This window comes from Nitrospirota bacterium, from assembly GCA_040757335.1.
GTDB lineage: Bacteria > Nitrospirota > Nitrospiria > 2-01-FULL-66-17 > 2-01-FULL-66-17 > JBFLXB01.
The window spans coordinates 1-57,671 of sequence record JBFLXB010000023.1; the positions used below are offsets into that span (position 1 = coordinate 1).

Here is a 57,671-nt window from a genome sequence, read left to right on the forward strand (position 1 = left end):
CCGCGCTCGCGAGCGTCGGGCTGGGGTAGGTAGCCCCCCGCCCGACGCCGGGAGCCTCCTCAAGATCCCCCGAGAGGACCGAGGAACCGCCCCACGCGAGCGGCGCGTCATCGTCACGTCAATGCAGGAGCAGTGCCATCACCACGGGCACGAAAATCACGCGGCCACGGCGAAAACACCCCGAAGAAGCGACAGAAATGTGGCGGAGGCCGCAGAAATGTCCGGGCGGTCAGCGCGAGAGCAGCGCGGCAAGCAGGGCCAGCGCGAGCAGAGACGCGGTGATCTGCCAAAAGAGCAGCGGGTTTCGCTCATACAATGAGCGCGGGCGGCGCTTGGAGACCGGGCCTTGGGCCAACCCCTGTTCGAGCTCAAAGGCGAGTTCCATGGCGTCCTGATGGCGGTCATCGGCGGTCGCGGCGGTGGCCCGCAGCAGGAGCGCATCAAGCCACGCCGGCAAATCCGGACGAAGCTGCGCGGGGCTGGCGCGACGATGGAACCGCGGCCGCGAAAACGCTTCGATCTCTCCGTAGGGGTACCGTCCGGTGAACAGCCGGTGCAGCGTGACCCCGAGTGCGTACACGTCGGAACGTTCATCCCCCGCAAAGCCGTCCAACAGCTCGGGCGCCATGTAACTGGGGGTACCGGGAATGACGTCGGATTCCGATGCAGGAACGCCGGGGAGGCGCGCCGCCCCGAGGTCAAACAGCTTGACTCCCCCGCCTTCGCACACCATGACGTTGTCGGGCTTGACGTCGCGGTGGATGATCTGCCGACGGTTGAGCGCATACACGGCTTTGGCCAATTCGACCCCGATGCGGACCCCTTCTTCAACGGTCATCGGCCCGGCAGCCAGTCGCTGCTCGAGCGTGATCCCGCGGTAATACGGAGTCACGGAGTACAACCGAGTTTGTCGGCCCGGTGGAAGATCGATGGCGTTAGCCAGCCAGGGACTGCGTACCCGCGACGCGATCCAGCCTTCGCGGATAAACGCTCGCCTCGCCGCGGCTTCACCCGCCACGCGAGGGTGAGGAAACTTCAAGACCACTTCGCGCGGCTCAACCGTATCCACCGCCGCGAACAGGCGATTGTATCGTCCATTGGAGAGCTGCGCGGTGAGCCGAAACCCGTCCACCACGTCGCCGACCGCGGGGAGATCTCCCAACGGCCACGTCGCCATCGTCGATTCCAACTCCTCGGCCTCGATCGGCGGAACCTGTTTCACATCGACAACCAGCGCGGTAGCGTTGTCCCGTCCGCCCGCTTCGAGCGCGCGTTTGACGAGTCGCTCCGCCGCGTGCTGGGGCGAATCCGGATCAAGCAACAAGTCGGCGAGTACGCGGTCGGCCAACACGCCGTGAACCCCGTCGCTGCACAAGACAAAACGGTCGTCGGGTCTGAGGGGTTCGACGCTGTGGTCGATACGGAGGGTGTCCTCGATCCCAACGGCCCGGTACAAGACGTGGTGAAGATCGGGATGGCGCAGGGTGTGATCGATGGTCAACCTCGCCAAGCGGCCGTCGCGCCAACGATACACCCGACTGTCGCCCACGTGGACCACGTGCGCTTCGCGGCCGCGGACGATCAACGCACTGAAGGTCGTGGCCATGTTGGCCAGGCAGGGGTCGAGGCGGCCCTGCGCAAAGACCCACCGGTTCATCGCATCCAGCGCTCGGCCCGCGGCTCGCTCCACCCCGATGGTCTCGGGCGAGCCGTAGTAGCCGTCGACAAATCCCCGCACCGTCAGTTCGGCGGCGGTCCGGCCTCCCAGCGAGCCACCCACGCCGTCCGCCACCGCGGCCACCACCCCGCGCAGCGCGCGTTGGGTCTCGTCGCCGAGAAACACCCCGACGTAGTCTTCATTGCGCTCCCGAGCCCCGCGCTCGCTCGCGAACCCGATCTCCGTGGTCAACACGCCACCCGCCATGAGAACGACTCTTCTCTATCTCTCGCAGGCTGCTCAAAAAGGTTCAGATGCAAGGCGGAGCGAGCACCGCACCGCAGCGTACTGTGTGCGTACGTGAGGAGCGGATGCGCAGCGACAACGCCGCAGATGGACCTTTTTCAGCAGCCTCTCAGACCCGCGCGCCGGATACCGCACCCCACGTCGTCCTCCAGCGAGCCTTCACCGCCACGAGCCCCACCAACCCCACCAGCGCAAAACCCGAAAAGAGCAGAAACCCCAGGGTGAAGCCTCCGGTGAGCCCGGCCGACCACCCGAGCGTCTTGGCGAGCACGAATCCGCCCACGCCCCCGGCCGCGCCGACCAACCCGGTGGTCACGCCGATTTCATGGCGAAACCGCAGGGGAACCAACTGAAAGACCGACCCATTGCCCATCCCCAACGCCATGGCCCCTACGAAAAAGACCGCCACCGATGTCCACGCGATCCCCGGCAGTGAATCAAGCGTCCACCCCCCGCTTGCGGGGCGAGGCCCCTCGGGCATCCAGGCCACCGTCAGATACGCGCACCCCACCACTGCAAACAGCAATTGCAACGTCCGAATGCCGCCGAATCGATCCGCCAGCCAGCCGCCGGCCGGTCTGAAAATCGACCCGGCGAACACCACCAAGGCCGCCATCAGTCCGGCGGTGACGCCGGACACATGATACCAGTGCGTGAAATACAACGGGAGGGCGCTGCTCAGGCCCACAAACCCGCCGAATGTGATGGAGTAAAATCCCATGAACCACCAGGTGTCGTTGTCCGCCAACACCGCGGCGTACCGGCGCCACGCGACCGGCGCCCGTTGATCCGGAGCGTCTTTGGCCATCCACGTATACAGAAAAAACACGATCGTCACCGGAACCAGCAGCACCCCGAACACGGATTGCCACCCAAACCGCTCGGCCAACGACGGCACCACCAAGGCGTCAAGCACCACGCCCATGTTGCCCGCACCGGCAATCCCCATGACCAAGCCTTGGTACCGGGGCGGATACCACCGGCTGGCCTGGGGTAACGCCACGGCAAAACTCGCCCCGGCTACGCCCAAGACTACCCCCATTAATTCAACGGCAAGTTTGCTGTGCAGGCCGATCAACCACGCGTACGCCAGCCCGACCATGACGATCAGTTGGCCCAATTGACCGGTGCGCTTGGGACCAAGGTAATCGGCCAGCAGCCCGAGCGGGACTCTGAGCGCGGCGCCGCACAGAATAGGGATGGCGACGATCGAGAACTGCTCGCCAACCCCCAATTGGAGGTCGCGGGTCAGATAGAGCGACAACGGGCCCAGGACCACCCAGACCATGAAACTCAGATCAAAATATAAAAATGCCGCCACCAGCGTGGGCCAGTGACCGGCGCGACGAAACTCCTGCAGGTTGAACACGAGAGATCTCCTTGTCGATTTCGGCGACAAGGAGCAAGCGGGATGCCACGAGCAGTGGGCGAACCAATACGCAGATTCGACGCAGATCAACAAAAACGTCGAACATAAATGTCGCTTTACGACAGTCTAGTCGTAAGCGACGGGACTTGGATATCCCGACGCGACCGTGTACCCCCGATCAGCGCTGTTCAGCAACAAGCGCGGGCCGCTGCTCGCGAGAGTCGATCTTGATTACACCGGTACCTCGGCGGCCTTGGCCGCGTCGATCATCACGCCCGACAGCAGCGTGTAGGCCGCGACCCACGCGTCCTTCACCTGGGGGGTGAACGATTTCCCCAGCCCCAGCTCCAGTGTCCAGATCAGGGCGGCTCCCACCGTGTCGTAATGTCCCGGCGTGACGCCGTACCCCACGTGACGTTTCCCCAACTGTTGGACAGCCGGCACGATCTCGTCCAGCCTGGTGAGACCGTTAACCGCCACGCTGATCATTTGCATCAGCTTTTTCCCCTGCTCGACCATGTCGCCCTTGAAGAGCGCTTTGAGCTCGGGATCGAGCTCGAACAGGCGGCCGTAGAAGAGCGCCGCAGCCTGATCGGCGATCGGGGCGACCTGCTTGAAACTGCTCTGGACCAATGTGATCTGTTCCGGAGTCATGTCGGTTCCTTTCCTCAGGGTGAACGTCGGTGGATGGGCTTGACTCAGCCGTTCAACGGAATTCGAATCACCACGCCGCCCATGACGTCACCCATCTTGAAGTCTTTTTTGGGCGAATCCGGATGGGCGTTGTGGCAGGCCACGCACACGGGCGCGACCGCGATGTCGGGGTAGACCGCCGTGAAGTACGTTCTGCCGCCCAAGTCTTCTTTGGTGTAGTAGGTCTTCCCGGTATTGTCCGCCACGTACTGCAGCCCCGTCTTTTCCGCCTGGGTCTTGGGCGCGTTTTGTTTGTTCACCGGCCACAGCGACTGAAGCGAGTAACTGAAATCCACGCCCTCGAGTTTCTGCGCGCGCTCCTTGGCCAGCTCGGACCCGAAACGAAACATCTGCGCCGGCAGGGGAACCGCCTTGTCGTCTTCGAAGTGCTCCGACGCCTTGATCACCTTTTCCTTCATGACCAGCCGGTTGACGATCTTTTGGGTGTAGACGCTGCGGTCCGAGTCCAAGACGAGGTGCAGCGCGTCCGCCATCACCTTGACCGGCACCATTTCCGCGCTGTCGGAAGCCGCGAGCGTCGCCCCTCCCGCGGTCATGAGAACCACCGCACATGCCAACCCAACCCCAGCACTCCACTTTCGTTGCATGGTTTTCTCCTCCTGTCGGTGACGTTGTTGTACAGCGACGGTGCGCCCCTCTTCGCTCCCGAGGTACGTCCGTCGGTTCAGAAGCCGAACATCCCCGCGAGATCGTCGGCCTCGCCGTCCTGTGTCGCGCGTTTCTCTCGTTGCGCCTTGTCGTACTCCGCGGCCATGGACATGGTTGGCACCTTGGTGCGGGGTCGTTCCGCAAAGTTGTTCGTGATCAACGCGGGGTCTGCCAGCGCGTCGATGGAAAAACCCAGGCCGTGGCAATGCAGACACGCGGGACGGATCATCTTGGAGTTCGGGGACAAGGTGGCGCTCTGGTTATGGTCCACCACGATCCGGCTCACGAACTCGTCCACGTCCATGCGGACGCGCGGCATGTGACAGGTGGCGCAGGATACCCCTGATCCCGAAGGCGCGGTCCCGGCCAGTTCTTGTTGCCACACCCGATAGTGGGAAGACGCTTTGTACGCCAGGCTGTGCTCGTCGCGGTGGCAGCCGAGGCAAGCCTCCGCTGCGGCGCGGCGCGAATCGAACGCGTGGGCGCCGTGGCAGGCCGTACACGTGAGCGGTTTCTCGTGGGCATCGGCCACCATGGGCAGGCGCGCGGCTGCGGGCGTCATGGGAGACAGGCCGCGCTCGATCCGCATCCCGTGTTTGCCCTTCATGAATCGTGCGACCTCAAGACCGTGGCACGCCCCGCACCCGCGCTGATCCGGGTGATCGTCCCATGCAGGGTTGGCGGCTTTCTCGCGCGTGATCACGTGGCAGGCGCTGCAGTTGACCCCGGAACGGCTGTGGGCCGTGTCGAGCCATTCACGTCTGAGGTTGAGGGCGTTATCCGGAGAGTCCGGTCCATCGGCATCCGTTAGGGACAACGCCCGCCGGGGGTAACGAGCGCGGGGATAGTCCACGATCGCATCCACCACGCTGCCGAATTCCCGAGCCGGCACCGCGGCTGCGGGGCGCGTAGCCGGCTCGTCCAGGTGCTTGACCAAGAAATCGGTGTACAGGGCTTGGTTGTCGTGAAAGTTGTGGCAGCCAGAATCTCGACACGTGCTGAACGCGAGGCCTTCGTGGCTTGGACGATCTTTGGCGACATCGCGGTGACAATGGACGCAGAAATCAGCCGGCTGGGTGAGGCCGTTCTTCGCAGTGATCTCCGGCCGATGTTCGGTGTGGCAGGTGGTGCAGTGCAGGGCATCGATTTTCCCCAGACGGTCGGCGTTGCGAGGGTCGGTGAACTTAGCCTTGGGATGGCTGTCGAACGGCTTCTTGCGCACGTCGCCGTGGCACTCCACGCAGGCCTCCTGGAGGGACTCCACCCCACCGAACGGATTGCGATGGCACGCGCGGCAGGCCTGCGACAATTGATGGTGGCCCGCGGTCAGTTCACCAGGCATGAACACGGTCTTGTTTTCCCCCCGCGTCAACGCGAACGCCAAACAGCCCGCAAACGCGGCCGACGATAGCAGCCACCATCCCCAGAGCCACAGCGCCTTTCCACGGACCATCCCCGGCCGGACGATCAGAAGTAGTAGGACTTGAGCACATGGAACGCCAGCAACACCGGCACGGGCCACAACCACACCAGGTGAAGCCACACCGCGTTGGCCCGCACCCGCCGCGCCGAGTCCGGCGGCAGGCGGTGTTCCAGCCCCATGACCAGACTTGCCGCCGCGCCCGACGCCACCATGCCGACGAACGAGGCCATCAGCCACCAATTCAGGTTCGATCCCATGCGCAGGCCGGTGTGCGCGACTAAGATCAGGGCTGCCACGCCTCCAAGGACCACGTGCCCCGTCCTCCATCGCCCGTAGCGCGTGGGGGAACCGCGGACCACGCGTTTGCGAAAACTGAAGAGCGCGAGCAGTGCCGACAGTCCCACCAGCGTGAACCCCGACGCTTGCTTGAGGACCGCGTCGCGCCAGAGTTGATCCCACGCCCAAGCCAGGTGCGTGGTCGTACTGAAGGAAATGACCCACGGACCCACAACTCCGGCCGAGGCAACCAGGACCAACACCGCGATCACGATCAGCGTACGGAACGCGGCCGCAGGTTGAATCGCCGCCGTTCCTCCGAGCAACTCGACGAGCAAGGGCCGGCAGCTTCCGCACACGGTCGATGCACGCGTGGCGGTCGCCAACGCCTCCACGGTGGCACACCCCGCCGCCGCCGCGGCGCTCAGGGCCCCGCGCGTGACACCCGTGCACGTGCACACCACCATCCGCGACGGCCATTGGCCCACGCACCGGCCCGTTCCGGAACACCAAACCTCGCCGCGCCGCCGGAAGCGCGCCAGCTGCCAGGGCCACACCCGTCGCTTCAACATCACGAGTTCCTGGATCCGGGCCAATCCGGCGGCCTGTCCCAAAACGATGGCGCCGACCGCGCGTCCCCGATCCAGCACGAGCTTGCAGTACACCCCTGATTCCGGACGTGCGTAGGTGATGCACCGCAGCGACGGCGAGAGATCCATCTCGTTGACCGCGCCGATACTGAACAACGGTCGATCGATCACTTTGAGCCTGGTCGCCGCAATCGAACCGTTGTAGCGCGATGCGCCCCCGAGGATGCAGTGGGCCGCCACCGCGCTCTGTTCCAGGCCGGGTGCCACGAGACCGTAGGTCCGTCCGCGGTGTTCGGCGCACTCGCCCACCGCGTAGATCCTGGGGTCGGTGGTTTGCATGCGATCGTTGACCCGGATGCCTCGCCCGATGCTCAAGCCGTGCGCGGCCGCAAGATCCACGTTGGGGATGATGCCGACCGCCACGACCAGCGTGTCGCATTCGACGGTCCGCCCGCTCGCAAGCCGGACCGCGGTCACGCGATCGTTCCCAAGGATCTCCTTCACCCCGTCCGCAAGCACGACCGAAATCCCTAACGAGACCACGTGCCGTCGCAATATTTCACCGGCTTCATCGTCGAGCTGCTGCCACATCAAACGCGCGTTGTGCTCGATGACCGTGACCTGGGTGTGATCGCGCTGCATGGCGCGGGCCACTTCCAGCCCGAGCAGTCCTCCGCCCAACACCACGGTGTGTCGGCTCCGGACGCGCCGGGCGAGCAAGGCCTGCGCGTTGCTCAGGTTGCGAAAGGTATAGACTCCGAGGCGATCAATGCCGGGAATGGCCGGAATCCTGGGTCGGGATCCGACCGCCAGTACCAGGTTGGAGTACGGCTGCACCTCCCCGGTCGAGTCCGTCACCGTGCACGCGTCTCTGTCTATGGCCACGACTTCGCAGGAATGGCGCTGGACCACGTGATGGTCGTCGGGGACCACGAGCTGGTTGATCAGCGCGGTGTAACCGACCTCGCCAGCCAACAATGCCGAGAGCTTGACCCGATCGTAGGGTTGCCACGGCTCGTTGCCGTACAGCACCACCGGATGCCGGGGATCGCGCGTGAGGAGCTCCCGCGCCGTGCTAATCCCCACCGGTCCCATCCCCACGATCACCGTCGGGAGGGGACCGATTGCCGGAACCTCGGCCGTCTCTGTTGCGCTGGGCGCGCGTTTAGCTGTGGCGAATACCATGAACGACGTCGACTCAACCCAGTGCAATGACGAGTGGTCGGGCGGCCTCAAGCGTGGGAAGGCCCGTTGGAGAAACCAGGCCCCATCACTCCCGCCCCTGCACCCACAGCTACGCAAGCGCAATGCCAGACAGCGCGACCTCGAAAATCGCGGCGCGCGGCCTGAGATCACGACGGCTCGGACAGAAGTGTTGGAACCAGCGACACGAGTGTTGTTGCACGGTCGATGTGTGAACAAGGAGTAGGCAATGACGCGGACGCGTCCACCAGCCCGCGGAAGACACGCGTGGTCTCAGGTACGGGCCGCACGGGAGCGCGCGGTCCACAGACAATGCCTTTAGACGGTTACAACCTTGGTAGGCTCGTTGGCGTACGGGCGACCGTGAGGTTTGGTGGACTTTTCGTCCGCAGGCCTCTCGTGGATTTTGGCATAGAGAAAGTGCAGAACAGCGTGCCGAAAGCGGTTGTACTGCGGGCTATTGGCCAGTGCGACCCGGTCCCGCGGTCTCGGAAGATCAACGGTCAATACCTCCCCGATCGTGGCGGAGGGCCCATTGGTCATCATCACGATTCGATCGGACAACAACACCGCTTCGTCCACATCGTGGGTGATCATGATCACGGTATTGCCCAATTTCGAGTGGATCTCCATCAACGAGTCCTGTAACTGGGCCCTGGTCAGAGCGTCCAGAGCGCCAAAGGGCTCGTCCATCAGCAAGATGGCCGGCTCCATCGCCAGCGCGCGCGCGATCCCGACTCGCTGCTTCATTCCCCCGGAGATCTGATCCGGGCGCTTGTCCAGCGCGTGTTCCATGTGGACCAGTTGAAGATTATGGACGATCCAATCCCGCATCTCCGCTTTGGTCTTTTTGCCCTTGAACACGCGCTTGACCGCCAGTTCGACATTTTGGTACGCGGTGAGCCAGGGGAGGAGCGAATGGTTTTGAAACACGACCGCGCGCTCCGGTCCGGGCTCCGTGATTTCCTTTCCGTCGAGTATGGCTCCGCCTTCGGTGGCGCGATAGAGGCCCGCGACAATGTTCAAGACCGTCGACTTACCGCAGCCGGAATGGCCGATCAGCGAGATGAACTCACCCCGGTTGATCTTCAGATTGATGTTGTCCAGAGCTCTGAAAGAACCCGCCGGAGCGGGGAAATCCATGGACAGTCCCGTCAATTCGAGCTGGGGCATCGACAACACGTTCACCTCCGGATTCAACGACTTTGACTAGCGCAGCACGGCCGACTTGTCCCACGAGACCAGTTTCTGCAGCGTGAGCATGGAGCGATCCAAGACAAAGCCGATCGACCCGATAACGAGCACCGCCACCATGATGCGGCCCAGCGAATTGGAGCTGCCGTTCTGGAATTCGTCCCAGACGAATTTCCCGAGGCCTGGATTCTGGGCCAACATTTCTGCGGCAATGAGCACCATCCACGCGGTCCCCAGGCTGAGGCGCAGCCCCGTGAACACCATGGGAATCGCGGACGGCAGCACGATCCTTCGCACGTGCGTCAACCAACTGAGGCGGAGCACTTTGCTGACATTGTTGAGATCGTTGCTCACGCTCACCACGCCCACGGCGGTGTTGATCAGGGTCGGCCACAGACTGCACAGCAACACGGTGAACATGGAGTTCAGGAACGATTTGGCAAACATCGGCTCCTGACTCACGTACACCGCGCTCACCACCATCGTCACCAGCGGGAGCCACGCGAGCGGTGATACGGGCTTGAAGACTTGGATCAGCGGATTCACCGCCGCGTACACCCCGGAACTGAGCCCGATCAAAATCCCGAACGGTATGGCGATCACCGACGCCAGCAAGAACCCCGTCATCGCGGTGTAGAGGCTGGTCCAGATCTGATCGAAAAAGGTGTCTTTCCCCGTGTACTCTCGCCGCTTGATCTCGGCGTTCGCGTCCTCGGCCAACAGGGCTTGGTTGCGTTCCTCTTGGCGCTCATAGAACGCCGCTGCTTTGGCACGCTCCTGATTGTGTTCATCCACGAGGTTTCGCGCCTGGGACCAGACCTCTACCGGACCGGGAAACTTCCCGAGAGACGTATCGATTCGTGGAGCAGCCATCTGCCACAAAATCAGGAACACCGACACTCCGACGAGTGGGACGATCAGGCCCTTTAGAACGGCAGCCGACCGTAGAAGCAACGCAGGACCCTTTATTCCCCTAGACCCGTCGTCTTGATTGCGCGTCAAGAGAAAACTCATCACTTTCATGGCCATGCTGGGATCTTTGTGAACGAGTGCTTGGTGACTGGACACGTCGCGGCTCCGCTTAAAGCTTGGTCTTCCCCTTCAACCCGATTTTGAATTGTTCCAGGTAGTGGTTGGGCTTCCTCCCGTCAAACGCGACCCCGTCGATGAATTCGGTTTGGGGCGGACGGAACCCGGTCTCTTTGTCGAACGCTGGAAACTCACTCGCCGACATCTTGCCTTCGGCGATCAGCGCCTCGGCCGCCTGACGATAAATGTCCGTCCGGTACACCTTTTTCGCCACATCGAGGTACCAACTATCCGGCTTGTACTCGGAAATCTGGCCCCACCGTCGCATCTGGGTCAGATACCAAACCGCGTCGGAGTAATAGGGGTATGTGGCGTGGTAGCGGAAGAACACGTTGAAGTCGGGTACGGGACGTTTGTCCCCTTTCTCGTACTCAAACGTCCCGGTCATGGAATTCGCGATGACCTCCGCATCCGCTCCCACGTATTGGGGTTTGGAGATGATTTTTACCGCCTCCATACGATTGGCGTTGTTCTTCTCGTCGAGCCATTTGCCGGCTCGAATGAGCGCCTTGACGATCCGGGTGGTGGTATTGGGATACTTTTTGGCGAAATCCTCGTGAAGACCGAACACTTTTTCCGGATTGTCTTTCCAGATCTCATAGTCGGTGATCACGGGCACGCCGATCCCCTTGAACACCGCTTGTTGGTTCCAGGGTTCGCCCACGCAGTACCCGTAGATCGTGCCCGCCTCCATGGTGGCGGGCATCTGGGGCGGCGGCGTCACCGAGATGAAGACGTCGGCGTCGATGGTGCCGTTGATGTCCCCCTTGTGCGGAGCGTAATAACCCGGATGGAGCCCCCCCGCAGCCAGCCAATACCGCATCTCGTAGTTGTGGGTGGACACCGGGAACACCACCCCCATCTTGAAGGGCTTTCCGGCCTCTTTGTACTTTTGCACCACGGGTTTGAGGTAGTCGGCCTTGATGGGATGCACCGGCTTGCCGTCCTTCATCGGCAACGACTTCTTCATCTCTTTCCACACGTCGTTCGACACCGTGATCCCGTTGCCGTTCAGGTCCATGCTGAACGGCGTCACGATGGGAGCCTTGGTGCCGAATCCGATATACGCGGCCAAGGGTTGGCCCGCCAGCATGTGCGCCCCGTCGAGTTGACCGTCGATGACCCCGTCGAGCAGCACCTTCCAGTTGGCCTGCGCCTCGAGCTTCACGTAGAGGCCTTCGTCCTCGAAATACCCCTTTTCGTACGCGATCGCCAGGGGCACCATATCGGTGAGCTTGATGAACCCAAACGTCAGGTCTTCCTTCTCCGGCTTGCCGAGTTCCGCAGACGCCGGCGCGCCTGCGCTCCCGCCCACGACAGCAGCGCAGACCATCGCAGCGACGAACATCACCTTCCACCACCTCAGATCCACACCCTTGTCTCCTTGATGCATGTTTCAATTCCCCCCAATGCAGTAGGTAGATAGATCTCCTGATCGCTAGAAACTCGCTCCAACCTGCAAATAGAACCAGTCCGATGCGTCGGTTGCGGTGGGAAAGTTCACGTCGACATAGTCTCCCGGCATAAACCGTCCGTATCCGCCTTCGATGCGAACCTTCTCCTTGACCATCATGTAAACCACGAGGTCGATTTCCTGTCCCAGATCCGATTCGGCGTTGTTGGCCGGGGTGGTGCGAAAGACCGCGCCCGACGCTGCGTACCAGTTGTCGCCTTCCTCGGCGAGTGAGAACTTGTGGTAGTCCAGACTCACCCCGGTGGTCGCGCTCGGCTTGGCGCTCAACGACAACCGCAGGTCCTGCATGTTGCGCCATCCCACGTAGTCCATGACGCCGTAGAACGGGTGGTTGGTGGGAAAGAGGTTCTCGAAGGTCTCGAATTTTTCGTCGCTGCTATCGCTGTCGCCAGAAGCCCGGTCGTATTCGACGCCGATGCGGGGCTTCATCGCGACCGGCGCGGTGTAGCCGGCTTTCAGCACGAAGGCGTGCGCCGAGATGTCGCTCTCCGGCGTCGTGCCTCTGGCGTCCATGCTCCCTGTCTGGTACGCGGCCTCGCCCGTGTAGTCGATCGCCTCGTTCGCCGCCTTGCCGTCCGCCCGCAACCCCACGGTCACGCGGTTCTGTCCGCGAGCGGCCGGAGAGGTGATCGGGGATAACAAGGCGGTACCCGCGGCATTCAATTCATTGGCGTTTCCCCCGTCCAACAGGTACATCACATAGGGTTCCACGGTCACGGGGGCGGTTTTGATGCTGCCGTAAACTCCGTAGAACGTCTGTTGCTCCCGATTCGACGGAGCAAAGGCGGGACTGCTGCCGGTGTTCGTACCATATACTTTCGGAGAGGCCGCCCAGAAATCTACCCGAACCGGGGCCGCCACATAGGTCACGCGAAGTCCATCAAAGCTTCGCCCGACATTGTTCCAGCCGAAATGCCCCACCAAGCGATGCTCGCCGAACGCCAGCTCCTGCCGGCCCAGGATCAGGCTGGTAGGGCCCACGTTCTTGATGCTCACGTAACCCTGGTGCAGATCCAGGAGGTTGTCGTTGGACACGGTCGAGACCTCGCCCCCAAAAATACGAGCGTCCTGGATCTGGATGAACGCAGCGACATCCGGCGTTATCTCGTAGTTCAGGTGAAGACGGATTCTCGAGGCGATGTAACTCAACGTATCGTTGGCGTCCTTGTTGAAATCCGCGTTGTCGCGAAACTCGTAGCGTTCCCGGACCTCGCCGCCAATCGTGACGGCCTGGACGTCAAGCGCGCCGTATGCGCGCGGCGCCTCGGTCCCGAGAACCGCAAGTGCGGTTAACGCGGCTGAGGCGAGATTTCGCACTGCTCTTCGCATCGTGTTTCCCTCCTTCGGGTTCAAGTGGACATCGCTCTCGTCCGTACACATATCGTTTCGTTCCGCCAAACACCGGTTTGAATAGCTTCCGGTCGCGTAACCCGCTACGACGCCTTGGCCAAGGAGACATCGGTTCCCGTGGCCCGGGGCAGCAGGTCAGCCAACGGGCGAGCATACTGGTCCAACAATTCGTACGTCCGGCGGTAGCGCTCGATCTCTCCGGGCGCGCGGGTTTTTTTCCCGTAATAGAGCCCGAGCAGCGGCGTGCGGGCGATCAGAACCTTGTCGTCGAACAGCACGAAGTTGGTAACCATCTCCACACCTTCTCGTCCCGAGAAAGCCACGTCTTCGTGCAAGACGACGCGCACCGCGATGCCGTCGTCCTGTTGGTGCCGAATGGTTCTGAGCACGTCGGAATCTTCCAGGTCTCCCCGGCGCAATACGAAAATCCTCGCGATGGCCACACCGCGATCGCGCGTCCGCACCTGGTCCTCGTAGTACTTGCGCTTTTGCACCTTGCCGAGCCAATCCGTGACGTCGACCGAATTCACGGCGCGGATCTCCCGGGTGCATCGTCCCAGGCACTGGCTGGCTTCAAAGTAGTACTCGCCCTCGGTCAGTGGAATCGCGCCGTCCCCCAGTAACACGAGCACTTGATGGGTCGTGTCGAGGACGGATCGGCTCTTGACGATGGCCTCGGGATCTTCGACGCGGTCCAACGCCGACTCGATTCGGTGCGCACGCATCACCGCTTCGAGAGTCCGAGTCTCCGCGGCGCGCAGCCGGTCGAGAATTAGATGCACGGCCAACGTCAGGAGCACGCCGACGCCGAAGAGGACGTAGGCTTCGCGCTCGAGACTGAGCACGAAGTGAAACAGCAGCGCCAATCCGGCCGCGACCAGGAACTCGATGAGTGTCCGCATCTCCTCTCCGTTGTTTTCGAATGGGAAGAGCAAACGATGTGCCTGAAGAATCCCGCGTCAGGCGGTCAGGCCAGGACCGCAACAACAGATTCGTCGAACAGAAGTGTCGGTGGCGAACAAATCGGTACGGAGCGGGTTGTGGTGCGGAGGAATACAGCGAAGAGCGATGGTTGGTTCGGGGACGAGCCTCTTGCTAAGCGGTCTGCCTGGTCCTGCCCAACGCCGCTCTGCGGAGCACCGCGGCGGCAATCGCTCCCAGCGGCAGTACCTCGTCCACCACGCCGCGAGCAATGGCTTCCGCCGGCATCCCGAACACCACCGACGTGGCCTCGTCCTGGGCGATGGTTGCGGCTCCCGCTCGTTTGAGTTCCACCATGCCTTGCGCGCCGTCGTCGCCCATTCCGGTCATGATGACGCCCACCGCGTTGGGCCCGGCCACCTGCGCCACCGACCGAAACAGCACGTCCACGCTGGGCCGATGCCGCGCCACGAGCGGCCCGCCCGTCACCTGGACCGCGTAGGAATCACCGCAGGCGACGAGCACGAGGTGTCGATTACCCGGCGCGATGAGGGCTCGCCCCGGAGTGACCCGATCCCCGTGTTGGGCTTCCCGCACTTCGATCCGGCACGACCGATCCAGGCGATCCGCCAACGCTCTGGTAAAGCGCTCGGGCATGTGCTGGACGATGACGAGGCCCGGCGAATCGGCCGGAAGCGCCTGGAGGAGCTCTCTGAGCGCGTCGGTCCCGCCGGTGGACGCGCCCACGGCCACGACCGGGTCCGTGATGGAGGCCGGGCGGGGGCCGCCGGCCGCGGGGATCACCGCATCCGCGCTCAACTTCGGTGGAACGCGCCGCCCCGCGCCGATCGGCGCGCCCACGCGAGCCAGCGCGGCCGCGCGCACCGCATCGACGAAGAGCACCGCCGATTCCTCGAAGAACTCGCGAAGCCCCAGTTTGGGTTTCGTGACGATCTCCACCGCGCCCTCTTCCATCGCGAGCACCGCAGCCTCGGTGCCGGCTCCGGTGAAGCTCGAACAGATCACGACCGGAATCGGGTCTTCGGTCATGATCTTATGGAGAAAGGTCAATCCGTCCATGCGCGGCATTTCCAGGTCCAGGACGATCACGTCCGGACGGACGCGAGCCATCTGGTCCATCGCGACGAAGGGATCCGCCGCCGCGGTCACGGCCACTCCGCGCTCGCGCGACAAGATCGCGGTGATGAGTTGACGGACCACGGCGGAGTCGTCCACGACCAGCACCCGCAGCGGCCGCCCTTCAGCCGCAGGGTTTCGAGACGCCGGCCGGCCGCGTGCGACCACTACGCCGCCTCCAGGGTCTCGGCATCCGCCCGCACGTAGACGGTCGGCCCCACGGCCCGCAGTCGGTCGGTGAGCCCGGTGGCGCTTTCGACCTGGCCCAGAATCAGGTACCCGCCGGGCGCCAGATACCCCATCAAGCGATCCACCACCCGCGCCTTGGCCCCGGCGTCGAAGTAGATCAGCACATTTCGGCAGAAGATCACGTCGAACGGCCCGCCCACGGGATACACCTCGTTGTTGAGATTCACGCGAGCGAACCGCAGCAGCGCGCGGATCGACGGTGCGGCCTTCATCCGACCTCGCTGACCGGCGACCCCTTTGAGCATGTACGCCTTCAGAAACTTCTCGGGGATCTCGTGTTTCTGGTCCAGCGACCACACGCCCACGCGCGCCGCTTCCAAGGCCCGCACGGACAAGTCGGTGGCCAAAATCTCCACGTCCCATCCCGCCGCGGCCGGGAACCGGTCCTCCGCCACCATCGCCAACGAGTAGACCTCTTGGCCCGTGGCGCACGCCGCACTCCACATTCGAATGGTCCGCGAGCGCAGGCCCGCCGCAGCCATGCGGTCCCAGCGTGGGAAGACCACGTCCCGCAGGAACTCGAAGTGTTGCGGTTCGCGAAAAAAATGCGTTTCGTTGGTGGAGACCGCGTCGAACAGACTGATCTCCTCGGCTTTATCCCCCTGGACGAGGCGCCGGAAGTACTCGCCGTAGCTTGACAGTTCGAGATCACGCAGGCGTCTGGCGAGGCGCGCGGCGAGCAACTCCTTCTTGGCGGGACCAAGTTGGATTCCCGAATGCTCGTAGATGTAGGTGCGAAATCGTTCGTACTCCAAGTCGGTCATCGGCGGAATGGCCGGATCCGGCCCGACCGATGCGGAGGAGGGATCGGACATCAGACGCCCGCGGGCGTCGACAACACGCGGTCGATATCCAAGATCAGCACGAACCGTGCGCCGATCTTGCCCAACCCCTTGAGCAAATCGCCTCGGATCGGCGTCCCGAATTCAGGCGGTGGTTCCACGTCGCCGGGAGCCAACACCTTCACCTCGCTGACGGAGTCCGCCATGATGCCGGCAACGGTGTGGTCGCCGTTCACCAAGGCCTCGACGACCACCACGCAGGTCCGATTCGTGATCGCGCCGCTCGGCACCCCCAACTTGACCGCGAGGTCGATCACCGGGACCACGCTGCCGCGCAGATTGATCACGCCTCGCACCCAGGCCGGCATGGTCGGCACCGTAGTCAGCGTGGGATCGTACCTGATGATCTCCCTGACCTTCAGGATGCTGACCGCGTACTCCTCCCCCGCCAGCGTGAAGGTCAGATACTGTGCCGTCTCGGCCGCTGCTTGTTCCGTGTCCACGCCCTGTCTGCCTATAGCCTCATGGACGGTCTGCTAGAAGCGCTCGAAATCGGGGTCCGTGTCAGCTGGTACAAGGGCCAAATTGCCGCGCGCGGCGGCTCTGGGCGTACGGTGATCGGCCTGCCCGACCCGATCCGGACCACGCGGGGTCTCACCGGTTCTGCGCTCCGGAGGAACGTCGCCCGCTCTCCCGTCGCGGAAGAACGCCACCAGGCGCTGAAGCGCCTCGGCTTGCGAGGTCATCTCGTCGGCGGTCGAGGCCAGTTCCTCGGCCGCGGAGGCATTGCGCTGAGTCACCTTTTCGACCTGCGTCATCGCGCGGCTGATCTGCGCCACCCCCGCGGACTGCTCCTGCGAGGCCGACGCGACCTCCTGGACCAGCGTGGCGGTTCGACGGATGGCGGGAACCAGTTCGGCGAGCAACTGGCCCGCTCGCTCAGCGACCTTGACGCTGGATCCCGCGAGCGCGCCGATCTCTTTGGCCGCCTCTTGGCTCCGCTCCGCGAGCTTACGCACCTCCGTCGCCACCACCGCGAACCCCTTGCCGTGCTCGCCCGCGCGCGCCGCCTCGATCGCGGCGTTCAGCGCAAGCAGGTTGGTCTGGTAGGCGATCTCCTCGACGATGGAGATCTTCTCCGCGATCGCCTTCATCGCCTCGACGGTCTCCCGCACCACGCGTCCGCTCTCGTCGGCGTCCCCCGCTCCCTTTACGGCCATCTGCTCCATCTGACGGCTGTTCTCCGCGTTCTGGGTCACCGACGCGCTCATCTGCTCCAAACTCGACGTCACTTCCTCCACCGACGCCGCCTGCTCGCTGGTGCCCTGCGACAGCGTCTGCGAAGAGGCCGCCACCTGCGAGGCGGCGGTAGACAACGCACTCGCGCCCGACCGGACCTGCCCGATGACGTGGGTCAATCGCGCGACCATCCGTCGAATCGCGTGAGCCATCTGACCGACCTCGTCGGCGGACGACACGGTGATCCGCTGACTGAGGTTTCCCTCGGCCAGGCCGTTGGCCGCCACCGTCGCCTCCGTGATCCCGCGCGCGATGCTGCGGGAGAACCACCACGCCAAACTGAACCCAACCGCGAGAGACAGCACAACGAGGCCCGACAGCACGATGGTGGCCTTTCCCACCACCCCGCTCAGGGCCCGTTGTTCCTCCCCCGCGCGTTGGATCTGGAGGATCATCAACCGATCGAGCGCCTGAACCGCGCGCCGATCCAGTGGGCCCAATCGCTCGGTCCGCCACTTCGCCGCGTCAACGGTCCGGCCGGCGCGGGCCAGCTCGAACCAGTGCGGCCGGGCCTGGAAATACGCGGACAACACGTTGTCCCACTCCTTGAGCGCCTCCTGCTCGTCGCGCGAACGGGCCCCGGCCGCGTACGCCGTCACGGCAATCTGGGTCTGGTCCTGCCATCGGGCTTCATCGGACGCGATTTTAGCGCGAGCATCTTCGCTCGAGACCACGAACTGCGGCAGCGCGTAGCGGAGTTCCCACAGGCCGCGTTCGACTTGCGCCAGGGTCACCGACGCCGCGACCCGATCGGTGTACAGCTCGTTGAACGCCGACCACAACCTCGCCGTGTCGCGCCATCCCGTGAGCCCCACCACGCCGAGCAGGAAGAGCACGGTCCCAAAACCCAGGAAGAGTTTCCCGCCGATCCCGATTCTCATCACCCCGTTCCTCCCCATGCCCGGCGACCGCCTGGGCGTCGCGGCCGCTTCACGCTGCCGCCGACGGCAACGCGGTGTGCACGCATCTCAGCACGCTCGGCACATCCACGATCAGCGCCACGCGACCGCTCCCCAGGATGGTCGCACCCGAAATCCCACGCGCCCCGCGACACAGCCCGCCGAGCGGCTTGATCACGGCTTGTCGCTCGCCGTAGAGCGCGTCGACGACGAATCCCGCGCGGCTTCCCTGGTCCCGTACCACCACCAGGCTTTCACGCCGCGGCGGCGGACCCGTTCGGCCGAAGAACTCGCGCAGCCGAAGGTACGGCAAGGCTTCGCCGCGCAGATCGATTACGCCGAACGCCTCGCCGCGACCGCGCGCGTCGGACGGCAATTCGAGACATTCGGCCACCGCTCCGAGGGGAATGACGAACGTGTCGTCCGCCACGCCGACCGCAAACCCCTCGATCATCGCGAGCGTGAGCGGGAGACGAATCGTAATTCGCGTTCCCGCGTCCCTGCGACTCTCTACCGACACGGACCCACGCAGCGCGTCCACGTTCTTCCGCACCACGTCCATGCCCACGCCGCGGCCCGACAACTCCGTGACGGCTTCGGACGTGGAGAACCCGGGTTCAAAGATCAAGCGAAGCGTTTCCTGATCGGAACCGGTTTGGTGATCCGCAATCAGTCCCTTGGCTCTTGCCACTTTGAGAATCTTGCCGCGGTCGAGCCCCGCTCCATCATCCTCCATTTGAACCATCAGGTGGCCGGCCTGATGAAACGCGCGCAGGGTCACCCGGCCCTCGGCGTCTTTCCCCTTGCGGGTGCGAACCGTGGGCGGCTCGATCCCGTGGTCGAGGGCGTTTCGAATCATGTGGGTGATGGGGTCCCTGAGGGACTCGATAATGGTGGTGTCCACTTCTGCGTCCTCGCCTTCGATCACCAACCGTACCGACTTGCCGAGGGACTGACTGATGTCGCGCACCGTGCGATGAAATTGTCGGAACAGCGGCCCCACCGGCACCATGCGCACCTTGAGAATTACCTCTTGGAGGTCGCTGAAGAGCCGCTCCACCTGTCGGTGGCCTTCGAGCACTTCGTCGCCGAATACGGTTGCGGATCCCTGCAGCGATTGGCGCAGGCGTCCTTGGGCGATCGCGATCTCACCGGTGAGATCGAGGAGGCGGTCGAGCTTTCCGATATCGACCCGCAGGGTCCGGCTCCGTCTCAATCCCTGGTGCGCATCGTCCGGTACGCCCTCGACCGGCCGTGAGCGGCCCGCGTCCGGCTCCGGAGTCTGACCCTCCGCAAGCGCCTGCCGGGAGACGGCGTGCTGCGCGGATGCGTCGCGAAACCGGCCCAGAAGATCACCGTGGGCGAGGTCCAAATCGTCGCGACCGGTCGGCGCGATCAAGACCATCCGGCGAAGCGCGTCCACGCCGCGAAGGAGCAGCGAAACCAAGTCGGCGGTCACGGGAAGCGTCCGGCTGCGAAATCGCTGGAGCACGTCCTCCATCGCGTGGGCGAACTCGGACACCTTGGGAAAGTCGAGCGTCGAAGCGTTCCCCTTCAGCGTGTGAGCGCACCGGAAGATGGTCTGAATGAGGTCCTCATCGCCCGGGCGGCCTTCCAGTGCGACCAGCGCCTCTTCCATCTCGGTGAGGCGTTCGTCCGACTCGACTAAAAAGGTTTGAAGCACCGCCTTGCGGAGTTCGGCGTCTGGTCCGTCGGACGGCAAATCGGAAGATCGCGCGGGCTCAGCCATCCCGTTTCGCTCAGCGGATGGCGGCTGAACAAGCCGCCCTCGACGGTGGGTGGTCCATCACCATGGGATTCGGAACATCGTGAAGATAGCACACGACCGGATCGCGTCAACACGCGGGAAAACGCGTCGGGGGAAGCCCTGGACAGGGTTTCCCCCGATCATCACCGAACCCGCTTGCATGGACCGGCTCGCTCCATCGAGCCGTCCCAGATCCGAGCGTGTCCTCCGTTCCGCGCGTTAGGCCTCCTTCTCCGCGACGACGGAAGGACCTCCATCATCGCCTGCACTGGAGGAGTCGAGACCTCGTCGGCTTATCCCCGACTGTTGGGTTCGGTGGCTTCGGCTTCCTGCTTGAACACCAGGTGCATCCGCGGATACGCCGCTGCGTCGGGGGTCTCGGACGCTACAGGGCGCCTTCGCCGGTCTCGCCCGTCCGAATGCGGATCGCTTCGCCCACGGGATTGACGAAAATTTTCCCGTCGCCGATGCTGCCGGTTTTCGCCGCGCGCACGATCGTCTCGACGGCGCGTTGGACCAGATTGTCGGGGATCACGATCTCAACCTTGACCTTCGGCACGAACTCGACCACGTATTCCGCCCCGCGATAGACCTCTTTGTGGCCCTTTTGCCGGCCGAAGCCTTTGACTTCGGTTACGGTCATCCCGTGCACGCCGAGATCCGTGAGGGCCGCCTTGACCTCGTCGAGCTTGAAGGGTTTGATGATCGCTTCGATTTTTTTCATAGCGGCGCCCCCGTCCGGAGATTATTCACCCGAGTACGCTCGTTCTTCGTGTTGACTCAGGTCAAGGCCTCGATGTTCGTCCTCGACCGGCACACGTAACCCCACCACCGCATCCACGATCTTCAGAAGAATCAGCGAGCCCACGAATGTAAAGACGGCCGTCACAACCGCCGTCACCGCCTGAACCCCCAACTGGCCGGGATTTCCGAACAACAGCCCCTTCACGCCCACCGACGCCAACAAGCCCGTTGCCAGAATCCCGATGATGCCCCCGACGCCGTGAATGCCCACCACATCGAGCGAGTCGTCATACCCCAATCGTCCCTTGGCCACGACCGAGAAATAACACGCAGCGCCAGCCGCCAGCCCCACGACCAGCGCGGAAAACGGTCCGAGGTACCCGGCGCCCGGCGTAACGGTGGCAAGCCCGGCGATCACGCCGCTTGCCATGCCCAGTACGGTGGGTTTCCCGCGTTGCAGCCACTCGGCGGTCATCCAGGAAATCGCCGCGGCGGAGGCCGCGACGTGGGTGGCCGTAAACGCCACCGCCGCCGTGGTGTTCGCGCCCAGCCCGCTGCCCGCGTTGAACCCGAACCAGCCGAACCACAGCAGGCCGGTCCCGAGCAAGGCCATCGGCAGGTTGTGGGGCGCCATGTTGACGGTTCCATAGCCCTTGCGGGCTCCCAACACCAACGCACACGCCAGCGCGCTGGCGCCTGAACTGATGTGGACCACGGCGCCGCCCGCAAAATCCACCGCCCCCATCTTGGCCAGCCAGCCGCCCCCCCACACCCAGTGCGCCAGCGGGGAGTAAATGAACAGCGACCACAGCACCGTGAACAGGATGACGGCTGAAAAGCGCATCCGTTCGGCAAACGCGCCCGTGATCAGGGCCGGGGTAATGGCCGCGAACATCAATTGAAAGAGCATGAATACTTGGTGGGGAATGGTGGGCCCGTAGGTCGGATGCGGGTCGGTTCCCACGGTCTGCAACCCGGCCCACTCCAGGCTGCCGATGAGCCCGCCTCGGTCGGGTCCGAACGCCAAGCTGTACCCGGCGAGAATCCACACCAGCGTCACCACGCAGAGAATCATGAAGCACTGCATGATGGTACCGAGCACGTTTTTGGTCCGGACCAGCCCGCCGTAGAACAAAGCGAGACCCGGAGCGGTCATCAGCAGAACGAGCGCGCTCGACATCAACATCCACGCGGTATCGCCGGAATCAATCACCGGTGGGGTGGGCGCCTGGGCCTCCTGCGCCCAGGCGAGTTCCGGCCAGACCAGTGCGAGGGCGCCACACGCTCCCGACACCATCCATACCCTGGACCGCGGCACGTCGATCATGAGGAGTCTCCTCGTCAAGAGTTCCGCGTTCGACAATTTTGTCAGTGACCGTGGCCCGGTATACTGTCACAACACGAGGGCGGGGTCAACAGGCATGCGACAACGGGTGCGGAAAGTGGCGCGAAGGGGTGGGCCGGAACCCGGCGAGGAGCGGATCGAGGGAGCCGGGGGCCCTTCCGGGAGGAGATGCTATAGCGGGAGCGGGCTTCGGCTGGTGCCCGGTTCGGGATTGGGCGCCAACTCCAGCGCGTCCACCCGTTCCCATGTCGGCCCGGCTTCGTCCCGTTGTCGGTCGGCGGCAAGGGTGTCGAACGCGCGGGTCAACAGCGTGGCGGCATCGCCCCACCGCCGGGGGGCGTTCAGCATCACCAACAGCACGTCACCCTGCTCACGCACGACGCGCGCGATGAGACAGCGCCCCGCGCCCCGAGTGAACCCCGTTTTCACGCCCACCATGCCTTCGAACGTGGCCATCAACCGGTTGGTCGTCCGAAACGGATAGACTCGTCGGCCGTCAACGGTCACCAGCTTCCCTCCGCGCAGCTTGACCGCTTCGGCAAACGCCGGACGTTCCTGTGCAGCGGCGGCGAGCCGCGCAAGATCCTGCGCCGAGGAGTGATGCCCCGGCGCGTCAAATCCGCAGGCGTTGGCGAAATGCGTCTCGGTCAACGCCAACGCCTCCGCGTAGCGATTCATCTTGTTCACGAACGCGGTCTCCGTTCCCCCGATGGCTTCGGCCACGGCCCGGCACGCGTCGTTCGCGGAGGTGACCAACATCGTCTGAATGAGATCTCCCAGTCGGAACCGCTGCCCGGCCCGCAGCCGCAGCCGATGACCCGTGGCGCGGGCCGCGTGGCGGCTGATCGTCACCTCGGCGTCGGGGTCCCCTTCGTCGATCGCGATCACCGCAGTCATCACCTTGGTCAGGCTCGCCGGCGCCAACCGAGCGGTCGAGTTGGATTCGTACAGGACCCTGCGCTGTTCGAGGTCCACGAGCAAGAGACCCTTCGCGCGGACTTTGGGCCACACCGCAGGCTCCTCGGCCCATCCCGCCGCGGCCGATCCCCACAGCATGGCCGCGCCGACCACCGCCGTCCACCCGACACCCGGTTGCTTCAACCTTCACCCCCAGCCGCCGATAATTGGGCGAAACTATAATGGAAGGCGTTCGGATCGTCAACGTGTGGTGGTCCACGGGGGAGGAAACCGTTTCGACCGAATCAGTCCCAGCTTGGCTGCGCGATACGTCAGCGCGGTCACCAAGCACCCGACGCCGTACACCACGCTGCGCCGGAAATTGATCGACGAGGATTCGGCCGTGTATTTGGTGGGGCAACTCACCTCCCCGATGGCGTGTCCGCCCCACAAGATCTGCGCGAGCATTTGGTTGTCGAACACGAAATCATTCGAGTTGTCCTCCATCGGCAACGCTCTGAGCAGCGCCGCGGAAAACGCGCGATAACCCGTGTGGTACTCCGACAATTTCGCCCCCAACAAGAGATTCTGGAACAGCGTCAGCACGCGGTTCGAGAGGTATTTCCACGCCGGCATCCCGCCTTTCAGCGCATACCCGCCCAGAATTCGCGATCCCAACACGCAAGGATACAGGCCGTTGGCGATCATGGAGACCATCGCGGGGATCAGATGGGGCGTGTACTGATAGTCGGGATGGACCATCACCACGATGTCGGCCCCCGCGTCCAGGGCCAGCCGGTAACACGTCTTTTGGTTGGCGCCGTACCCGAGGTTGCGCGGGTGGCGATGGACCGTCACCCGATCCAGGGTTCGGGCCACCGCCACGGTGTCGTCGCGGCTGGCGTCATCCACCAGAATGATCCGGTCCACGATGCCTTGCTCCATGACCTCACGATAGGTGTCCTCGAGCGTGCGCGCCGCGTTATATGCGGGCATCACCACCACCACGTACCGAGACTTGTACACCCGTTACTCCACCCACAGCACGAGGCACTTGGCGCTGCCGCCGGCCTTGTGAAACTCGGAAAGATCCACGGGCCGTGGCGTCCACCCCGCCGCGCGCAACGACGCTTCCAGCGCCGCACACCCCGATTGCAGCACCACCTCGCGGCCCGCCACGATCGCGTTGCACCCGAAGCGCAACGCGTCGGCCTCGTCCACCGCAATGGCCTCGGGCACGAATTGGGCGATGACCCGCTGCCCGTACTCGTCGAACGCCGGCGGATAATACAACGCGCGCCGCTCGTCCAGCGGGCAGAAACAGGTGTCCAGGTGGTAGAAGCGCGGATCGATCAACTCGAGCGACAGTACCCGGCACCCGAGGATCGCGGCCACCGCCTGGTGGGACGTGACGTCGGAGCGGAGCCGGTACCCGGCGAACAACGTGTCGCCCAGCCAGAGGGCATCACCCTCGCCTTCAAAACAGGTCTGCTCCGGCAGCGTGTCGATCGCGTACCCGCGGGTTCGAAACCAGGCCTCGTAGGTGGGCTGCTCTCGCTGACGTTCGGGATGCAGGAAACGGCTGGCGATGAACCGGCGGTGCGCCACCATGCCCGCGTTCGCCGTGAACACCAAGTCGGGCAACCCCTTAACCGGCTCCAACAGGTCCACGTGGACGCCCAACCCGGCGGTCAGCAGATCGTACAGCGCGCGCCACTGTGCCCGAGCGCGGTCGGGGTCGGCCGGCCGGCGCACGTCCATCCACGGGTTGATTTCGTACTCGATGCCGTAGTAGTCGGGAGGGCACATCAGCAGGGAGCGCCCGTGCGTCATCCCGCGTTGGCGCTCGTTGATGACGGCTCGGACAGGGCCTCGACCAGCGTGCGCAGGAACGGCTCCACGTCCGTGACCAAGCCCATGGCTTGAAAACTCCCGCGGTCGGCCAATTTGGTCACCACCGCCGGGTTGATGTCGACGCAGATGACCTTGACCGACGCCGGCAGAATGTTGCCGGTGGCGATCGAGTGCAGGGTGGTCGCGATCAGGATCGCCACGCTCACGCCGCGGATCTTCTCGCGCATCGCATCCTGCGCCCGCACCGCATCGGTGATGACGTCGGGCAGCGGCCCGTCGTCTCGAATCGATCCGGCCAACACGTAGTCCACGCCGCGGGTCACGCACGCGTGCATAATCCCGCGGGAGAGCAGCCCGCGTTCAACCGCCTGCCGGATGCCCCCGGCCCGGCGTATCGCATTGATCGCGCGCAGGTGGTGTTCGTGACCCTCTTTGACCGGCACGCCCGCGTCCAAAGACATGCCCAGCGACGTGCCGAAGAGCGCCTGCTCGATGTCGTGCGCGGCCAACGCGTTGCCCGCAAAGAGCACCTGCACATACCCCGCCTTGATCAAGCGCTCCAGGTGTCCTCCCGACCCGGTGTGGATCACCGCCGGTCCCGCCACCACCAACACCTTCTGGCCCGCGGAACGGGCGGTCTTGATGTGCCGGGCCATTTCGCGGATGACCACGGCTTTGGGCTTTTCGGATGACACGCTGCTGGCCATGAACTCAAACACGTTGCGTTCGGGGGAGCGGTCGATCGGCGCGACCTTGACCCCGGCGTGGCCCACCACCACGAGGTCGTCGCGCCGCACCCGGTGCATGGGAAGGGTGAAGGCCCGCCCGGACGCAGGGTCAAACCCGATCCCGCAGTCCATCTCCGGGTGCTCGACCGGGATCCACGCGCCCTGGCGCCGGATCCAGGTGTCGAAGTGCGTGGTGCAGTAGAACCCGTCCGGAAACGCGCCGTCGCAGTCCGCCCGAACCAGGAGCGCGTCTTCCCCGTGGACCGGGATCGCGCCGTGTTGGCCGATGCGACCCAGGATCGCGTCGAGTTGCTCCGCGTCGGACGCGCTCACGCGGATCACGGCTCGGCTGGTGTCCTGTCGGGTGTGCCCGACCGCGAGTTCCATGATCTCAAAGCTCCCGCCAAGAGTCATGATTTCGTCAAGGACTTTGGGAAGCAGCAGCGAATCGATGATGTGGCCGCGGAGCTCGACGGTTTCGGACGGCATCGGTGCCTTTTAGAATGAGAAAGCCGAGCGGACTTTTGCGAAGCGTTTCAATCCCCGCACCAGCCTGACAGGTTCGGACTGACCGAGCCTGTTCAGGAGCGGTCAGATGCAAGGCGCCGCGAGCACCGCAGTCGTAGGGGCGTATTGCTATACGCCCCTACAAAGACGTGAGCAGCGGAAGCGCAGCGGCAACGCCGCAGATGGCCGCTCATGGACAGGCTCCTACCCGATCAAATGCTCTCTGATGGCGTTCGCGAGGGCGTCGACAGACAGCGGTTCGGACGCCGAGAACACCAGCTTTCCCCGTTTGTACAAATGCGTGGTCGGGTAGCTCTCGAACTCGTAGCGTTTTTTGATCTCGCGAGAGCCCGGCACGTGCATCAGGGCTCTCCCGAACTTGACCTTTGGCGAGAACGATCGAACCGTCGCCTGGATGGCGGGCTCGTATTCCTCACAGCCGTGGCAGTTGGCGATTTTGAAAAACACGGCCGCGGCGGGCGCTTCGTGGAATTCTTCGAAGTTCTCGTCGCTGACCCGCGGCAGTTCGATCGCTTCGGGCTGTGAGCCGTCCATGGGCGGAGAAGGGCGCCGAAAACCGTCGGGGCGCACCAGCGTGCGCCCCGACGCGTGTTCGGATCGCAAGTGGTTACTTCAAGGTCTTGATGGCGTTCAGAATCTCCTGATCATCGCGCGGCGTCAGGATTTCTTGCACCTTCACGAACCGCACGACCCCGTTCTTGTCGATCACTACGGTGGCGCGCTTCGTGATGTATTTGTCTTCTAAGTACATGCCGTACTTTTTCGCGACGTTGCCGCCCATGTCGGAGAGCAAGCGGTGTTTGAGTCCCAGGGAGTCCGCCCACGCTTTGTGGGAGTAGACGCTGTCGATGCTGACGCCCAGCACCTCCGTGTCGGCCGACGAAAACTTCGGGAAGTCGTCGGTCAAACACTTGTTCTCCTTGGTGCAGACCGGGCTCCAATCGAGCGGATAGAACGCCAGCACCACGTTCTTCTTGCCCTTGAAGTCGCCTAGTTTCACTTCCTTCTGATCCTGATCTTTCAGCGCGAAGTCCGGAGCCGTCGCCCCCACTTGAATTTCCGCTGCCATGGCCGTTCCTCCTCGTGTGTCTGTCAGATCGCGCAACCGTGCGGAAGAACCCGCACCGCGCACCGGAAGAAAAGAGTCACCCTTCTAACACGGCGATTTTGGCGTTGTCAAGCCGCGTCGCGGAGCGCCGAAAACCGGGTCGAGCATCGACCGCCAGTCCATATGCTCCTGGAATGGAGGCAGACGGCGCATTCTTTACTTTCGATTCCCGCGTTGTTACCATCCCGTGATGTTGCTCATGGGAGATTCGAGTATGCAGAGACGGCTGGTGGGCATCATGATGGCTTCGGCACTGCTGATGATGGGAAGCCTGGTCGCGGGGCATACCCAGGCCGCCGAAGCGCCCAAGACCGCGGCCACCCCGCAGAAGCCGGACGGCAAACCCGGTCGCGCCGTCGAGACGCTGGGCAACGAGCACGTCGCGTCGCCCAGCACACCGCACGTCCCGTACAACACCGCCCCGCCGACGTCCGGACCGCACCTCCAGTGGGTCGCCAAGTGGGGCGTGCACAAAGCCCCCATCGTGAGAGAACTCCAGGTCCACAATCTGGAGGACGGTGGCGTGATCGTGCAGTACAAGTGCGATCAACCTTGCCCCGACCTCGTGGCCAAACTGGAAGCCCTGGCCGCCCGGTACCGCGACAAAGCCGAGGCGGATCGCGCGTCCATGCCGCGGCCCGCGACTCCTGATCGCCCGCTCCGCAGTAAATACGACCATTTGATCGTAGCGCCGTACCCCGACATGCAGCACCAGATCGCGTTGACCGCGTGGGGCCGGATCGACTCCTTTGACGGATACGACGAGGACCGGATCGTCCGGTTCATCGAAGCCTTTATCGGAATCGACCACCACCCCGCGCACGAAAAGGCTCCCGCAGCACAGAAACCGTGACGGCCGCGTTATCGTGGCGGCAGATCGCGGCCGCGGCGAGTTCCGGTCTCCTGCTCACCCTCAGTTTTCCCCGCCCGCAACTCGCGCTCGCCGCGTGGTTCGCGCTGGTGCCGCTGCTGTTGGCGATCGCGACGGCCTCGCGCCGCGGCGCCTTCCTCCTCGGGTGGATCGCGGGAGCCACGTTCTTCACCGGGTCGTTGCGGTGGCTCGTCTACACCATGGTGCACTACGGCCACCTGCCGGAATGGCTCGGTTACCCCCTGCTGCTGTTGTTGGCCGCCTATCTCGCGGTCTACGTGGGGCTGTTTGCGTTGACCGCGCTGATTCTGGCGAACCAACGGACGTGGATACGTTTGGTCGCGCTCCCCGCGGCGTGGACCGCGGTCGAACTGACGCGCACGTACCTGTTCACGGGACTCCCGTGGGGCGCGCTCGGCTACTCGCAGGCCGGCACCCTGCCGGTGATCCAGATCGCGGAGTTCACCGGGGTGTACGGCGTCTCGTACCTGATTGTGTTCGTCAACACCGCGCTGGCCGTGGCGCTGGCAGCGATGCGTCCCACCGGGGAGATGCCGATGCCGATCCCGGTGGCGTCGTTTGTCCCCATGCAGGGCCCGCCCGTGTCTCTGCGCGGGGTAGCCGGACCGCTGGGCCTCGCCGTGCTGGCGCTTCTGGCCGTGCTGGTATACGGTCACTGGCGCCTCGATCAGATTGCCGGGGCCATGGCGGAAACCACCCCCGTCACCGTCGCCGTGGTGCAGGGCAACATCGATCAGGACCGCAAGTGGGACCCGGCGTTTCGGCGAGAGACGATCGACCGGTACCAGGCCCTCACCCGCGAACAGGCGGATCAGCCGCTGGACTTGATCGTGTGGCCCGAGGCCGCGATGCCGTTCTTCTTCGAGCGGGATGTCGCGCACCGGGAGGAGTTGATCGAATTCGTGGTCAGAGAAGGCACGCCATTGCTCTTCGGCAGCCCGGCGGTCGAGTCAGCGGTCGGCGAACAGCCGCGGCTGTACAACAGCGCGTACGTGGTCACCGCGAACGGTGGGATTGCGGGCCGCTACGACAAGCTGCATCTGGTGCCCTTCGGCGAGTACGTGCCGCTCGAACGCCTGCTGTTTTTTGTGAACAAGATGGTCGACGGCATCGGAGAGTTCGTCCCCGGAGAGAACGCCACCGTGTTTAGGCTCGACCGATTCCGGCTCGGCGTGATGATCTGTTTCGAGGTCGTGTTCCCGGAATTGACGCGGGCCGCGGTCCGGAACGGAGCCACGCTGATGGCCGCCATCACCAACGATGCCTGGTTCGGCCGCTCCGCCGCCCCCTACCAGCACCTCGACATGGTGGTGTTCCGCGCGGTCGAGAACCGGGTCCCCTTTGCGCGCGCCGCCAACACCGGCATCTCCGGGTTCATCGACGCGACCGGACGTCTGGTCACCACGAGCGACCTATTCGTGCCGGCCACCCGCGTCGCCACGCTCGTCCCCAGGATGGAGAAGACCTGGTACACGCGTTACGGTGACCTGTTCGCGTGGTTCTGCGCCGTGTTCGTGCTGGCGGTGTTGGCACGCGCGGCCCGCGAAGCTCGACGTGAGGCTTGTAGGGGCAAACCCTCGTGACGAGCGGCCGTGAGCCGTGATAGTATCGTCCACGCTATCGATGTCTAACACATACGGAAGAGTCGAACAACCCGACAGGCTGCTCAAAAAGTTCCGGCTGCAAGGCCGCAGGGAGGAGGAAACCGGAGCGTACTGGGTCGTACGTGAGGATTTCCGACGGACCGAGAATCTGCACTGCGCCGTAGGCGCAGCATGGAATCGTCCGTCTCTCTGCAGATGGCGAAGCAACGCTGCAGACGGACTTTTTCAGCAGCCTGCCAAGGAGGAGTGCCGTGATTCTCGAAGATTATCAGAGCCGATTTGAATCATTGCGCCAACGCATGATCACCCTGCGGGGGTATCTTTGACCACGCTCGCCTGACATCCCGCCTCGACGAGCTCGAGCGCCTCGCCTCCACCCCGGATTTCTGGAACGACCAGCGTAAGGCCAAAACCCTCACGCAGGAAAAGGCCCGTCTGCAAAGAGAACTTGACCAGTGGGGCTCCGCAGAGCGCTTGGCCGAAGACGTGACCGCGGCGATCGAGCTGTCCCGCGGCGGAGACGACTCGTTGCTCGGGGAACTCGCCTCGCAACTCGACACCCTGGAACGTTCGATCTCCCAGCTCGAACAGGAAAAACTGCTCTCCGGAGAGAAGGACATCAACTCCGCGTTCGTGACGATTCACCCGGGCGCGGGCGGCACCGAGTCGCAAGACTGGGCCCAGATGCTGATGCGCATGTACATGCGCTGGGCCGAGCGCGCCGGCTACGGCGTGGAAATGATCGACCTGCAACCCGGCGACGAAGCCGGCATTAAAGACGCGACCTTCATGGTGAAGGGCGAGTACGCCTACGGCCGCCTGCGGGCCGAGGCCGGCGTGCACCGGTTGGTGCGCATCTCGCCGTTCGACGCGAACAAACGGCGGCATACGTCGTTTGCGTCCGTGTTCGTGTACCCCGAAATCGAGGACGACATCGACATCGTGATCGACGAAAAGGACCTGCGCATCGACACCTACCGTGCCTCCAGCGCCGGCGGGCAGCACGTGAACAAGACTTCGTCGGCCGTCCGAATCACGCACCTGCCCACTGGCATCGTCACCCAGTGCCAGAACGAACGCTCGCAGCACCAGAACAAGGAAGTCGCGATGCGCGTGCTGCGCGCCGAGTTGTACGAGATGGAGCAGCGCAAGAAGGACGAAGAAGTCGCCAAACTCGCCGGCGAAAAGAAAGACATCGCCTGGGGCAGCCAGATCCGCTCCTACGTGTTCCAGCCCTACCAAATGGTCAAAGACCACCGCACCGGCAAAGAAGTCGGCAACGTCTCCGCGGTGATGGACGGCGAAATCGACGAGTTCATCGAGGCGTACCTTATGCAGCAGGCCGCTGGCGCGGCCGCAAAGCGGTAAGCTGCTGCTATTCACGCCGTCGGGCAGTAGATTCGTGGTTGGAGTTATACGCAGTTTGGTTCCAACCTGCGTATAAGTCCCCGAAAGTCCATCTCGAAAGTATGCAACGCCGTTGCTTGCTAATCCCCCCATTCTTGCCCTATAGTGCCCCCGCTGCATATGGATGACCTCAACGACCAGATTCGCTCCCGTCTGGCCAAGCTCGACACGCTCAAAGCCCTCGGCATCGACCCGTTCGGCAGGCGATTTGTCCCCGACGACTCGGCTCAGGACATCCACCGACGGTTTGGACAGCTCTCGCGCGAACGCCTTGAAACCGATACCCCGTCCGCTGAAATCGCGGGCCGCGTGGTGGGGCTGCGTCGATTCGGGAAGGCGGCATTCGTGCATCTCCAGGACGCGAGCGGGCGGATCCAGGCGTACTTGAAGCGCGACGCGCTCTCGGCCACGGATTTTTCGATCGTTGAGCAATTGGATTTGGGCGATTTTATCGGCGTGCGCGGGCGGGTATTCCGCACCAAGACCGATGAGTTGACCGTGGAAGCCCGCGAGGTGGTGCATCTCGCCAAGGCGCTGCGGCCGCTTCCAGAGAAATGGCACGGCCTCACGGACGTGGAAATCCGCTACCGGCAGCGGTATCTGGATCTGATCGCCAACCCCGAGGTCAAAGAGACGTTCGTCAAGCGCAGCCGCATCATCCAGGGGTTCCGGAATTTCTTCAACGCCAAGGGGTTCCTCGAGGTCGAGACGCCGATGATGCAAGCCGTGGCGGGCGGCGCGGCTGCGCGGCCGTTCATCACGCATCACAACGCGCTGAGCACGGACCTCTATCTGCGGATCGCGCCGGAGCTGTATCTGAAACGGCTGATCGTGGGCGGGTTCGAGAAGGTGTACGAGATCAACCGCAACTTCCGCAACGAGGGCGTTTCTACGATCCACAATCCAGAATTCACGATGCTGGAGTTTTATATCGCACACGCGGACGTGACCGACCTGCTGCCCCTGACCGAGGACCTGATCACGGGGATCGCGCAAGAGGTCTGCGGCACGCTGGAACTGACCTATCAGGGGAAGGCGATCGACCTGCGGCCGCCGTGGAAGCGGATCGGCATGCTGGAAGCGATCGCGGAGCAACACGGGGTCAGCGTGGATTCGGTGCGGGATCGCGACGCGGCGGAGCGGCTCGCCCGGTCCGTGGGAGTCCCGGTCAAAGGGGATGAGACGCTGGGCCAGATCCAGGCTGCATTGTTCGAGCACTCAATCGAACCCGCGATCGTCAACCCGACGTTCATCACCGATTTTCCCACCGACATCTCCCCGCTGGCCAAGCGGCGCAGCGACGACGCGTCTCTGACCGAACGGTTCGAGCTGATCATCGCGGGCCGGGAAATCGCCAACGGCTTTTCCGAGCTGAACGATCCCATTGACCAGCGTCAGCGCTTCGAGGCGCAGGCCGCCCAACGCGCACGCGGCGATGAAGAGGCGCACCGAGTGGACGAGGATTTCCTTCGTGCCTTGGAGCACGGGATGCCGCCCGCCGCCGGCGAAGGGATCGGCATCGATCGGCTCGTGATGTTGTTGACGGACCAGGCGTCAATTCGTGATGTCATTCTTTTTCCACAAATGAAGCCTGAGGCCTAGGGCTCGTCCATGAATCCCAACCCGCTACCCGCGTGAGCTACCAAGTCTTGATTGCCCTGCGCTACCTGCGCGCCAAGCGGCGCCAGCGAACCGTGTCTCTCAACACGTTCATCTCGATCGCCGGGGTCACGCTCGGGGTTGCGGCGCTGATCGCCACCCTCGCGGTGATGAGCGGGTTCGAGGAGAACCTGCGCGAGAAAATCCTCGGCACCAACGCCCACGTCGTGATCGTCGACCGCGCGCAGCGCCCCATCAAAGGCTACGAGGAACTGGTCAAAACCGTGTCGAAACTCCCCCACGTGGTCGCAGCCGCGCCGTTCATCTTCAATCAAGTCCTGCTCACTGCCGAATCGAACGTCTCCGGCGTGGTCCTGCGCGGCATCGACCCCGCCACCGAGGGATCGGTCACAGACTTGGAGCGCAATTTGATCGACGGCCGCCTCGCTGACCTGACGACCGCGTTTCCCCCGCCCGAGGACAAGCCGGAGCTCTCGCCCCGGTTCGGCATCATCATCGGCAAGGAACTCGCGCTGCGTTTGGGCGTGTTTATGGGCGACACCCTCAACGTGGTGTCGCCGCAGGGCACCATGGGACCGTTCGGCATGGTCCCGAAGCTGCGGCCCTACCAGGTGGTGGGCATCTTCGACTCCGGCATGTACGACTACGACTCGTCGTTCGCGTATATTTCGATCGAGCAGGCCCAGGACTTTTTCCAGATGGGTGCCGCGGTCAACGGCATCGAGGTCAAGGTCGACGAGATCTTCCGGGCCGAACAGGTGGCGGTCGCCGCCGAATCCGCGCTAGGTGGGCAGTACTGGGTGCGCGACTGGCGCGAGATGAACCGCAACCTGTTCTCAGCCTTGAAGCTCGAAAAGATCATCATGTTCATTATTTTGATTTTGATCATCCTGGTCGCCGCGTTCAACATCATCGGCACGCTCACCATGATCGTGATCGAGAAGTCGCGCGAGATCGCGATCCTCAAAGCCATGGGCGCCACCCGGCGGGCGGTTATGGGCATTTTCATGCTGGACGGCCTCATCATCGGCGGGGTGGGCGTGGTGATCGGCATCCCGTTGGGTTACCTGGTTTGCTGGGCGATCGAAACGTTCTACACGCTGCCCGCCGACGTCTACTACATCAGCCACATTCCGGTCCGGATCTACCCCTTCGACGTCGCGTTGGTCGCGGGCTCAGCCCTACTGATCACGTTTCTGGCCACGGTCTACCCCTCGTGGCAAGCGGGGCGCCTCGCGCCCGTCGAGGCTCTGCGGTATGAATGAGTCGATCATTCAGACCGAGGATCTTCACAAGTCGTTTGCGATCGGGCGCGACACCATCGACGTGCTTCGCGGCATCAACCTGACCATTGCACGCGGCGAAATCGTGGGGTTGATCGGCGCATCCGGCGCGGGCAAGAGCACCCTCCTGCACCTGCTGGGGGGATTGGACCGCCCCACCACCGGCACCATCACCGTGGACGGCGTGCGGGTGGACCGACTGCGCGAGGCGGAGATCGAGCCGTTTCGCAACCGCACGGTGGGCTTTGTCTTCCAGTTTCACCACCTGCTGCCCGAATTCACGGCGCTGGAGAACGTGATGATGCCGGGACTGATCCGAGGGCTGAATCACGCCGAGATACGCGAACGCGCGCGACACATCTTGGACAACGTGGGACTCGGCGCCAGACTGGCGCATCGGCCGGGCGAACTCTCAGGCGGAGAGCAGCAGCGGGTGGCGATCGCGCGCGCGCTCGTGCTGGAACCGCCGGTCGTGCTCGCCGACGAACCCACCGGCAACCTGGACACCCACACCGGCGAAGAGGTGATCGCGGTGCTCAAACGCCAGCATCAAGCCCGCGGCACGACCTTCCTGATCGTCACGCACAACGAAAAGCTCGCCCTGGAAGCAGATCGAGTGATCAGGATGGTCGATGGAAGGATTGAATAGACGGTCTGCTTCGGAACCCGCCGTCTAGCCCTCAGACGGCGGAGCCTGTTCAGGAGCGGTCAGATGCAAGGCGCCGCGAGAACCGGACCTGTAGGGGCGTATTGCAATACGCCCCTACCACGACGTGAGGACCGGAAAGCGCTTCGCGCGGCTCTCTCGCGCTGGCAATGACCACTTCCGCTCGCTTGGCGAAGCAAGCGCAGCGGCAACACCGCAGATGGCCGGTCATGGACAGGCTCCTCAGAAGCCCAGCGTGAGTTGCGCGACATACCGCCGATCCACCCGCTGCCCCGCAAACGTCCCCACCTCCTCGGCATACGTCGCCGCCGCCAGGGTCAGAATCCACAAATCAAGCGTGACGCCGGCCGTGTAATACCCTTGGTTCACGCCCGCCTGGATTGCCAGGATCTTGGGAAAACGCGCCTCGGCACCCAAATGAACTCGCTTGTAGAGGTCGTCATCCTCGGTGATCTCCTTGGTGAGGTCGTGGACCTCCAGAACCAAGGTGTTGGATAGCAGCCACAAATCGGGATGGAGTCCAACGCCCATGTGGAGCTGCTGCGGAATAACGCCCAGGGCTTCGAAATCCAAGTCGCCGAGGTTTTGCACCATGAGTGCGACGGACGGTCGCAACAGGACCGGGAAATTCACCTTCGTTCCGATGTCGAACGCGACATCGGTGGCTTTGGTCCGATCCGCAAACGGGTCGAAGTCCACCACAATATCCGCGGCCTGGAATATCTTCTTCACGCCCTCGCGTCGCACGTATTTTCCGGTCGCCCCAACCTGCAGCGCGCCCTTCCAGAAGCCATACGCCACGCCCACGAGGCCGGCCGCGTCGACCTTGGCGTCGGTCACCACCTCCGGGTTCGCGGGATTCCGGACCTCCAGATCCAAGACCGCGTCTCCGAGCACCCCGAAGGCGAAGTTGCGCATGTAAAAATTGGGGAAGAGCGCAACCTGCGCATGTTGGTGTTCGCCCACGTGTTGATTCAGGAAATCCGCCACCGCCGTCTCGTCGGTGCCCTCCAAGTCCTGGATATCCGAGGCCAGACCGAGACTGTTTTCCGACACGGACACATACGGGTTCAGGATCGCGGCGCCGGCGCGCTCCACGTCGTTCAAGCCCGCCGGGTTATACAGCAGCGCGTTCTCGTCGTCGGACAGGGTGATAAACGCGCCCCCCATTCCGAGCGGACGCACTCCGCGAAACAAAGTGGGGTACTCCGCGGCCAAAGCCGGCCTACATGTTCCCCAAACGAGGGCCACCCCCACGATCGCCATCCATATCCGACGTTGCATCATCGGGCTCCTCTCCCTACCGCCTAGCTATGGAAGTGCCAAGAACGCTTGGAGCTCAACGTCCGACACGTCACTGTCGTTGTTCCCGTCGAGTTGAGTCTTAATCTCGGCGAGGTCGCTCGTTAAGTCCTCGTTCGACAACCCCACCCCTGCGAGTCCTTGGACGACAAGGTCGAGGTCATCAGAAATCTGGCTGACTGTCCCGTTTGCACTCTGGGCGCTCTGCACCTCAGTCAAGGTGGGGACGGTATTCGGTCTCCCGTTGGGTTTGAAACCGTTTGTGAGCTCAACACCGGCCGTCACCACAATGTCCGCCATGGCGGAAATGGCCATTTGGAGATACTGGTTAGGCGTCGGATTCGAAAGGTTGGCCAAGATCTCCACCGCCGCGTGCAAATCGGCAACGTCACCAGCGCTCGGTGACGGCATCAAGATGGAAAAACTGGAAAAGCTGTTGGTCGCCCCAATGGTCGTGTTCACCGAGTTCTCGATCAAATCAAACACGTTAAGACCCGCACGACCGGAGTACGCGGATGCGAGGAGGCTGGCGGTCTCCGCGTCACAGGTAACAGCGGAAGGGTTCGTTCCACACAGACCTTGCAAGATGGCGATGGCTTCGGTGTAATTCCCGTTGTCGATGGCGATCTTCGCCGACTCGATCTTGGCTTCGGCCGTATTGCCGTCGGCAAGGCTTTCGAACAGATTCTGGTCGCCGCACGCACCCAACGCCCCGGCAAGCAGTCCCACCCAGAAGGCGCTCACCACACGACGCGTGGAACGATTGGTCTTGGTCATCGCCTCTCCTTCACGCAGTCCACGCTCCGGACCGTGGTTGAACATGGGCTCCACTATATCGGAGCACCAGGCCTTGTCAATTCCGGCTGATGGTGGTTGGAAGGGCACCCATGGGGGTCGCCCCATTACGGTGAACGCGGTTCGGTGGGTGCTTCGGTGCTGATCTGGATCGCACGGAACACGTCGGTCCCGCGAATGTTTTCGAAGAACTCGGCCTGCACTTTGATCCGTTTTCCCTTGTTGAGGCCGGGGTGCAGCCCGATCAGCGCGATGCTCTGGCCCGACGTGAAGCCCACCGCGGTGACCGACAACATTTCTTTCTCATACGGCAATTCGGTGTGGATGATGTTGTCGATCTCACCGGACACCGTGACCTTGGTGCCTTTCTTCATGTTCGCGATTCCAGACCCGCCGCAGGCAAGCGGCAGCGCGACGAGGATAAGCACCAGCGTTTTTCGAAGCGGTTGAAGCGTCATTCCGATCCCCCTGCCGATCCCCCTGCGACGGACACCTGCGACGGCGAAAGCGCGGCCTTCAGTGACGCCAGGTACGTCATCAACTCCTCACGACGGCGACGCGCGTCGGGTTGCGCTTGGAGCCGCTTGATCAGGGCGGACGCCACGATCACGCCGTCGGCCACTCCCGCGATCCGCCCCGCTTCCTCGGGCGTGGACACGCCGAATCCCACCGCCACCGGCAGATCGGTCGCGCGCCTGATCCTGGCCACCCCTTGCTCCACCTGGTCCAGCGCAGGCAGCTTGGCGCCGGTGATCCCGGTAAGCGACACATAGTATAAGAATCCTCCGCCCCGCTGTGCAATGAATTTGATGCGGGCCGACGGCGTGGTGGGCGCGATCAGATAGATCAGGTGCAATCCGTCCGCCCGGGTGGCCGACTCGAGCGCCCCAGCTTCTTCCGGCGGCAGATCGGGCACGATCAAGCCGTCAACACCCGCTGCTGCCGCGTCGCGGGCCAACCGCTCGTCGCCGTACTGGAACACCAGATTGTAGTAGGTCATGAACAACAGCGGGATCTGGACCGTCGCGCGCAGGCGACGAACCAGCGTGATCGCGTCCGCCAACCGCACCTTCTGGGTCAGGGCCCGTTCCGCGGACCGCTGGAGCACGGGGCCGTCCGCCAGCGGATCTGAAAATGGGATGCCGATCTCCAGCAGATCGGCACCGGCCGAGACGGCCGCGCGCGCCCACTCCTCGGTTGTGGTGAGGTCAGGGTCGCCCAGCATCACGTACGGAATCAGCGCCTTCTCGCCGCGTTCACGCAGTCGGGCGAAGGTCCGGTCGATGCGGTTGTCGGAGCGGGTCACAACGCGATCCCCCTGATCTGCGCCACGTGCTGCACGTCTTTGTCTCCTCGCCCCGACAGGTTGACGATTACAATATCCCGTTTCCCCATACGAGGCGCCAGGACTGCGAGGTGCGCAATCGCGTGCGCGGACTCCAACGCGGGGATGATCCCCTCGGTGCGGCCCAAGCGATCGAATGCCTCGAGCGCCTCTTTGTCGGTCACGGACGCGTATTCGATCCGGCCCAGGTCGCGATACCACGCGTGCTCCGGTCCCACCGCGGAATAGTCCAACCCGGCGGACACGGAGTGGGTGGTCTGAATCTGCCCATCGTCGTCCTGGAGCAGCACGGTCTTGGTGCCTTGGAACACCCCGATGCGTCCGCCGGCGAATCGCGCCGCGTGCTGGCCCGTGGACACGCCCAGGCCGGCCGCCTCCACCCCGATCATCCGCACGCGGCGATCACGCAGGAACGCGGAAAACAGGCCGATGGCATTGCTCCCCCCTCCCACGCACGCCACCAAGAGATCCGGCACCCGGCCCTCCTGGCGCACGATCTGCCGCCTGGCTTCACGCCCGATGACCGCCTGAAAATCCCGCACCATCATCGGATACGGGTGGGGGCCCAACACCGAACCCAAGATGTAGTGCGTGGTTCGCACGTTGGTGGTCCAGTCGCGCAGGGCTTCGTTGATCGCGTCCTTGAGCGTGCGGCTTCCGGCGTCCACCGGAACGACGTTGGCGCCCAACAGCCGCATACGGAACACGTTGAGCGATTGGCGCGCCATGTCTTCGGTGCCCATGTACACGTCGCAGGACAAGCCCAGCAACGCCGCGGCCGTGGCCGTGGCCACGCCGTGCTGGCCCGCGCCGGTCTCGGCAATGACACGGCGTTTGCCCATGCGTTTGGCGAGCAGCGCCTGGCCGATCGTGTTGTTGATCTTGTGCGCGCCGGTGTGGCAGAGGTCCTCGCGTTTGAGATAGATCCTGGCCCTGCCCAGCGTCTTGCTCAGCCGCTCGGCAAAATACAACGGCGTGGGCCGCCCCACGAACTCGGCGAGCAGGCCGTCCAGCTCCGCGCGAAACCGTCGGTCCGTTCTGGCCTTCGCGTACTCGCGCACCAGTTCATCCAACGCCGGAATCAGCGTCTCGGGCACGAACCGGCCGCCGTACGCGCCGAAGTGGCCCGCCGCGTCGGGGACGCGTGAACTACGTCCCTTTGGCAGCTTGGATAAACGCGCGGATTTTCCCATGGTCCTTGGTGCCCTTTACCGACCCTTCGACCCCGCTGGACACGTCCACGGCAAACGGCTGGACGCGGCGGACCGCCTCGGCCACGTTGTCCGGCGTGAGTCCTCCCGCCAAGATGATCCGGCCGTACGCCTTCGCCGGCACGGCCAGGTCCCAGTCGAACCGCTGTCCCGTGCCGCCGTACTCGCCCTCGCAATACGCGTCCAGCACAAAGGCCCGGACGCGGTACTCGGCCATCCGATTGAGGCTGGCGCCGTCCTGAACGCGAATGGCCTTGATGGCGCGCTGACGGAATGCCTCGCAATACTCCGGCGTCTCGTCGCCCTGGAATTGGAATGCATCCACCCCGCAGCGCTCGGCCATCACCCGCACCCAGTGCGTGGGCTGGTTCACGAAGAGACCCACCGTGGTCACGAACGGCGGGAGCTGCTTGATGATCTCCTGCGCCTGCTCCACGGAGATGCACCGGGGACTCTCCTTGTACAACACGAACCCCACCGCGTCGGCCCCGGCCTCCACCGCGGCCATGGCGTCTTCCAGCGTGGTCAAGCCGCAGATCTTTACCCGCACCGTCATCGCCGTTCCGCCATCCTCCCGGCGGCCGTCCGGGACGGCGAGGAATCGCCCATGAGTTCGCGGACCTTGTCTTCGATGAGCGGCGCCCGCATGAAGGTCTCTCCGATCAACACGGCGTCGATTTCCAGCGCCGTGAGCCGCTCAACGTCCTTCCGGCCCAGAATACCGCTTTCGCTCACCACGATCCGATCATCGGGCACATGGCGCAGCACCCGCTCCGTCGTGGCCAGATCGGTGTCGAACGTCGCGAGATCGCGGTTATTGATCCCGATCAGCGCGGCCGTCTCCACCACCTGCTCCAACTCGGCCTCGTTGTGCACCTCCACCAGCGCCGCCAGCCCCACCTCCCGCGCGAGCTGCGCGTACTCGCGGAGTTGGCCCGGTTCCAACGCCGCCGCGATCAGGAGCACCGCGTCGGCGCCCAGCGCGCGCGCCTCGTAGACCTGAAACTCGTCGATGACGAAATCTTTTTCCAGGATCGGCAGCAACACGGCCTCGCGCACCAACGCCAGATAGGCGAGATCGCCCTGAAAAAACCGGCGGTCGGTCAGCACCGACAGCGCGTGAGCCCCAGCGGTCGCGTAGGTTTTCGCGATCCGCACCGGATCGAAATCGTCCCGGATCAATCCCTTGGACGGCGACGCCTTTTTGATCTCCGCGATCAGCCGAAGCGCCGAGCCCTCCGGACGCGCGAGCGCGGTTTCGAATCCCCGCGCGGGCTCCAGGTCCGCGATCCGGGCCTTCAGGGCCGCCAGCCGGATCGCCCCCTTGCGGGCCGCCACCTCGCTGCGCTTGGAACGAAGAATTTCAGAAAGGAACGACATTCCGGAACCGTGTACGAGCACACCCAAATCGCGGCCTGTTCAGGAAGGCGTCAGATGCAAGGCGCCGCGAGAACCGGACGGAGTACCGCCAATGAGCCCTTACGTGAGAACGCGGTTTGGGCGTGGCGAAGCAACCGGAAGCGCAGCGGCAACGCAGCAGATGACCCTTCATGGACAGGCCGATTTGGTCCGTTGTTTGAGGCGTTCCAGCTTTTCCATCGCCGCGCCCGTGTCGATGGATTTGGCCGCCAGGACGACCCCTTCCGCAAAGTCCTTGGCCTTGCCGCAGGCCACCAGCGGGGGCGCCGCGTTGAGCAGGACGATGTCGCGCCTCGGTCCGGGAGCGCCTCCCAGAATAGCGAGCAGAATTTTCGCGTTGTCTTCCGGCCCTCCGCCCGCGATCGCCTTCAGCGGCGCCAGCGACATGCCGAGGTCGCGAGGATCAAGGTGGTAGCAACTGATCCGTCCTTCTTTCCCTTCGCAAAACCGGGTGGGCGCGGAAATCGAAATCTCATCGAGTCCGTCTTCCCCGTGGACCACGAAACAGTGTCGCGCTCCGAGTCTGATCAGCACTTGCGCCATCAGATCAGCCAGCGGGTCGGCGTAGACGCCCAAGATCTGGATGGACGCCCCCGCAGGGTTGGTCAACGGCCCCAAAATATTGAACATGGTGCGAATGCCGATCTCTTGGCGCGGGGCCACGGCGTGTTTCATCGCGCCGTGAAACAACGGCGCGAACAGAAACCCGATTCCGATTTGATTCACGCAGTCCTCCACCGCCGGCGGCGGGAGGTCGATGTTCACGCCCAGCGCGCGCAACACATCCGCGCTGCCGCTTTTGGAGGATGCGGCCCGATTGCCGTGTTTGGCCACGGTAACCCCCGCCCCCGCCACCACGAACGCGGTGGTGGTCGAGATGTTGAAGGTGCCTTTGCGGTCGCCGCCGGTCCCGCAGGTGTCTACGACCAGGGGATCGTCCACGCGGATCCTGATCGCCTTCTCCCGCATCACCCGCACCGCGCCCACCACCTCGTCGACCGTCTCGCCCTTCATGCGCAGCGCGGTCAGATAGGCCGCGATCTGGGCCGGCGTGGCGCCGCCCTCCATGATTTCCCGCATCACGTCTTCGGATTCGGCCTCCGTGAGGGAAGTCCCGTCCGCGACCTTGGCAATGGCCTCTTTGATCACACCCGCAACCTCAGAAAGTTCCTGAGCAGGTCCTTCCCCACGCGCGTCAGGATCGACTCGGGGTGGAACTGAACCCCCTCCACCGCAAACTCGCGATGCCGCAGCCCCATGATCTCCCCCTCCTTGGTCTCGGCGCTCACTTCCAGACACGCCGGCAACGTCTCGCGTTTGACGATCAACGAGTGGTACCGCGTGGCTTCGAAGGGATTGGCGAGCCCCGCGTAGATGGTCTTGCCGTCGTGGTGGATCATCGAGGTCTTGCCGTGCATCAACCGGTCCGCGCGGATCACGTCCCCTCCAAACGCCGCCCCGATGGACTGATGCCCCAGACACACGCCCAGGATCGGAATCTTGCCCGCGAAGCGCCTGATCAAATCGACCGAAATCCCCGCTTCGTTGGGCGTACACGGCCCCGGCGAAATGACGATCCGCGCCGGCCGCTTGGCCGCGATCTCGTCGAGCGTGAGCGCGTCGTTGCGGTGAACCTCGATCGTCTCGCCCAGTTCACCCAGGTATTGCACCAGGTTATACGTGAACGAATCGTAGTTGTCGATTACTAACAGCATGGTTCAAGGGTTCAAGGGTTCAAGGGTTCAATTGAACAATCTGAACGCTTGAACCCTTGAACATTCTTTATTCCAGTCCCCTCTCCGCCATTTCAATCGCCGCGAGCATGGCTTTCGCCTTGTTCACGGTCTCCTCGTACTCGGCATCGGGATTCGAGTCCGCCACGATGCCCGCGCCGGCCTGAATGTACGCGAGCCCTTGATCCAACACGATCGTCCGGATGGCGATACACGTGTCGAGATTCCCGGAAAAGCTGATGTAGCCGATCGCGCCCCCGTACAACCCGCGGCCCGTGGGCTCCAGTTCGTCGATGATCTCCATCGCGCGGATTTTGGGCGCGCCCGAAAGCGTGCCGGCAGGAAAACACGCGCGCAACACGTCATACGGCGTCTTGCCCGGGGCTAAGTCCCCGCGCACGTGCGACACCAGGTGCATTACGTGCGAGTATCGTTCGACCACCATGAAGTCATCGACGCGTACGCTGCCCGTCTTGACCACCCGCCCCACGTCGTTTCGGCCCAGATCGACCAACATCAGGTGCTCCGCCCGCTCCTTCTCGTCCGCGGCCAGGTCGCGAGCCAGGAGCGCGTCCTCGTCTTGGTCGCGACCCCGCCGGCGCGTGCCCGCGATCGGCCGAACCCCCACCACGCCCTCTTCGCAGCGAACCAACACCTCCGGCGATGACCCCACGACTGCCAGCGAACCCAACCGCAGCAGGTACATGTACGGCGACGGATTGATCACGCGCAACGCGCGATACAAATCCACAGGACTGGACGTCACCGGCGCGTGGAAGCGTTGCGACAACACGACCTGAAACACGTCCCCCGCCGCGATGTATTCCTTGGCGCGCCGCACCATGCCCACGAACTCGGGTTTGGTGACGTTCGACGCCAACGGCGGCGCCGTCCCTTGCCTCGCGGCCGGGAGCGGGGACGGCAGAGGCCGCCGCAGCGCGGCGATCAACGCGTCGATCTTCGCCACCGACTCGTCGTAGACCTCGCGAAGCGGACGCCCCGTGACATGGGCATTGGACACCACCTTGATCCGCTGCGCCACGCGGTCGAAGATCACCAGGGTGTCCGTGATCAACAAGCACAGGTCCGGCAGCCCGAGCGTGGGTTTCGGCCGCATGGCCAGCCCTTCGAACCCTCGCGGCGCCACGTCGTAGCCGATGTATCCCACTGCGCCGCCGAAAAACCGCGGTAACCCAGGCACCGCCACCGGCGTATAGTCCGCCATCACTTTTTCGACCGCCCGGAGCGGATCAGCGGTCTCGATCACTTCGAGGCGTTCCCCCCGTCGGATTTCGACGCGCGACCCCCGCGCCTCCACAATCACCGTGGGCCGGCTGCCCAAGAACGAATACCGCGCCCACTGCTCGCCTCCCTCGACGCTTTCCAAGAGATACGAGTAGCGGCCGTCGTCGATCTTGAGGAAGGCGGAGACCGGCGTCTCGAGATCCGCCAGGATCTCCTTGTAGATCGGGATCAAATTGCCGCGACGGGCCGTTGCGGTGAATTCTTCAAAGGGGGGATGATACACGTTGTGACACGCCTATTCGCGGCTGGGAACAGCACGTTAACACGCCGCGGAAAGGCTTGTCAACCCATCGGCGGTATACCGCCGATGGACGGGACCCGTGGGACCTTCAGGACTCCCGGCGCTGAACGACGCGTTCGAGGTCGCGTTTGAAGCGAAGCTTGCGGAGAGTTTCTTTGAGCGAATCCACGACCGCGTCGTTGAGCTCGCCCTGAGACAGCGTGGCCGCGAGCTCGTTGTAGAGCGATCTTGGCACCACCACCCGCATCTGGGTGGCCGAACCTCCGTTCACGTCAATGTGTTCACACATACCTGCCCTCCCGGCGTTCGGTGGCGCATTGCGTGGTTGATCCGCCAACCTAATTGACCGAAGGGTGCAAAAAGATATTCCCAGTCGAGCGCGTTCCCTTTATAATAAATTTCTGTAAAGAGCGAAAAGAGCAAGAAGAGTCGATCGACTTTAGCCAGGGAATCGGCACCAGGGAATCGTCTCACGTGGACTCGGCGATCGACAACCTTCGGAATTTACTGGGAAGAGCGTCCCTCGTTACGGCGTTGACCGGAGCCGGAATTTCGGCGGAAAGCGGCATTCCTACTTTCCGGGGTCCGGAAGGGCTGTGGAATAACTATCGCGCCGAGGACCTCGCCACGCCAGAAGCCTTCTCGCGCGACCCCGAGCTGGTGTGGCGCTGGTACGATTGGCGACGCGGTATCGTGGCTCGTGCCAGACCCAACGCGGCCCATTTGGGGTTGGTCGCACTGGAGCGCCGCCAGCGCGTCACGGTCATCACCCAAAACGTGGACGGGCTCCACGGCCTGGCCGGCAGCCGCGAGCTCATCGAGGTACACGGAAACATCTGGAAAGTGCGCTGCACGAACTGCGCGCTGATCGCCGCCAACACCGAGGTCCCGCTGGCCGTGATCCCGCCGCGCTGCGGGCGGTGCGGAGCTCTGGTGCGGCCGCACATCGTGTGGTTCGGCGAGGCGGTCGATCCGTATGATTTTCAGCGCAGCGTGGAGATGAGCCGCAGCGCCGACGTGTTTCTGGTGATCGGGACTTCCGGACTGGTCCAACCCGCCGCCTCGTTGGCTCAGGTGGCCAAATCCGCGGGTGCGACCGTGGTGGAAATCAACCCCGACTCTACCCCCACCACGTCGCTCGCGGATCTGGTCTTCCCCGAGCGAGCGACGCGCGTGTTCGAAGCCCTGGGGCTCAGCCCTAACCCCTCGTCATAGCAGGAGAGTCAATAGCAGGAGAGTCTCTTGACAGCGCGAGGCAAATTCCAGTACGTTTTTAAGACCCTCCGGGTGGTTCGTCCAGCCGCAGGCAGGCTTCCAATGGATACCGATAACACGTCAAACACGCGCTCCTCCCGCGCGGGGGACTTCTCTCAACCCGATTCGTTCGCGGGGTTGCCCCCGCCCTCGGGCTTGTATAACCCCGCGAACGAACGCGATGCCTGCGGGATCGGGTTCGTGGCCAGCATCAAGGGCCAGAAATCCCACGACATTGTGGTGAAGGCGCTCGAAGTCCTCAGCAACCTCAAGCACCGCGGGGCGCAAGGATGCGACCCCTGCACCGGGGATGGCGCGGGCATCTTGCTTCAGATGCCGCACGACTTTTTCGCCCGCGTGGCGTCGCACTCTGGGTTTGCGCTTCCGCGCGCCCAGGAATACGGCGTCGGCATGGTCTTTCTTCCTCGCGACGCCCAGGGCCGCCGGCTCTGCGAGCAGGTGATCCAACAAGTGATCGGTGAAGAGGGTCAGCGCCTTCTCGGCTGGCGCGACGTCCCGGTAAAAGAGTCCGAACTGGGATGGTTGGCGCGGCAGTCCATGCCGGTCATCCGCCAGGTCTTCATTGCCCGGGACATTCTCAACGAAACCGACTTCGAGCGCAAGCTCTACGTGATTCGTAAGCGGATCGAACGCGCGATCCGCGCCTCGGCCATTCCGGGGCGTGAGGAGTGTTACCTCCCCAGCATGTCGTGCCGCACGATCGTCTACAAGGGATTGCTGCTGCCCGAACAATTGCCCAAGTTCTACCAAGACCTGGCCGACGGCTCGCTCACCACCGCGCTCGCGTTGGTCCACTCGCGATTCTCGACCAACACGTTCCCCACCTGGCCGCTGGCGCACCCGTATCGGTACATCTGCCACAACGGCGAGATCAACACGCTCAAGGGCAACGTGAACTGGATGCGCGCGCGCCAGGGGCGCCTGCAGTCCGACCTCTTCGGCGACGACCTCCAAAAACTGTTCCCGATCATCTACGAACGCCAGAGCGACTCGGCCTGTTTCGACAACGCGCTGGAATTTTTATTGATGGGCGGCCGCTCGCTGCCGCACGCGATGATGATGCTCATCCCCGAGGCCTGGGTCGGCAACCCCCAGATGGACCTCGAACGGCGCGGGTTCTACGAATACCACGCCGCGATCATGGAGCCGTGGGACGGCCCGGCTGCCGTGGCGTTCACCGACGGACGGCTGATCGGCGGCACGCTCGACCGCAACGGCCTGCGCCCGGCACGCTGGATGGTCACGCACGACGGGCTCGCGGTCATGGCGTCCGAAGCCGGGGTGTTGACGTTCGCGCCCCAGGAAGTCCGGGCCAAAGGCCGCTTGCAGCCCGGCAAAATGTTCCTGGTCGATACGGTCGAGGGTCGCCTCATCGACGACGAGGAGATCAAGGCCGACATCGCGTCGCGCAAGCCGTATCGCCAGTGGGTGGCCACGCACCGGATCTCGCTCGACGAATTGCCCCAACCCATCAGCGTGCCGCAGCCCGACCATGCCACGCTGCGCCAGCGCCAGCAAGCGTTCGGGTACACCATCGAAGAGTTGAAGATGGTCGTCACGCCGATGGTGGTCAACGGCGAGGAGGCCGTGGGGTCCATGGGCACGGACACGCCGCTTGCGGTGCTGTCCCAGCGCCCGCAACTGCTGTTCAAGTACTTCAAGCAGCTCTTCGCCCAGGTCACCAACCCGCCGATCGACCCGATCCGCGAAGCACTGGTGATGTCATTGGTCACCAACATCGGTCCCAAACCCAACCTCCTGGGCGAAACCCCCGAGACGTGCCGGAGGATCAAGGTCCAACAGCCAATCCTGACCAATTTCGATCTAGAGAAGATCCGCTCGATCGCTGATCCCGACTTCAAGAGCCGCACGCTCAAGATGCTGTTCCGGGTCGCCGAGGGGCCGGAAGGGCTCGCCGGCGCGGTCGAAGAGCTGTGCGGGCAGGCTGCGGACGCAATCCGCGACGGGTACAAGTTCCTGATCTTGAGCGACCGCGGTGTGAACGCCGAGTGGGCGCCGATCCCCAGCCTGCTCGCGATTTCCGCGGTGCACCACCATTTGATCCGCGAGTCGCTCCGCGCCGAGGTGGGGCTCATCGTGGAGACGGGCGAAGCGCGCGAGATCCACCATTTTGCGTGTTTGATCGGGTACGGCGCCGGCACGGTCAACCCGTATTTGGCGTTCGAAACCCTGGTGGACATGACGCGCGAGGCCTACCTCCCCGAGGGCATCGACGCGGCCACGGCCGAGTCCAAATACATCAAAGCCATCAACAAAGGCCTGCTCAAGGTCTTTTCCAAGATGGGGATCTCCACGGTTCAGAGCTACTGCGGGGCGCAGATTTTCGAAGCGGTCGGCCTCAACAGCGACGTCATCGACCACTACTTCAGCGGCACGGCCTCCAGCATTCAGGGCATCGGGTTGCGCGAAATCGCCGAGGAGGTGTTACGGCGCCACCGCGAAGCCTATGCGCCCGCCGCGCTCCATCAGCTCGATTTCGGCAGCGAGTACCACTACCGGATCCAGGGCGAACACCACAACTGGAACCCGCTCACCATTGCCACGTTGCAGCAAGCGACGAAGACCAACTCCTATGCCTCGTACAAGGAGTTTGCGAACCTCGTCAACGACGAATCCAAGGTGCGGTCGAATCTCCGGGGCTTGCTGGAGCTTCGCACCGGCGCGCCGATCCCGATCGAGGAGGTGGAGCCCGCCTCCGAGATCGTCAAACGGTTCACCACCGGCGCCATGTCGTTCGGGGCCATCAGCAAGGAAGCGCACGAGACGCTGGCATTGGCCATGAACCGGATCGGCGCCAAGAGCAACACCGGCGAGGGCGGCGAAGACCCGGAGCGCTTCATCCCCCTGCCGAACGGCGACTCCAAGAACAGCGCGATCAAACAGGTGGCATCGGCCCGATTCGGGGTGACGATCCACTACCTGGCCAATGCCAAGGAACTGCAGATCAAGATGGCGCAAGGCGCCAAGCCCGGTGAAGGCGGCCAGCTCCCCGGGCACAAAGTGGACGAGACCATCGCCCGACTGCGGTTCGCCACGCCGGGCGTGCAATTGATCTCTCCGCCCCCGCACCACGACATCTACAGCATCGAGGACCTGGCGCAGTTGATCTTCGACCTGAAGAACGCCAACCCCGAGGCCGCGGTGTCGGTCAAACTGGTCGCGGAAGTGGGCGTGGGCACGGTGGCGGCCGGCGTGGCCAAGGCGCACGCGGACAAGATCCTCATCAGCGGGGATTCGGGCGGCACCGGCGCCTCGCCGCTCGCCTCGATCAAATACGCGGGGATTCCGTGGGAGATCGGCCTGGCTGAAACGCAGCAGACCCTGGTCAAAAACAACCTGCGAGGCCGCGTGCGGGTGGAAACCGACGGCCAGCTCAAGACCGGGCGCGACGTGGTGATTGCCGCACTGTTGGGGGCGGAAGAATTCGGGTTCTCCACCGCACCCCTGATCGTCGAGGGCTGCATCATGATGCGCAAGTGCCACCTCAACACCTGTCCGGTGGGCATCGCCACCCATGATCCGGTGCTGCGCGCCAAGTTCGCGGGACAGCCCGAACACGTGGTCAACTATTTCTTCTTCGTGGCGCAGGAAGTCCGCGAATTGATGGCGCAGCTCGGATTTCGCAGGCTCGCGGACATGGTGGGACGCGTGGACAAACTCAAGGTGCACCGCGCCGTGGACCACTGGAAAGCCAAGGGCCTGGACCTCGCGCCGTTGTTGGTCAAGGCCGACGCGGACGACGCCGTGCCGATCCACTGCGTGGAGTCCCAGGACCACGGCATCGACAACGTGTTGGATCACGCGCTGATCGAGCGAGCCAGGCCGGCGCTGGAAGGCGGCGAGCCCGTGGAGTTGGCCTTGCCGATCCGCAACGTGAACCGCACCGTCGGCGCGATGCTCTCCTATCAGATCGCCAAACGTTACGGCGCGGAAGGCCTGCCCCCGGACACGATTCGCATCAAGTTCACGGGAACCGCGGGCCAATCATTCGGGGCCTTTTTGGCCAAGGGCGTCACGCTCACGCTGGAGGGCGAGTCCAACGACTACCTCGGCAAAGGCCTGTCCGGGGGCCGGATCGTCGCGTATCCCCCCAAAGGATCGACCTTTGTCCCCGAGGACACGATTTTGATCGGCAACACCGTGCTGTACGGCGCCACGTCCGGCGAAGGGTTTTTTTACGGTATGGCGGGTGAGCGCTTCGCGGTCCGCAACTCGGGCGCACACGCGGTGATCGAGGGCGTGGGGGACCACGGGTGCGAATACATGACCGGGGGCGTGGTGGTGGTGCTGGGCAAGACCGGCCGCAACTTTGCGGGCGGCATGAGCGGCGGCATCGCGTTCGTGTTGAACGAAGACGGCAAGTTCGAGCAGCGCTGCAACCTGGGCATGGTGGAGCTCGAACCCGTACGAGAGGTTGAAGACCAATCCTTGCTCAAGGAGTTGATCACCCGTCACGCAGGCTACACCGGAAGCAAAAAAGCCAAAACCGTGCTCGATCGGTGGGACGACTTCCTGCCGAAGTTCGTGAAGATCATGCCCATCGAGTACCGCAAGGTCATTGAAGCCCGCAAGGTCGCGGCCCAGAAGCAGTCCTCGCAGAAAGCCGCGGCCGTTCATGGCTGACATCCGCGGATTTCTCAAGGTCAAACGCGAAGGCCCCAAGCGCCGGCCGGTGGAGGAGCGCGTCCACGACTGGAAGGAGTTTTACCAGCCGGTCTCGGAGGAGATCCTGCGAAACCAGGGCTCGCGCTGCATGGACTGCGGCGTGCCGTTCTGCCAGGGCAACACCGGCTGCCCGGTGGAGAACCTGATCCCGGAGTGGAACGACTTGGTCCACCGCGGCCGCTGGCGCGACGCGCTCAAGGCCCTCCACACCACCAACAATTTTCCGGAATTCACCGGCAGGCTGTGCCCCGCGCCCTGCGAGTCCGCGTGCGTATTGGGGATCATCGACGATCCCGTGTCGATCCGCGTGATCGAGTGGAACATCGTGGACAAGGGATTCGACGAGGGCTGGGTGTCGCCGATTCCGCCGGTGGTTGAAACCGGCTTTCGTGTCGCGGTCATCGGCTCAGGCCCCGCCGGCCTGGCCGCGGCCCAGCAACTCCGCCGCGCAGGTCACAAGGTGACCGTATTCGAGAAGGCGGACCGCATCGGCGGCCTGCTGCGCTACGGCATCCCCGACTTCAAGATGGAGAAGTGGGTCATTGACCGGCGCCTGGACCAGATGACCGCCGAAGGCGTGGAGTTCAAGACCAGCGTGGACGTGGGGCGCGACATCTCCGTCGCTGAGATTCGCAGGCACTACGACGCGGTCCTGCTCGCGATCGGCGCCACGGTGCCGCGCGATCTCAAGGTCCCGGGGCGCGAGCTGGGAGGCGTCCACTTTGCGATGGACTACCTCACGCAGCAGAACAAGATCAACGCGGGTGACCCGCCGCCCCCGGCCAACGAGCGGATCACGGCCGAAGGCAAACGCGTGGTGATCATCGGCGGCGGCGACACCGGATCGGACTGCCTGGGCACCTGCCATCGCCAGGGCGCCACCGAGGTCTACCAGTTCGAGCTGCTGCCCGAACCCCCTCCTCATCGCGCCGCGTCCACGCCGTGGCCCTACTGGCCCATGCAGTTGCGGTCCTCGCACGCGCACGAAGAAGGCTGCAAACGCGAGTGGAGCGTGTCCACCACCAAGTTCTCGGGTCGCAACGGCCGGGTGGAGAAGCTGCACGCGGTCCGCGTCGAATTCGAGAAAGACGCCCAAGGCAAAACCAAGATGGTGGAAGTCCCCGACTCAGCGTTCGAGTTGAACGTGGATCTCGTCTTGCTCGCCATGGGTTTCACCGGCCCGGAAAAACCCGGCCTGCTCACCGACCTCGGTGTCAACCTCGATCCCCGCGGCAACGTGGCCGTCAACGCCGATTACATGACCAACGTGGACGGCGTGTTCGCTGCCGGCGACGCGAAACGCGGCGCCTCGCTCATCGTCTGGGCCATTGCCGAAGGCCGCAAAGCCGCGGCAGGTATTGAACGGTACCTCAAAGCCAAAGTCCTGGCTGGACGTTAGGTTCTCCATCACAAAATCCCCCTATCCCCCCTTTGTCGAAGGGGGGATAGGGGGATTTGCCCCTTGACGCAACGTGGACCGATACGAAATGATGGCACGCGGATCTTGAGGAGCGCTACCCATGCAGTCCACGACGATGACATCCAAGTTTCAGATCACGATCCCCAAGTCCGTGAGGGAAAAACTTGGGGTAAAACCTGGACAGCGGTTCTACGTGCTCACGCTCGGGCACACCATTCGCTTGGTCCCCCGGGTCCCGCTGAAGTCGCTCAAGGGGATTGCGAAAGGCATCGATTCCCGTAACATCAGGGAAACGGACTGGTCGGAACTCGTCGTCGAGTTCAGGAAGCTCCGAGAAGAAATCGGACGCGCTGCAGGAACGTTCATTACCCGAGAACTCATCAATGAAGGACGACGCGACTGGAACCAAGCACCGCCCAAGTCATGGCGTCGCTGAAACAGCGCTCGTGGTGGTTTACGGCCGACAAGGATGTCCGATGTGCTCCGACGCGAAACAGTGGTTGACCGAACGCAAATTCGCGTTCACCTTCCGCGAGATCTTTCAAAAGCCTCTGTCGCGAGACGAACTGGTGGCGCTCGCAGCCAAAACATCCGCTGGAATTCACGACCTGTACGCTGCCAAAGGCGCCCTCAAGGTGGGGCTACCCGAGGACGGACGCATGTTGACAGCGGAACAGATCTTCATCGTCCAACTTCGCAACCCGGACCTGATCCGCTATCCCCTGTTCGAGCTCAACGACCGACTGCTCTTTGGGTTTCATCAGGCCACGCGCGATGCGCTGATGGTCCATGCGGGAGAACCGAGATGACCGAGAAGATCGAGAAATCCGACGCGGAATGGAAAGCCCAACTCACGCCCGAGCAATATCATGTCACCCGCAAAAAGGGCACGGAGCGGGCGTTCACCGGCGAGTACCACGACTCCAAAGAACCCGGCACGTACACGTGCGTGTGCTGCGGCAACCCCCTGTTCAGCTCCGACACCAAGTTCGACTCGGGTACCGGCTGGCCCAGCTTCTATCAACCCATGTCCCCCGAGGCCATCAGCACCGAAGACGACTCCAGCTTCTTCATGCGCCGCACCGAAGTGCTTTGCAGCCGCTGCGACGCCCACCTGGGCCACGTCTTCCCCGACGGACCCAAGCCCACGGGCCTGCGGTACTGCATCAATTCGGCGGCGCTGAAGAAGACCAAACCCTAACTTCAAAAAAAAACGGCGTTGATTCGGCACCGAAGACATGGCTACTGGGTACGGCGTGATTAGCGACAACGGCGATGCCTGATCGCGAGCCAACGGCATTCTTCTGTAAGATGACGGCTCTTCCGCCAGCGAGCAGAAAGCGGCACATGGCCGTTACCAAGGAAGTATTTAGCGCCGCCGAGGCAATCCGAGAACTGGCAAACGGTTATGCGTTTCAGCTTCCCAACCAGAAGGGACTCCTGATGACGACCGCCGAATTCATCCAGAACGAGAAGCTGTGTTGCCCGTTCTTTTCGTTTGGAGTCCACGTCGAGTCAGGTGGCGGCCCAATCTGGCTCCAGATGACGGGCCCCGATGGCGTGAAGCCGTTCATCCAGGCAGAGATCGGCGGGGCACTTCCGGAAGCCGTGGCAAAAGCCGCCGATTTCCACGCAGCGCGTACCTGACGTGTTTATCGCCAAGACCCTCGGACTGTTTGTTGTGACCGCCGTTGCGGAGATCGTGGGCTGCTATCTACCGTATCTCTGGCTCAAGAAGGGCGCTTCAGTGTGGTTGCTTCTGCCCGCTGCCGGCAGCCTCGCGCTGTTCGCCTGGCTACTGTCGTTGCATCCGACGGCAGCCGGCCGTGTGTACGCCGCATACGGTGGTGTGTACGTTGCGGTGGCTGTGTTCTGGCTCTGGGTCATCGACTCCGAACGTCCCACCGCGTGGGATATGGTCGGAGTCGCGATCTGCCTCGTCGGTATGGCCGTTATCATGCTCGGTCCAAGCCATGCGTGACAACGGTCAGCGGACACGCGCTGACACGGCTCCGCCGCCATCGACACATATGGTGATCCGCGAGGCCACCGAGGACGACGTCCCCCAGTTGGCTGCGTTGTATGCGGGCTCCGTCAAAGCGCTCGCACCGTCGGCGTACTCTGGTGAACAAGTCAACGCGTGGGCGAGTTTCGCCGAGAATTTCGAGGCCTTCCGGCGCTTCGTGCTCGAGCCACAAACAATCGTGATGGAAGATGACTCGGGAATTCTCGGCTTTTGCGGCGTGGATGCAACCGGCCACGTCGCTTCACTGTACGTACGGGCCGACCGCGCAAGACAGGGCATCGGCACGAGACTGCTTCAAGTCGCACTTGACCACGCGGGCGCTTTGGGCGTACACACTTTTCATGCCGAGGCCAGTGAACTCAGCCTCCCTGTGTTCCAGCGGTTCGGTTTCGTTGTGCGCGGCATTGAAAAAGGAGCTTGCGGCGGAGCTGAATTTGAGCGGTATCTGGTAAGGAAAGGAAGCCCTACGCCCTACAAAGCGATGGAGCCGTTGCTGGGTTGCGCGAAGGGAGGACCGAAACGCCTATCCGAACGAACCGGCAAACGCTTCTCCCGATCTCTCCGATCACGGCGAAAATGACGTACACCCGTACGATCGGGGTCACACGTACGATCAGGGTCAGGCTTGACTTGTTGACTTTGGTGCAATCGTCGAAGGGTTCAACTCTTAGAATATCCTCCCGACTTCCCGCCAGAACTCCGGAGTTAAGCGCAATCATCGTGCTGATCGTCACGCTTGGCCTCGGTACGTCACTGGGCTGTACCCGCCAGGCTCAGGTCGCGGCACGTGGTGCGCAGGTCATGCCCTTCGACCTGGAGCAAACGATCCACGTCTTTCAGCGGCTCAATGACGGTGGGCGACAGACGGTCACGGTGAAGGATCCGGCGAATACTCAACAGATCGCCCTCATCCAATCCCACCTTCAACACGAAGCGGACCAGTTTCGCCGCGGCGATTTCTCGGATCCGGCATACATTCACGGCGAGGAGATGCCGGGGTTGGCAGAGCTACGGACCGGTTTCTCGGAGATCGAGATTCGCTTTACGGCGCTGCCGAACGGCGGGGAGATTCGATACACCGCGGCGAATCCGGACCTCGTCACGGCGCTGCATCGGTGGTTTCGGGCGCAGGTGTCGGAGCATGGCCGGCACGCCGTGGATCATTAGGCATTGACACGCGCTCTCGCTCCGGAGTACTGTAGTTTCGAAATATCGAAACTAACTGGTTGCTGGCGTTAACATCTCACGCCGAAGATGGGTCCCCATGGCAAACCGCCGCGAAGGCGATGAGCAGGTGTACGGGCTTCACGCCGACATCTGCTCGACACTGGCCAATCCCAAGCGGCTGAAAATTATCAACACGCTCCGGGAGAAGGAGCTCTCTGCGACGGAGCTACTGGCCGTGCTGAAGGTCCCAAAGGCCAACCTCTCCCAACACATGACCGTGCTTCGCCAGAAAGGCGTCGTGGCCGCCCGGCGTCAAGGCAACACCGTGTTCTACCGACTTACGCGCCCCAAGATCTTGCAGGCTTTTGACCTCATGCGCGAGTTGCTCTTCGAGGTCCTTGATGACCGCCAACGGTTGTTGAAGCAACGCAGGGGTTGATTCGCATCATGTCTCACGAGCCTCTGATTCGGTTGGCGAGTTTCTTTGGCATTTTCGCCCTCATGGCGGTGTGGGAGTTGATGGCGCCGCGGCGGCCTCTGACAGCCGCCCGGATGAAGCGCTGGCCGACCAATCTTTCGATCGTGCTCCTCAACACGCTCACGGCGCACCTGCTCTTTTCAACCACGGCCGTGGGCGCGGCGGTCCTGGCCGCGCAGAACCAATGGGGGGTATTGAACCTCGTCGAGTGGCCCGCCGGGCTCAGGGTCCTCGCCGCCCTGGTGGCCATGGATTTCGCGCTGTACCTGCAGCACGTGGTGTTTCACGCGGTGCCGATCTTGTGGCGGCTCCACATGATGCACCACGCCGATCTGGATGTGGATGTTACCACCGGCGCGCGCTTTCACCCGATCGAAATCGTTCTTTCCATGGTGATCAAACTGGCGGCCATCGCCCTGATCGGCGCGCCGCCAATGGCGGTACTGACTTTCGAGGTGGTGCTCAACGCCACGTCGATGTTCAACCACAGCAACGTCCGAATGCCCAGGAGACTCGACCGGGCGCTGCGATGGATCGTGGTGACGCCCGACATGCACCGGATCCACCATTCCGTGCTCCGGGACGAAACCAACAGCAATTTCGGATTCAGCTTGCCCTGGTGGGATCGCTTGCTCGGTACCTATCGGCCGGATCCCGCCAAATCTCAAGTCGACATGCCCTTGGGGCTTGAGCAGTTTCGGAATCCCCGCGAACTCACGCTTGTCGGGTCGCTGGTGCTTCCGTTCCGAGGCGGAACCGGCGCCTACCCGCTCGGCGGGCGTCGATAACAGGAGGGAGGAGGAGGGCGCGGGCGATCCCATGGACTTTGATCAGCTCGCATCTCGCTACGACGCATGGTACCGCACGGCGTTGGGGTCGCTTGCGCTTGCACTCGAATCCGAAGCGATCCTGCACCTCGCTCAGATCGCGCCTAAGGAACGCGTGATTGATCTTGGTTGTGGGACCGGGATCTATACGATCGAATTGAGCCGGCGCGGCGCGTGGGTGGTAGGAGTCGACCCCGCGCTCGACATGCTGGCGGTCGCGCGCGAAAAGCTCCGGCGCGACGGACTACCAGCACGTCTCGTGTGTGGGTCCGCCGAGGCGCTTCCGGTCCGTACCGGGACGTTCGACCTGACGGTTGCGGTCACGTCCCTGTGCTTCGTGCAAAACCCCGATCACGCCGTCCGAGAAGCCGAGCGGGCCCTGCAACCGAACGGGCGTCTCGTGATCGGCGAGTTGAACCGCTCCAGTCTCTGGGCGTTCTGGCGTAGACTCAAAGGAATGTTTAGAGATACCGAGTCGTGGGGGGCTCGTGCGCGCTCGGGCTGGGCCGCCTTCATCGCGATGAGCGCCGCGAAAAAGAGACCCGTAGAGTGATGCTGATCAGCTTTCACAGATTATCGGAGGATTGCCATGGAAATCGGACCGACCAAAGTCATCGTCAAGAACAACGGCCTCTATGAGGCGACCACGGGCAAGTTGATCAAGGATGGGCTCGTGACGCGGAAAGAAATAGAGGACTATGCGGCGCACCACTATATCGCCTTGCCGGTCGTTGACCGCGCCGGGCGCGCCTGGGCGTTCGACGGAAAGCCGGTCTATTGTCTCCACGGCGCGCACTACGAAACATTGGACCAGGACCTCCCCCATGCCCGACCCTGCCCTGATTGCGGCGGCATGGCCCTCCCCATGAATGAAGTCACGATGGAACGCGACTGCGTGCGCTGCACCCAGTGCGGCCACGAGTTCGAGCCGCGCCTTGAGATGATGGAAAGCTGAGCGAATCCGAGCGGACCTTGCCCGTTGGATCAAGGAAAGCGACCTTTAAAGGAGATCACGATGGATCGCGGGATCATGGGCTGGGACATGGGTATCGGGATGGTCTTTTACCTCGCCTTCTGGATTCTCGTCATCGCGGGGATCGTCTTGCTCGTGGTCTGGGTGGGGCAGAAGGCATTGGGAACAGGGAGCAGACCGGAGGAATCAGCGATCGAGATCCTCAAGAAACGGTATGTGCGTGGAGAGATCTCGAAAGCGGAGTACGAGGAGAAGAAGCGCGATCTGGGGTAGCGACCGGCAATTGATCCTATGACCACCCACCGATACGCAGATCAAGACACTCCTCCAGCCGGCCCGCTCGCCACCCCAAAGCCTTGGAGTCTGGTAGCGGATGCGTACACGGCTGCGATCATCTGCGCATCGCGCTTGGTGACGGGCCGATGACTCCGACGTCGCGCACC

56 protein-coding genes are annotated in these 57,671 nt (G+C 63.5%); 21 read left to right on the forward strand and 35 right to left on the reverse strand.

What is annotated here, in order from left to right; genetic code table 11:
• Positions 1-229: 229 nt before the first annotated feature.
• The 24 genes from AB1451_12055 to AB1451_12170 all read right to left on the reverse strand — a co-directional run bounded on the left by AB1451_12055 (position 230) and on the right by AB1451_12170 (position 27,513).
• Positions 230-1,924, reverse strand: a complete 1,695-nt coding sequence (locus tag AB1451_12055; protein ID MEW6683636.1) for a protein kinase — start codon at positions 1,922-1,924, stop codon at positions 230-232.
• Between the two features lie 148 nt (positions 1,925-2,072).
• Positions 2,073-3,332 (reverse strand): MFS transporter, encoded by a 1,260-nt coding sequence (locus AB1451_12060; protein ID MEW6683637.1) that lies wholly within the window; start codon positions 3,330-3,332, stop codon positions 2,073-2,075.
• Positions 3,333-3,563: 231 nt separating this feature from the next.
• Positions 3,564-3,986 carry a globin family protein gene (locus AB1451_12065; GenBank protein MEW6683638.1) on the reverse strand — a complete coding sequence of 141 codons (423 nt, stop codon included), beginning with the start codon at positions 3,984-3,986 and terminating at the stop codon, positions 3,564-3,566.
• 44 nt (positions 3,987-4,030) lie between these two features.
• Positions 4,031-4,633 (reverse strand): DUF3365 domain-containing protein, encoded by a 603-nt coding sequence (locus AB1451_12070; protein MEW6683639.1) that lies wholly within the window; start codon positions 4,631-4,633, stop codon positions 4,031-4,033.
• 77 nt (positions 4,634-4,710) lie between these two features.
• Positions 4,711-6,147, reverse strand: a complete 1,437-nt coding sequence (locus AB1451_12075; GenBank protein MEW6683640.1) for a cytochrome c3 family protein — start codon at positions 6,145-6,147, stop codon at positions 4,711-4,713.
• Between the two features lie 14 nt (positions 6,148-6,161).
• Complete coding sequence (locus AB1451_12080) at positions 6,162-8,168, reverse strand: FAD-dependent oxidoreductase (protein ID MEW6683641.1); 2,007 nt, start codon at positions 8,166-8,168, stop codon at positions 6,162-6,164.
• Positions 8,169-8,504: 336 nt separating this feature from the next.
• A complete protein-coding gene (locus AB1451_12085; GenBank protein MEW6683642.1) occupies positions 8,505-9,359 on the reverse strand; it encodes an ABC transporter ATP-binding protein in 855 nt (284 codons plus the stop codon).
• A gap of 36 nt (positions 9,360-9,395) precedes the next feature.
• Complete coding sequence (locus AB1451_12090; GenBank protein ID MEW6683643.1) at positions 9,396-10,349, reverse strand: ABC transporter permease; 954 nt, start codon at positions 10,347-10,349, stop codon at positions 9,396-9,398.
• Positions 10,350-10,461: 112 nt separating this feature from the next.
• Positions 10,462-11,802: a CmpA/NrtA family ABC transporter substrate-binding protein gene (locus tag AB1451_12095; GenBank protein MEW6683644.1), complete on the reverse strand. Its 1,341-nt coding sequence runs from the start codon at positions 11,800-11,802 to the stop codon at positions 10,462-10,464.
• A gap of 105 nt (positions 11,803-11,907) precedes the next feature.
• Positions 11,908-13,272 carry an alginate export family protein gene (locus tag AB1451_12100; protein ID MEW6683645.1) on the reverse strand — a complete coding sequence of 455 codons (1,365 nt, stop codon included), beginning with the start codon at positions 13,270-13,272 and terminating at the stop codon, positions 11,908-11,910.
• Positions 13,273-13,376: 104 nt separating this feature from the next.
• Positions 13,377-14,195, reverse strand: coding sequence for a hypothetical protein (locus AB1451_12105; GenBank protein ID MEW6683646.1), 819 nt, complete (start codon positions 14,193-14,195; stop codon positions 13,377-13,379).
• A 193-nt stretch (positions 14,196-14,388) separates the two neighbouring features.
• Positions 14,389-15,519 (reverse strand): chemotaxis response regulator protein-glutamate methylesterase, encoded by a 1,131-nt coding sequence (locus tag AB1451_12110; GenBank protein MEW6683647.1) that lies wholly within the window; start codon positions 15,517-15,519, stop codon positions 14,389-14,391.
• Complete coding sequence (locus AB1451_12115) at positions 15,519-16,415, reverse strand: protein-glutamate O-methyltransferase CheR (protein MEW6683648.1); 897 nt, start codon at positions 16,413-16,415, stop codon at positions 15,519-15,521. Before AB1451_12115 ends, AB1451_12110 begins: the two co-directional genes overlap by 1 nt.
• Positions 16,415-16,885 carry a chemotaxis protein CheW gene (locus AB1451_12120; protein ID MEW6683649.1) on the reverse strand — a complete coding sequence of 157 codons (471 nt, stop codon included), beginning with the start codon at positions 16,883-16,885 and terminating at the stop codon, positions 16,415-16,417. The genes AB1451_12115 and AB1451_12120 overlap by 1 nt, the downstream gene beginning before the upstream one ends.
• Positions 16,886-16,918: 33 nt before the next feature.
• On the reverse strand, positions 16,919-18,562 hold the full coding sequence (locus AB1451_12125; protein ID MEW6683650.1) for a methyl-accepting chemotaxis protein: 1,644 nt from the start codon (positions 18,560-18,562) through the stop codon (positions 16,919-16,921).
• A gap of 49 nt (positions 18,563-18,611) precedes the next feature.
• Positions 18,612-20,330 carry a chemotaxis protein CheA gene (locus AB1451_12130; protein ID MEW6683651.1) on the reverse strand — a complete coding sequence of 573 codons (1,719 nt, stop codon included), beginning with the start codon at positions 20,328-20,330 and terminating at the stop codon, positions 18,612-18,614.
• A gap of 403 nt (positions 20,331-20,733) precedes the next feature.
• Positions 20,734-21,072 carry a P-II family nitrogen regulator gene (locus tag AB1451_12135; protein MEW6683652.1) on the reverse strand — a complete coding sequence of 113 codons (339 nt, stop codon included), beginning with the start codon at positions 21,070-21,072 and terminating at the stop codon, positions 20,734-20,736.
• Between the two features lie 21 nt (positions 21,073-21,093).
• Positions 21,094-22,419, reverse strand: a complete 1,326-nt coding sequence (locus AB1451_12140) for an ammonium transporter (GenBank protein MEW6683653.1) — start codon at positions 22,417-22,419, stop codon at positions 21,094-21,096.
• 189 nt (positions 22,420-22,608) lie between these two features.
• Positions 22,609-23,538, reverse strand: a complete 930-nt coding sequence (locus tag AB1451_12145) for a D-alanyl-D-alanine carboxypeptidase family protein (GenBank protein MEW6683654.1) — start codon at positions 23,536-23,538, stop codon at positions 22,609-22,611.
• A gap of 57 nt (positions 23,539-23,595) precedes the next feature.
• Complete coding sequence (locus AB1451_12150; protein MEW6683655.1) at positions 23,596-24,360, reverse strand: glycosyltransferase family 2 protein; 765 nt, start codon at positions 24,358-24,360, stop codon at positions 23,596-23,598.
• 3 nt (positions 24,361-24,363) lie between these two features.
• Positions 24,364-25,167, reverse strand: coding sequence for an arginine deiminase-related protein (locus AB1451_12155; protein MEW6683656.1), 804 nt, complete (start codon positions 25,165-25,167; stop codon positions 24,364-24,366).
• Positions 25,164-26,405 (reverse strand): TIGR00300 family protein, encoded by a 1,242-nt coding sequence (locus AB1451_12160; protein ID MEW6683657.1) that lies wholly within the window; start codon positions 26,403-26,405, stop codon positions 25,164-25,166. The genes AB1451_12155 and AB1451_12160 overlap by 4 nt, the downstream gene beginning before the upstream one ends.
• Positions 26,406-26,627: 222 nt before the next feature.
• The gene (locus tag AB1451_12165; protein MEW6683658.1) at positions 26,628-27,047 is read right to left on the reverse strand and encodes a thioredoxin domain-containing protein; all 420 of its coding nucleotides are present in this window, start codon (positions 27,045-27,047) and stop codon (positions 26,628-26,630) included.
• A gap of 4 nt (positions 27,048-27,051) precedes the next feature.
• Positions 27,052-27,513: a peroxiredoxin gene (locus AB1451_12170; protein MEW6683659.1), complete on the reverse strand. Its 462-nt coding sequence runs from the start codon at positions 27,511-27,513 to the stop codon at positions 27,052-27,054.
• 253 nt (positions 27,514-27,766) lie between these two features.
• Here AB1451_12170 and AB1451_12175 point away from each other — a divergent pair, with 253 nt between their 5' ends.
• From AB1451_12175 to AB1451_12200, 6 genes are all read left to right on the forward strand, one after another.
• On the forward strand, positions 27,767-28,405 hold the full coding sequence (locus AB1451_12175; protein MEW6683660.1) for a DUF3105 domain-containing protein: 639 nt from the start codon (positions 27,767-27,769) through the stop codon (positions 28,403-28,405).
• Complete coding sequence (gene lnt, locus AB1451_12180) at positions 28,402-30,027, forward strand: apolipoprotein N-acyltransferase (protein MEW6683661.1); 1,626 nt, start codon at positions 28,402-28,404, stop codon at positions 30,025-30,027. The genes AB1451_12175 and lnt overlap by 4 nt, the downstream gene beginning before the upstream one ends.
• Positions 30,028-30,347: 320 nt before the next feature.
• Positions 30,348-31,416 (forward strand): peptide chain release factor 2 gene (gene prfB / locus AB1451_12185; protein ID MEW6683662.1). Its coding sequence is split into 2 segments (ribosomal slippage): positions 30,348-30,362 and positions 30,364-31,416, totalling 1,068 coding nucleotides; the frame shifts between segments, so codons are not numbered across the junction.
• Positions 31,417-31,575: 159 nt separating this feature from the next.
• A complete protein-coding gene (lysS, locus tag AB1451_12190; protein ID MEW6683663.1) occupies positions 31,576-33,057 on the forward strand; it encodes a lysine--tRNA ligase in 1,482 nt (493 codons plus the stop codon).
• A 32-nt stretch (positions 33,058-33,089) separates the two neighbouring features.
• Positions 33,090-34,340: a lipoprotein-releasing ABC transporter permease subunit gene (locus AB1451_12195; protein MEW6683664.1), complete on the forward strand. Its 1,251-nt coding sequence runs from the start codon at positions 33,090-33,092 to the stop codon at positions 34,338-34,340.
• Positions 34,333-35,007, forward strand: coding sequence for an ABC transporter ATP-binding protein (locus AB1451_12200; GenBank protein MEW6683665.1), 675 nt, complete (start codon positions 34,333-34,335; stop codon positions 35,005-35,007). Before AB1451_12195 ends, AB1451_12200 begins: the two co-directional genes overlap by 8 nt.
• Positions 35,008-35,247: 240 nt before the next feature.
• On the opposite strand, the gene AB1451_12205 is transcribed toward AB1451_12200, so the two are convergent.
• From AB1451_12205 to AB1451_12255, 11 genes are all read right to left on the reverse strand, one after another.
• The gene (locus tag AB1451_12205) at positions 35,248-36,309 is read right to left on the reverse strand and encodes a hypothetical protein (protein ID MEW6683666.1); all 1,062 of its coding nucleotides are present in this window, start codon (positions 36,307-36,309) and stop codon (positions 35,248-35,250) included.
• A 27-nt stretch (positions 36,310-36,336) separates the two neighbouring features.
• A complete protein-coding gene (locus tag AB1451_12210) occupies positions 36,337-37,212 on the reverse strand; it encodes a hypothetical protein (protein MEW6683667.1) in 876 nt (291 codons plus the stop codon).
• Positions 37,213-37,229: 17 nt separating this feature from the next.
• Positions 37,230-37,580 carry a hypothetical protein gene (locus AB1451_12215; GenBank protein MEW6683668.1) on the reverse strand — a complete coding sequence of 117 codons (351 nt, stop codon included), beginning with the start codon at positions 37,578-37,580 and terminating at the stop codon, positions 37,230-37,232.
• Positions 37,577-38,428: a tryptophan synthase subunit alpha gene (gene trpA / locus AB1451_12220; protein MEW6683669.1), complete on the reverse strand. Its 852-nt coding sequence runs from the start codon at positions 38,426-38,428 to the stop codon at positions 37,577-37,579. The genes AB1451_12215 and trpA overlap by 4 nt, the downstream gene beginning before the upstream one ends.
• Positions 38,425-39,660: a tryptophan synthase subunit beta gene (trpB, locus tag AB1451_12225; GenBank protein MEW6683670.1), complete on the reverse strand. Its 1,236-nt coding sequence runs from the start codon at positions 39,658-39,660 to the stop codon at positions 38,425-38,427. The genes trpA and trpB overlap by 4 nt, the downstream gene beginning before the upstream one ends.
• Positions 39,617-40,234, reverse strand: coding sequence for a phosphoribosylanthranilate isomerase (locus AB1451_12230; GenBank protein MEW6683671.1), 618 nt, complete (start codon positions 40,232-40,234; stop codon positions 39,617-39,619). The genes trpB and AB1451_12230 overlap by 44 nt, the downstream gene beginning before the upstream one ends.
• Positions 40,231-41,058 carry an indole-3-glycerol phosphate synthase TrpC gene (gene trpC / locus AB1451_12235; GenBank protein ID MEW6683672.1) on the reverse strand — a complete coding sequence of 276 codons (828 nt, stop codon included), beginning with the start codon at positions 41,056-41,058 and terminating at the stop codon, positions 40,231-40,233. Before trpC ends, AB1451_12230 begins: the two co-directional genes overlap by 4 nt.
• A 168-nt stretch (positions 41,059-41,226) precedes the next feature.
• Positions 41,227-42,246: an anthranilate phosphoribosyltransferase gene (gene trpD, locus AB1451_12240; GenBank protein MEW6683673.1), complete on the reverse strand. Its 1,020-nt coding sequence runs from the start codon at positions 42,244-42,246 to the stop codon at positions 41,227-41,229.
• Complete coding sequence (locus AB1451_12245; protein ID MEW6683674.1) at positions 42,243-42,812, reverse strand: aminodeoxychorismate/anthranilate synthase component II; 570 nt, start codon at positions 42,810-42,812, stop codon at positions 42,243-42,245. The genes trpD and AB1451_12245 overlap by 4 nt, the downstream gene beginning before the upstream one ends.
• Before the next feature lie 67 nt (positions 42,813-42,879).
• Positions 42,880-44,358, reverse strand: a complete 1,479-nt coding sequence (gene trpE, locus AB1451_12250; GenBank protein ID MEW6683675.1) for an anthranilate synthase component I — start codon at positions 44,356-44,358, stop codon at positions 42,880-42,882.
• Between the two features lie 106 nt (positions 44,359-44,464).
• Positions 44,465-44,665, reverse strand: a complete 201-nt coding sequence (locus tag AB1451_12255) for a hypothetical protein (protein ID MEW6683676.1) — start codon at positions 44,663-44,665, stop codon at positions 44,465-44,467.
• 185 nt (positions 44,666-44,850) lie between these two features.
• Between AB1451_12255 and AB1451_12260 the strand changes: the two genes are divergently transcribed.
• The 15 genes from AB1451_12260 to AB1451_12330 all read left to right on the forward strand — a co-directional run bounded on the left by AB1451_12260 (position 44,851) and on the right by AB1451_12330 (position 57,501).
• Entirely contained in the window at positions 44,851-45,591 is a 741-nt protein-coding gene (locus AB1451_12260) for an NAD-dependent deacylase (GenBank protein ID MEW6683677.1), read from the forward strand.
• Positions 45,592-45,693: 102 nt separating this feature from the next.
• Positions 45,694-50,295, forward strand: a complete 4,602-nt coding sequence (gene gltB, locus AB1451_12265; GenBank protein ID MEW6683678.1) for a glutamate synthase large subunit — start codon at positions 45,694-45,696, stop codon at positions 50,293-50,295.
• On the forward strand, positions 50,288-51,736 hold the full coding sequence (locus AB1451_12270) for a glutamate synthase subunit beta (GenBank protein MEW6683679.1): 1,449 nt from the start codon (positions 50,288-50,290) through the stop codon (positions 51,734-51,736). The genes gltB and AB1451_12270 overlap by 8 nt, the downstream gene beginning before the upstream one ends.
• Positions 51,737-51,857: 121 nt before the next feature.
• Complete coding sequence (locus AB1451_12275; protein ID MEW6683680.1) at positions 51,858-52,193, forward strand: AbrB/MazE/SpoVT family DNA-binding domain-containing protein; 336 nt, start codon at positions 51,858-51,860, stop codon at positions 52,191-52,193.
• On the forward strand, positions 52,141-52,566 hold the full coding sequence (locus tag AB1451_12280; GenBank protein MEW6683681.1) for a glutaredoxin domain-containing protein: 426 nt from the start codon (positions 52,141-52,143) through the stop codon (positions 52,564-52,566). Before AB1451_12275 ends, AB1451_12280 begins: the two co-directional genes overlap by 53 nt.
• On the forward strand, positions 52,563-52,958 hold the full coding sequence (msrB, locus tag AB1451_12285) for a peptide-methionine (R)-S-oxide reductase MsrB (protein MEW6683682.1): 396 nt from the start codon (positions 52,563-52,565) through the stop codon (positions 52,956-52,958). The genes AB1451_12280 and msrB overlap by 4 nt, the downstream gene beginning before the upstream one ends.
• 146 nt (positions 52,959-53,104) lie before the next feature.
• Positions 53,105-53,404 (forward strand): hypothetical protein, encoded by a 300-nt coding sequence (locus AB1451_12290; GenBank protein MEW6683683.1) that lies wholly within the window; start codon positions 53,105-53,107, stop codon positions 53,402-53,404.
• Between the two features lies 1 nt (position 53,405).
• The gene (locus AB1451_12295) at positions 53,406-53,738 is read left to right on the forward strand and encodes a YnfA family protein (protein MEW6683684.1); all 333 of its coding nucleotides are present in this window, start codon (positions 53,406-53,408) and stop codon (positions 53,736-53,738) included.
• 49 nt (positions 53,739-53,787) lie between these two features.
• The gene (locus AB1451_12300; GenBank protein ID MEW6683685.1) at positions 53,788-54,363 is read left to right on the forward strand and encodes a GNAT family N-acetyltransferase; all 576 of its coding nucleotides are present in this window, start codon (positions 53,788-53,790) and stop codon (positions 54,361-54,363) included.
• A 140-nt stretch (positions 54,364-54,503) separates the two neighbouring features.
• Entirely contained in the window at positions 54,504-54,950 is a 447-nt protein-coding gene (locus tag AB1451_12305; GenBank protein ID MEW6683686.1) for a hypothetical protein, read from the forward strand.
• A gap of 97 nt (positions 54,951-55,047) precedes the next feature.
• Positions 55,048-55,389 (forward strand): metalloregulator ArsR/SmtB family transcription factor, encoded by a 342-nt coding sequence (locus AB1451_12310; GenBank protein ID MEW6683687.1) that lies wholly within the window; start codon positions 55,048-55,050, stop codon positions 55,387-55,389.
• Positions 55,390-55,397: 8 nt separating this feature from the next.
• Positions 55,398-56,216, forward strand: a complete 819-nt coding sequence (locus AB1451_12315; protein MEW6683688.1) for a sterol desaturase family protein — start codon at positions 55,398-55,400, stop codon at positions 56,214-56,216.
• A 31-nt stretch (positions 56,217-56,247) separates the two neighbouring features.
• Positions 56,248-56,808: a class I SAM-dependent methyltransferase gene (locus AB1451_12320; GenBank protein MEW6683689.1), complete on the forward strand. Its 561-nt coding sequence runs from the start codon at positions 56,248-56,250 to the stop codon at positions 56,806-56,808.
• Positions 56,809-56,844: 36 nt separating this feature from the next.
• Positions 56,845-57,210: a hypothetical protein gene (locus tag AB1451_12325; GenBank protein MEW6683690.1), complete on the forward strand. Its 366-nt coding sequence runs from the start codon at positions 56,845-56,847 to the stop codon at positions 57,208-57,210.
• 60 nt (positions 57,211-57,270) lie between these two features.
• The gene (locus tag AB1451_12330; GenBank protein MEW6683691.1) at positions 57,271-57,501 is read left to right on the forward strand and encodes an SHOCT domain-containing protein; all 231 of its coding nucleotides are present in this window, start codon (positions 57,271-57,273) and stop codon (positions 57,499-57,501) included.
• The last annotated feature ends 170 nt before the right edge of the window (positions 57,502-57,671 follow it).

What these genes read in the sequence shown, in the direction of transcription:
- AB1451_12055 (MEW6683636.1), bottom strand. Translation starts at nt 1,924, where the DNA reads ATGGCGGGTGGCGTGTTGACCACGGAGATCGGGTTCGCGAGCGAGCGC.
- AB1451_12065 (MEW6683638.1), bottom strand. Translation starts at nt 3,986, where the DNA reads ATGACTCCGGAACAGATCACATTGGTCCAGAGCAGTTTCAAGCAGGTC.
- AB1451_12070 (MEW6683639.1), bottom strand. Translation starts at nt 4,633, where the DNA reads ATGCAACGAAAGTGGAGTGCTGGGGTTGGGTTGGCATGTGCGGTGGTT.
- AB1451_12075 (MEW6683640.1), bottom strand. Translation starts at nt 6,147, where the DNA reads ATGGTCCGTGGAAAGGCGCTGTGGCTCTGGGGATGGTGGCTGCTATCG.
- AB1451_12080 (MEW6683641.1), bottom strand. Translation starts at nt 8,168, where the DNA reads ATGGTATTCGCCACAGCTAAACGCGCGCCCAGCGCAACAGAGACGGCC.
- AB1451_12085 (MEW6683642.1), bottom strand. Translation starts at nt 9,359, where the DNA reads ATGCCCCAGCTCGAATTGACGGGACTGTCCATGGATTTCCCCGCTCCG.
- AB1451_12095 (MEW6683644.1), bottom strand. Translation starts at nt 11,802, where the DNA reads ATGGTCTGCGCTGCTGTCGTGGGCGGGAGCGCAGGCGCGCCGGCGTCT.
- AB1451_12100 (MEW6683645.1), bottom strand. Translation starts at nt 13,272, where the DNA reads ATGCGAAGAGCAGTGCGAAATCTCGCCTCAGCCGCGTTAACCGCACTT.
- AB1451_12105 (MEW6683646.1), bottom strand. Translation starts at nt 14,195, where the DNA reads ATGCGGACACTCATCGAGTTCCTGGTCGCGGCCGGATTGGCGCTGCTG.
- AB1451_12115 (MEW6683648.1), bottom strand. Translation starts at nt 16,415, where the DNA reads ATGTCCGATCCCTCCTCCGCATCGGTCGGGCCGGATCCGGCCATTCCG.
- AB1451_12125 (MEW6683650.1), bottom strand. Translation starts at nt 18,562, where the DNA reads ATGAGAATCGGGATCGGCGGGAAACTCTTCCTGGGTTTTGGGACCGTG.
- AB1451_12130 (MEW6683651.1), bottom strand. Translation starts at nt 20,330, where the DNA reads ATGGCTGAGCCCGCGCGATCTTCCGATTTGCCGTCCGACGGACCAGAC.
- AB1451_12135 (MEW6683652.1), bottom strand. Translation starts at nt 21,072, where the DNA reads ATGAAAAAAATCGAAGCGATCATCAAACCCTTCAAGCTCGACGAGGTC.
- AB1451_12140 (MEW6683653.1), bottom strand. Translation starts at nt 22,419, where the DNA reads ATGATCGACGTGCCGCGGTCCAGGGTATGGATGGTGTCGGGAGCGTGT.
- AB1451_12155 (MEW6683656.1), bottom strand. Translation starts at nt 25,167, where the DNA reads ATGACGCACGGGCGCTCCCTGCTGATGTGCCCTCCCGACTACTACGGC.
- AB1451_12160 (MEW6683657.1), bottom strand. Translation starts at nt 26,405, where the DNA reads ATGCCGTCCGAAACCGTCGAGCTCCGCGGCCACATCATCGATTCGCTG.
- AB1451_12170 (MEW6683659.1), bottom strand. Translation starts at nt 27,513, where the DNA reads ATGGCAGCGGAAATTCAAGTGGGGGCGACGGCTCCGGACTTCGCGCTG.
- AB1451_12175 (MEW6683660.1), top strand. Translation starts at nt 27,767, where the DNA reads ATGCAGAGACGGCTGGTGGGCATCATGATGGCTTCGGCACTGCTGATG.
- lysS (MEW6683663.1), top strand. Translation starts at nt 31,576, where the DNA reads ATGGATGACCTCAACGACCAGATTCGCTCCCGTCTGGCCAAGCTCGAC.
- AB1451_12200 (MEW6683665.1), top strand. Translation starts at nt 34,333, where the DNA reads ATGAATGAGTCGATCATTCAGACCGAGGATCTTCACAAGTCGTTTGCG.
- AB1451_12205 (MEW6683666.1), bottom strand. Translation starts at nt 36,309, where the DNA reads ATGCAACGTCGGATATGGATGGCGATCGTGGGGGTGGCCCTCGTTTGG.
- AB1451_12215 (MEW6683668.1), bottom strand. Translation starts at nt 37,580, where the DNA reads ATGACGCTTCAACCGCTTCGAAAAACGCTGGTGCTTATCCTCGTCGCG.
- trpB (MEW6683670.1), bottom strand. Translation starts at nt 39,660, where the DNA reads ATGGGAAAATCCGCGCGTTTATCCAAGCTGCCAAAGGGACGTAGTTCA.
- AB1451_12230 (MEW6683671.1), bottom strand. Translation starts at nt 40,234, where the DNA reads ATGACGGTGCGGGTAAAGATCTGCGGCTTGACCACGCTGGAAGACGCC.
- trpC (MEW6683672.1), bottom strand. Translation starts at nt 41,058, where the DNA reads ATGTCGTTCCTTTCTGAAATTCTTCGTTCCAAGCGCAGCGAGGTGGCG.
- AB1451_12245 (MEW6683674.1), bottom strand. Translation starts at nt 42,812, where the DNA reads ATGCTGTTAGTAATCGACAACTACGATTCGTTCACGTATAACCTGGTG.
- AB1451_12255 (MEW6683676.1), bottom strand. Translation starts at nt 44,665, where the DNA reads ATGTGTGAACACATTGACGTGAACGGAGGTTCGGCCACCCAGATGCGG.
- gltB (MEW6683678.1), top strand. Translation starts at nt 45,694, where the DNA reads ATGGATACCGATAACACGTCAAACACGCGCTCCTCCCGCGCGGGGGAC.
- AB1451_12270 (MEW6683679.1), top strand. Translation starts at nt 50,288, where the DNA reads ATGGCTGACATCCGCGGATTTCTCAAGGTCAAACGCGAAGGCCCCAAG.
- AB1451_12275 (MEW6683680.1), top strand. Translation starts at nt 51,858, where the DNA reads ATGCAGTCCACGACGATGACATCCAAGTTTCAGATCACGATCCCCAAG.
- AB1451_12280 (MEW6683681.1), top strand. Translation starts at nt 52,141, where the DNA reads ATGAAGGACGACGCGACTGGAACCAAGCACCGCCCAAGTCATGGCGTC.
- msrB (MEW6683682.1), top strand. Translation starts at nt 52,563, where the DNA reads ATGACCGAGAAGATCGAGAAATCCGACGCGGAATGGAAAGCCCAACTC.
- AB1451_12290 (MEW6683683.1), top strand. Translation starts at nt 53,105, where the DNA reads ATGGCCGTTACCAAGGAAGTATTTAGCGCCGCCGAGGCAATCCGAGAA.
- AB1451_12300 (MEW6683685.1), top strand. Translation starts at nt 53,788, where the DNA reads ATGGTGATCCGCGAGGCCACCGAGGACGACGTCCCCCAGTTGGCTGCG.
- AB1451_12310 (MEW6683687.1), top strand. Translation starts at nt 55,048, where the DNA reads ATGGCAAACCGCCGCGAAGGCGATGAGCAGGTGTACGGGCTTCACGCC.
- AB1451_12315 (MEW6683688.1), top strand. Translation starts at nt 55,398, where the DNA reads ATGTCTCACGAGCCTCTGATTCGGTTGGCGAGTTTCTTTGGCATTTTC.
- AB1451_12320 (MEW6683689.1), top strand. Translation starts at nt 56,248, where the DNA reads ATGGACTTTGATCAGCTCGCATCTCGCTACGACGCATGGTACCGCACG.
- AB1451_12325 (MEW6683690.1), top strand. Translation starts at nt 56,845, where the DNA reads ATGGAAATCGGACCGACCAAAGTCATCGTCAAGAACAACGGCCTCTAT.
- AB1451_12330 (MEW6683691.1), top strand. Translation starts at nt 57,271, where the DNA reads ATGGATCGCGGGATCATGGGCTGGGACATGGGTATCGGGATGGTCTTT.